This window comes from Sphingomonas sp. TZW2008 (assembly GCF_002117915.1).
Classification (GTDB): domain Bacteria; phylum Pseudomonadota; class Alphaproteobacteria; order Sphingomonadales; family Sphingomonadaceae; genus Sphingomonas.
In genome coordinates this window covers 1-53,729 of record NZ_BDJB01000009.1, presented here as the reverse complement: position 1 = coordinate 53,729, position 53,729 = coordinate 1, and the positions used below count along the sequence as shown (strand labels likewise).

The following is a 53,729-nucleotide window of genomic DNA, read 5'->3' as shown; positions in this document are numbered from 1 at the left end:
GGCCGAGATGCAGGCGCTCTACAGCCGCGCGATCGGGCCCTATTTCAACCTTCAGGCCGGGCTGCGGCAGGATCTTGGCACCGCGCCGCGGCGTACCTACGCGTCTCTCGGCATCGAGGGGCTCGCGCCCTATTGGTTCGACGTCGAGGGAACGCTGTTCCTGTCCGACCGCGGCGATCTGTTCGCGCGCGCGGAGGCCTATTACGACCAGCGCATCACGCAGCGGCTCGTGCTCCAGCCGCGTGTTGAGCTCAATTTCGCCGCGCAGGATGTCCGCGCGCAGCGCGTCGGCGCCGGCCTCACCGACGCCGAGCTTGGGCTGCGGCTGCGCTACGAAATCGCGCGCGAGTTCGCGCCCTACGCCGGTATCTCGTGGGAACGGCGGATCGGCGAGAGCGCACGGCTGACACGCGCGGCTGGCGAGGACCCCGGTGGGCTCGCCGGCGTGATCGGCGTGCGCGCCTGGTTCTAAATGCTCAACCCTGCTCCATGAAGCGCAGGATGGCCGACTGGCTGCCGCTCGCCAGCATTGTCCCGTCCTCGGCGTACATATGGATCGCGCCGTGGCCGAAGCCGCGCGCCGCCGCGCTGATCCTGACGTCGCACAATACCCAGTCGGTCGGCACGATGCGCGCGATGCGCAGCGTGTTGTCGAGGCTGTTGCCCCCGCCGCGCCGACCGAACGCGGCGGCGAGCCCGGACGGCACGAAGTCGGCGAACAGCGCCAGCATGCTGGCATCGATCGGCGCATCTTCGCGCGGGCGCATCCACAGCACCATGCGCCCATCGGCGGAGGGAACGCCGTTGCGCGGCACCGCCCCGTAGCGCCCCGGCGCCATGCGGATATCGAGCCGGCTCATCAGCGTCGCATCCTGCACCGGCCATAACGGCCACGGGCCGCACTCCGCGGGCGGCGGCATGTCGGGCGGAGGCATCATCCACTGCCCGTCGGGCTGATCGCTGCGATCGCCCAGCGCCGCAGCGACGCTCAGCACCGGTTTGCCCGCGTTGCTCGCGACGATCCGCACCTGGCTGATGTTGCGCCCGCCCGACAGCACCTCGACCGCGAAGTCGAGCGTATCGCCGATCCGCGCGTAGGAGATGAACTGCGCGCTCGACCACACGGCATTGCGCCCCGTCGCACGTTCCGCCGCGATCGTCGCCGCGGCGAGCCCGACGCCGCCGAACATGAAGACGTTGCCCGGCGGTCCGACGCAGATGCGATCGGTGATGGCGAGGCGGAACGTCGCTGGGTCGGACGTGGTCTGCAGATCAATGAACGGCGCTGGCATGGCCGCGTCGTTCACACGATCGCGCTGGCCTGTCCAGCGTCGGGCGGCGGCCGATCGGGTGCGCCCAATCGCGCGAGCACGTCGATGAACGGCGCGTCGGCGGGCGGCATGGGAAGCCCGCGCATCTCGTCCGTCGTCACCCAGCGCAGATCCGCCGCCTCCAGCGCGCGCGGCGTGCCCGACCAGTCGCGCGTGACAAACAGCAGCAGCAGCAACGTGCGTGCGCCGATGGGGGCGCCATCGTCGCGGCGCTCGCTCGCAAAGGTCAGCGGCGCCAGCGTCGCCGGATCCAGCGTGATACCGAGCTCCTCCGTCAGTTCGCGCGCGAGTGCCGCAGCTGGCGCTTCGCCCGGCTCCACTTTGCCGCCGGGGAATTCCCACAGGCCGCCGTGATGCTTTCCCGCCGGCCGCTGTTGCAGCAGGAACCGGCCGTTCGGCGCGCGCAGCGCCGCCGCGACGACGAGCAAAAGCGACGGATCGCGCGCCATGTGGACCTTTCGTTAAGCTTGCCATGCGATGGCTAGCCCATGCGCCGCCCCTCGTCCCGCATCAAAAACCTGCTCCCGCCGACTGGTCGGCGGCTGCTCCGTGATCGTCGTGCCGCAACCGCGGTCGAATACGGGCTGATCCTAGCCGTCATCGTCATCGCGATGATGGTCAGTCTGGTCGGCGTCGCCGACGTGACGAAGGGCGTGTGGAGCAACGTAAGCAGCAAAGTGACGAACGCGCGCTGAAACAGAAAAATCAAGCCGGACCGGCTTTAAACGTTTCTCAACCTACCTCGATTATCTCGACCAATACCGGAGCGGGGGCATCTTCGAACCGGTCGGGTGACTGAAGATTAGAACCACTGGAGATCGAACATGCAGAAGATCCGCACCTTCCTCAAGAATTCCAAGGGCGCGACCGCGATCGAGTACGGCCTGATCGCCGCGCTGATCGCCGTTGCCGCCATCGCCGCGATGGGCAACCTCGGCAACCAGCTGAAGACGACGTTCGGCAACGTTTCGACCAACATGAAGGCCACCTGAGCCTTTCGTCAAAGATCGAACAAAGAGGGGCGACGGACCACGGTCCGCCGCCCCTTTTCGTTGTGCCAGCCCCGTCGCGCGATCAGGCGAGCGCGCGACTCTTCGCCAAGAACTTCTCGCGCGATCAGGCGAGCGCGCGACCCATCGCCAGGAACTTCTCGCGCCGGTCGCGGCGCAGCGCCGCCGGATCGAGCGGCGTCAGTTCGTCGAGCGCCGCCGCAATCGCGTCGCCCAGCGCGCCGATCGCCGCCGATGCGCCACGGTGCGCGCCGCCCAGCGGCTCGGGCACGATCGTGTCGATGACGCCGAACTCCTTCAGATGCTGCGCGGTGACCTTCATCGCCTCGGCCGCTTCCGGCGCCTTGTCGGCGGTGCGCCACAGGATCGACGCACAACCCTCGGGCGAGATAACCGAATAGACGGCATGTTCGAACATCAGGACGCGATTGCCGCTGGCCAACGCGATCGCCCCGCCCGAACCGCCCTCGCCGACGATCGCCGAGACGAGCGGTACGCCCGCGGCAAGGCACGCCTCAGTCGACCGCGCGATCGCCTCGGCTTGCCCGCGCTCCTCGGCCTGCAACCCGGGAAACGCGCCCGAGGTATCGACCAGCGTCACGATCGGCAGGCCGAAGCGGTCGGCGAGCGACATCAGCCGCACCGCCTTGCGATACCCCTCGGGCTTGCCCATCCCGAAATTGTGGCGCAGCCGCGACGTCGTGTCGTCGCCCTTCTCGTGCCCGAGCACCATGATGCGCCGCCCGCGAAACGTCGCGAACCCGCCGAGGATCGCCTGATCGTCCCCAAACGCGCGATCGCCCGCCAGCGGCATGAATTCGTCGAACAGCCCAGCGACATAGTGTTTGAAGTGCGGGCGCTCGGGATGCCGCGCGACCTGCGTCTTCTGCCACGGCGACAGCTTGGCGAAGGTGTCGCGCATCAGCTTGTCGGATTTCGCCTGGAGCTTGGCGATCTCGGCGGAGATGTCGATCCCGCCCTCGGCACCCGTCTCGCGCAGCTCGTCGATGCGGCCCTGAAGCTCGGCGATCGGCTTCTCGAAATCTAGAAAGGTCGGCATCGCGCGGCGCTAGGCCGGTCGTTTCATCGCGTCAACGAGCGGGTGGCGTTCGTTGACGAGCTGAACCAGATGCGCACGATCGACGTGAGTGTAGATCTCGGTCGTCGCGATATCGGCGTGACCGAGCATCGCCTGGAGCGCGCGTAGGTCGGCACCGCCTTCCAGCAGGTGTGTTGCAAAGGCGTGCCGCAGGACGTGCGGGCTGATCCGATCCGGCGCGATCCCCGCGTCCGCGGCAAGCGCGCGGATGATCTGGAACAGCCGCACGCGCGACAGATGCGTCTTGCCCGACGCAAATAGGAACGCGCGATCGACCGCGACATGCGCGCGCCACGCCGCCACCGCCGCGCGCGCCCGATCGGAGATCGGCACCAGCCGCTCCTTGCCGCCCTTGCCCGTCAGGATCACGAACGGCCGATCCGGGTGGATCGCGTTGCGCGGCAGCGACACAAGTTCGCTCGCGCGCAGGCCCGAGCCGTAGAGCAATTCGAGCAGCGCTGCGTTGCGCAGGTCGGCGGGCAGCGGGGGCGTGCGGTCGAGGCGCGTAGCGACGACGGCGAACAGCCGGTCGACGTCGGCGTGGCTCAGCGTGCGCGGCAGCGGGCGGCGCGTGCCGGGCCGGGGCAGCGCGCTGCCGGGATCGTCGGCGCGGATGCCCTCTTCGGCGAGAAAGGCGAAGAACCGCCGCAGCGCCGCCGCCTTGCGCGCGACAGTGGACCGCGACAGCGCCGCCCAGCCATCGCCGAGCCGCGCGATCGCCGCGCCGTCCGCACCGGCCAGCCGCCCGCCGAGCGCGTCGGAGGCGAGCAGCAGGTCGCTGCGATAGGCCGCGACCGTGTTGCGCGCCGCCCCTGCCTGCGCCGCCATCATCTCGAGAAACAGGTCGATCAGCGCGCGATCGCCCGCCATCGTCAGAGCCGCGCGATCGCCTCGGCGGCGATCATCCGCGCCTCGCCGCCCAGCCCCACCGCGCGCAGCGCGGCAACGATGCGGTAGAGCGCGGCGGGCGGCACGCCGCGCCAGTCGCCGGTCTGCATCGCCACCGCGGCGAGCAGGATCACCGTGGCAGGCTGGCCACCTTGCACCGCGCGATCGAGCGCGCGCGTCCAGGCGTTGGTGGTGCCGATCCTCACGTCGAGCGATTCAGCGCCGCTCTCGATCTCCTGTGCACTCAGCCTGCCGAGCCCCGCGAGCCCGGCGAAGAACATCCGCCGCTTGAGCGTCGCGTCACCGGTGCCGCTGTAGCTGCTCACCGCATTGTAGCCGAGCCGCATTCGGGCATCGGGATCGGACAGTTCGAGCAGCGCCCAGGCGTCGCCGCCCTCGTCGACCTGCCCGCGCCAGCGCTGCGCGCTGCGATCGAGCCCGGCGGACAGCATCGCCGCGACGATGCGGTCGGCATCGGCGCGCGCGTCGCTCGGCCGCACCCGTGCCGCGGCGCGTGCGGTTAGCACGAGTCGCGCGTAGCGCGCCTGCGGCGTCGAGCCCGCGTCCCACAATTGCCGCAGCGCACCGAGCCGCGTCGCGACGTCCGCCCCCACATAGGCTGAGCGTAGATCGGAAGCGATCGCGCCGAGCGCGGCGGGCGTCTCGTCCGCCGCGTCGAGCGCCGAGAACAGATCGACCAGCGCGGCGTTGGAGATGATCCCCATCGCCGCAGCGGCCTCCGCCGGCGCGGCACGATCGGCGAGCGGGATCGCCGGCGCCAGCGCGCGCCAGCCCGTCACCTGCGGGCCGACGGTCGCGTAGAGCGTATCGGGCACCGCAACGCCGGTCGCGGTGGCGAGGCCGAAGCGCCACGCGGTCAGTTGCGTCACCGGATCCCACTCGATGGTGATCGCTTGGCGACTGTTGAGCCCGGCGCCCGCCACCTTCTGCGCCAGTTGCAGGTCGATCCCGCTCGCGATCCGGCGGCGGCGCGCATCGGCAATCAGCGCGCGCGAGCCGCCTTCCGCTGCGCCGAGCGAGCCACACATCGCGCGCGCCATGATCCAGCCGCGCTCGCTATTCCCCGCCGCGTCGGCGAGCGGGCACAGGCCCGCAGGGTCGGCGGTGGCGAGCAGCGCCTGCATCGCGACCTGGCGATATTTGGGCGTCGCGTTGCCGGTATCGACGCCCTGGATCACGCTGCGCGCCGCGACCGATTCGCCCATGCGCAGCAGCAGCCACGCGCGCTCGGCCGCGAAATCGGCGCCGTTGAGCCCCGCCGGCGTGTCGACACGTGAGACTAGCGCGTGGCGCAGCGCGATCGACATCCAGCGCGACGGCAGCGGCGCCGATAGCCGCCGCATCAGCGCCTCGAGGAAGCCGCCGTCCGCCGTACCGAAGGCATCGGCAGGCAGCCCGCCCTCCGCCGTCCCGATCGGGCCGATCAGCGCCAGCGAGCGGCGCGCGAACAGCGGCATCTCGTAGCGCGCGAGTTCCGCCGCGCTCGGCGGCGTCGGCGTGGGGCTTGGCGTCGGCGAGGTTTCGGGCAGCGGCAGTTCGAGCGGCCGGCTGTCGGGCAACGGCTGCACCGTCGCGCCGCCGGGGGTGGTCGCGGCGGGCGGCGGGGGCGGCGCGGGATCGCCGAAGCCCGGCGGCAGCAGTGATTCGGGCGCCTGCTGGTTCTGCGCGACCGCGGCGGCGGCCAGCGAGGCGGCGACCGCGACGGCCGCGAGCAGCCTAGCTCGCAAGGTTGCCGAGCTCGACCGTCTTCTCGACTCGCGTCGTCGGACGCTCGGTGGCGCTACCCGCGAGAAAGAACAGCCCGCCGATCACCACGACCAACAGCACCACCAGCGAGACGATCAATCGCGACATGTTCCAACCCTGTACGACGCAGCACAACCGGCACTCGCGGCACTTCGCATGGGTCGCGAAGCCGACATTTCCGAAACTTGTACCCGGAGCGCCGGCGCGCTGTATAGCCCACCTCGCCATGTTGCAAAGCCCACCCCAAGCGGAGCGCGATCCGACGAAGCGCTGGCGACGTGCGCCGATCGTGCTCGTCGGGCTGATGGGCGTCGGCAAGTCCACCGTGGGGCGGCGACTGGCGCAGCGCCTGCGTCTCCCCTTCGTCGATGCCGATAGCGAGATCGAGGAAGCCGCCGGCATGTCGATCCCGGAGATCTTCGCGCAATTCGGCGAGGCGTATTTCCGCGACGGCGAACGGCGCGTGATCCAACGGCTGATCGACGGCACGCCCAAGGTGATCGCGACCGGCGGCGGCGCGTTCGTCAACGACACGACGCGCGCGCTGATCCTCGCCGAGGCGCTAGCGGTATGGCTCGACGCCGACATCGACGTGCTGGTCGAGCGCGTCCGCCGCCGCGACACTCGGCCGCTGCTGCGCGGCAAGGATCCCGCCGCGGTGCTGCGCGACCTGGCGGCGGCGCGTAACCCACTCTACGCGCAGGCGCACATCCGCGTCGCCAGCAACAATGCGCCGCACGAGGCGACGGTGCGTGCGATTCTGCGGGCAATCGGTTACGGGGCGGCATGACGGTTGTTCGGGTGGCGCTGGACGCGCGCAGTTACGACGTGGTGATCGAGAACGGGCTGCTCGCCCGCGCGGGCGAACATATCGCGCCGCTCGCGCGCGGCCGGCGCGTGCCGATCGTCGCCGATGCCAACGTCGGCCCGCATCTGGCGACGCTGCAGCGGTCGCTCGATACTGCCGGCGTGCCGCATGAGGCGATCGTCATCCCCGCGGGCGAGAAGTCGAAGAGCTGGGCGACGCTCGAACAGGTCGTCGACAGGCTGCTCGATCTCGGCGTCGAGCGCGGTGACCATGTGATCGCGCTTGGCGGCGGCGTGATCGGCGATCTCGTCGGCTTCGCCACCGCGATCCTGAAGCGGGGCTGCGGCTTCGTGCAAGTACCTACAACGCTGCTGGCGCAGGTCGATTCGTCGGTCGGCGGCAAGACCGGGATCAACGCGCGCGCGGGCAAGAATCTCGTCGGCGCGTTCCACCAGCCTAAATTGGTGCTGATCGACCCGCAGGTGCTCGACACGCTGCCGCCGCGCGAGCTGCGCGCGGGCTACGCCGAAGTCGTCAAATACGGCCTGATCGACGATGCCGCCTTCTTCGCCTGGTGCGAGGAGAATGGCGCAGCGCTGCTCGCCGGCGATCCCTCGCGGCGCGAATATGCCATCGCGCACTCGGTCGCGGCCAAGGCGCGGATCGTCGGTGAGGACGAGTTCGAGACGCTGGGCCGCCGCGCGCTGCTCAACCTCGGCCACACCTTCGGGCACGCGCTCGAGGCCGAGGCAGGCTTCTCCGACCGGCTGCTTCACGGCGAGGCGGTCGCGGCGGGATGCGCGCTCGCCTTCGGCTATTCGGCGGTGCGCGATCTGTGCCCCGCGTTCGACGCAGTGCGCGTGTCGGCGCACTGGCAGGCGGTCGGGCTGCCCGACGGGCTCGCCGCGGCGGGGATCGACGCGCCGGCGGACCGGTTGATCGAGCATATGCGCCACGACAAGAAGGCGAGCGGCGGGCAGATCCCCTTCCTCCTCGCGCGTGGCATCGGCCAGACCTATCTCGACAGGAACGTCGCGCTCGCCGACGTCGGCAATTTTCTCGCGATGCAGCCGCGCTGATGCCCAACGGCGTCGCCAAGCGCGATCTGCCGACCAAGACCTGCCCGGCGTGCGGGCGCCCGTTCACCTGGCGCAAGAAATGGGCGAAGGACTGGGATAACGTCGTCTACTGCTCGGACGCGTGCCGCAAGAAACGCTAAGGCCGTAGCCGCCGCGCGCGCGTCAGCCGCGCGCGCCGATCCACGCCAGCCACAGCCATCCCGCGATCAGCAGCGTGCCGCCGATCGGGGTGATCGCCCCCAGCCAGCGCGGCGCACCGAGCGCCATCAGATACAGCGTGCCGGCGAAGATCGCCCCGCCGGCAACGAACAGCCATGCCGGCCCGCGCGCCTCAAGCCGCAGCGCAACGAGCGCCGCGACGGCGTGGATCAGCTGATACTGACCACCCGTTTGCAGCCACTCCCGCGCCTGCCCGCTCGCGCCATGCGCCCCGAACGCCCCCGCCCCCACCGCGAGCGCACCCGACAGCGCCGCGAGGATTACCAGCCAGTTCATCGATCGTTCCCCCACGGCTGCTGCTCGGCGACCAGCGCGCGTGCGGCGCGTATGTCGCCCGCCTCGATCTGGATCCGCAGCCGCTCCTTGTCGCGCGCGCGATACATGTCCTCGGCGCGATCGATGTCGGCGCGGTCGATGCCCAGTCCGTGCATCGCCGCGCGCGCCATCTTGACGGCCGATTCGAGCACCTCGCGCACCACCAGCGTCGCCGGGCCGTTCTTGAGCTTGACGAGCGATCGCCGGTCGAACGCGCGGACGTAGATTGACGCCTGCGGGAACGCCTCGTGCACTGCCTCGACGACCTCGGGGGTCACCTGGTCACCGTCGATGCAGAACAGGATCAGCTCCGCCTCCGCCGCACCCGCCTGGCGCAGCAGATCGAGCCGCGTACCGTCGCCGTAATAGACCTTGGCGCCAAACTCACCGGCGATGTCGATCATCTCGATATCGGTGTCGATCAGCGTGACGGGAATGTCCTGCGTCAGCAGCATCTGCCCCACCGTCTGGCCGAACCGTCCGTAGCCGACGATCACCGCATTGGCGCCGTCCGCGGTCGGCCCGTCGCGCTCCTGCGCCACGATCGGCTCCTCGCGGAAGCGCCGCGTGATCCCCATTAGGAACGGCGTCGTCGCCATCGACAGCGTGATGATCGCGCCGAACAGCGACGCCGCATCGGGCGCGATCAGATAGGCGTCGGCCGCCTGCGCGAACAGCACGAAGCCGAATTCGCCGCCCTGGCTGAGCAGCAGACCCAGCGCGAGCGCCGACCGCCACTTCATGCGGAACGCCATGCCGATGCCAACGATCACCGCCGTCTTGGTCGCGATCAGCGCCAGCGCCATGGCGACGACGAAGAACGGCCGCTCGGCGATCGCCTCCAGGTTCAGCATCATGCCGATGGTGAGGAAGAACAGTCCGAGCAGGATCGACCGGAACGGGTCGACGTCCGCCTCCAGCTCGTGGCGGTACGGGCTGTCGGCGAGCATCACGCCGGCGACGAACGCGCCTAGCGCGGTCGACAGGCCGAGCGCCTCCATCAGCGCGGCGCTGGCGATGACGGTGAACAGCGCGGCAAAGACGAACATCTCGCGCTCGCCCATGTTGCCGATCCAGCGGAACAGCGGGCGCAGCAAGAAGCGACCCGCCGCGATCAGCCCGGCGATCGCCAGCACCGTGTAGACGATCAGCAGCCACCCCGGCGGCCCCCCCGCGTCGGCGGGATTGCGGCTCATCGCGGCGATGATCGTGATCAGCGGGATGATCGACAGATCCTGGAACAGCAGGATGGAAAAGGCGCGCTCGCCAAACGGGGTGCGCAGCCGGCCCGACGATTGCAGCATCGGCAGCACCTGCGCGGTCGACGACAGCGCCAGCGGCAGGCCGAGCGCGAACGCCGCGGGGATCGAGAAGTGCGCGAAGACCGCAATGATCGCGCTGATCGCCACGCCGCAGGCGACGACCTGCAGCAGCCCGAGCCCGAAGATATCCTCCTTCAGCCGCCACAGCCGCGTCGGATTGAGCTCGAGCCCGACGACGAACAGCAGCAGCGTGATGCCGAGTTCGGCGATCCCCATCTTCGATTCGGCGTCGCCGACCAGCCCCAGGACGTGCGGGCCGACCACTGCGCCGGCGACGAGATAGCCCAGCGTCGCGCCCAGCCCCAATCGCCGGAACAGCAGCACGAAGCCGAGCCCCGCGCCCAGCAGGATGAAGCCGTCGCGCAGCAGTGATCCGGCAGCGCCGTGTTCCATCAGTCCCCCTCGCTGCGCGTCCGCGCCTGCGCCGCCGCCTCCGCCGCCGCCTCGAAGGCGAGCCGGATCGACGCGTGGCGCGCGTGATAGTCGCGCGCCGGCGCCAGCACGTCCACCCCCGGCCACGCTGGCACGTCGCCGCCCTGTGCGAGCCAGTCGGCGAGCGCGTCGCGCGCCGCAGCGAGTTCCTCCGGCGTACGGCCGATCACGTTGGCGGCGAGCAGCGACGACGATGCCTGGCCGAGCGCGCAGGCGCGCACCAGCATCCCAGCCTCGCTCACGCGCCCGTCGGGCCCGAGGTTGACGTCGACCGTCACGCGGCTGCCGCAGATCGGCGAGCGCTTCTCGCTCGTCCCCTGCGGGTCGGGCAGCCGCTCGTCGATCGGATTGTCGGTCGCTAGGCGAAGGATCGCGTCATTGTAGAGCGTCGCGCTCATCGGGGATCACTCGTGTTGTCCGCCGCCGGCAGATCGAGCGGCGGGGTGCGGGGGCCGAACACCGGCTGGCCGCGGCGGCGGCGGTCGACAAAATCGGCGATTGCCGCGCTGGTCGCGTTGAGCAGCGGATAGGTGCGCGCCTCCTTGATCCACAGCGGGCGGCGTGTCGGCCCGCCGCCGATCGTGTCGAGCACCAGCACGAGGAGGAGGAAGGCGAGGCTGGCAAGGATCAGCCCCTTGAGCGCGCCGAAGCCGAAGCCGAGCGCGCGATCGACCGGCCCCAGCACCGACGAGCGCACGCGCCCGCCGACCGCGTTGGCGATGATCCGCCCGAACACGTAGGTCGCGCCGCCGAGCAGCACGAAGGCAAGCGACGCCGCGCCCGATGCGGTGCCGATCGGCGCGGTGAGTGCCTTCGCCAGCGGCAGGTGGAAGATCTTCACCGCGAAGACGACCGCGACCCAGGCGAACAGCGCCAGCACTTCGGTGACGAACCCGCGCTTCAGCCCGAGCAGCGCGCTGCCGCCGACGGCGGTCAGCACCGCGATATCGAGTCCGTTCAAATTCATCACGCCGCATCTAGGGCGTAGCGGCGCGCTTGAGAACGGGTCTGTTTGGCCCGGCGTTTCCGGCGGGCCTCAGTCGCGCCCCAGAAGGTGATCCACCAGCCGCGCCAGCGTGGGAAAGCCCGCGAGACGGAGCGCGGCCTTGTCACTCGCCATCGCGGCGGGCACCAGCGCCTTGCCGAAGCCAAGCTTCGCCGCCTCCTTCAGCCGCAGCGCGCCGTGCGCCACGCTGCGCACCTCGCCCGACAGCGCGACTTCGCCGAACGCGACCGCATCGGCCGCGACCGGCCGCTCAGACAGTGCCGACACCAGCGCCGCGGCGACCGCCATGTCCGCCGCTGGATCCTGCACGCGATACCCGCCGGCGACGTTGAGGTAGACTTCGGCCGACGAGAAGCTCAGCCCGCAGCGCGCCTCGAGCACCGCCAGGATCATCGCCAGCCGCCCGCTGTCCCAGCCGACCACCGCACGCCGCGGCGTCGCGCCGCTGGCAAGGCGCACGACCAGCGCCTGGATCTCGACCAGCACCGGCCGCGTCCCCTCCAGCGCGGGAAACACGATCGCACCCGTCACGCTCTCGTCGCGCTGTGTCAGGAACAGCGACGAGGGGTTCGACACCTCGGTCAGCCCCTCGCTCTGCATCGCGAACACGCCGATCTCGTCGGTGCCGCCGAAGCGGTTCTTGATCGCGCGCAGGATGCGATACTGGTGGCTGCGCTCGCCCTCGAAGCTCAGCACGGTATCAACCATGTGCTCGAGCACGCGCGGCCCGGCGATCGTCCCATCCTTGGTGACATGACCGACGAGCACCATCGCGGTGCCGCGCTCCTTGGCGAAGCGGATCAGCTCCTGCGCGCTCGCCCGCACCTGGCTGACGGTGCCTGGCGCCCCCTCGATCAGGTCCGAATGCATCGTCTGGATCGAATCGATCACCAGCAGCGCCGGCGGCTTGCCGGCGCCGAGCGTCGTCAGGATGTCGCGCACCGACGTCGCCGAGGCGAGCCGCACCGGCGCCTCGCCCAGCCCCAGCCGGCGTGCGCGCAGCCGCACTTGGTCCGCCGCCTCCTCGCCCGAGATATAGGCGACGTCACCCCCCGCCAGCGCCATGCGCGCCGCTGCCTGGAGCAGCAGCGTCGACTTGCCGATCCCCGGATCGCCGCCGATCAGCGTCGCGCTGCCTTCGACGAAGCCGCCGCCCAGCGCGCGGTCGAGCTCGGCGATGCCGCTCGCCATCCGCGCCGGCAGCGCCACCTCGGTATCGAGCGAGACCATCGTCACCGCACGCCCGCCGCCCTGCAGATTGTGCTTCGCCTGGAACGGCGTCACCACCACCGGCGCTTCCTCGACCAGCGTGTTCCACTCGGAACAGTCGACGCACTGCCCCTGCCAACGTGACGCGACCGAGCCGCATGCCTGGCAGACGTAGCGTTTCTGCGGTTTGGCCATCTTCTCTCAATCCGTTGACGGGCACGCGGGCGCGGAACGATCGATCTAGGCGATCGCCGGCCAAGGAACAACTAGGGAACGTTGCAATGTTCTGGTATCGTTCTTTTCCCGATGACCCAGTCCGAGTCGCCCACCGCTTCGCGACCAGATCTGCCGCCCCGGCCGCTGCGCTGGCTGTTCCTCGATCTCAACTCCTATTTCGCCAGTGTCGAGCAGCAGCTCCAGCCCGGCTTACGCGGCCGCCCGGTGATCGTCGCGCCGATCGGCAGCGACACCACCGTGGCGATCGCCGCGTCGATCGAGGCGAAGCGCTTCGGGATCAAGACCGGTACGCCGGTGTGGGAAGCGCAGCGCCTGTGCCGCAACGTCATCGTCACTCCCGCCCGCCACCGCCGCTACGTCGAATTCCACGACGCGATTGTCGCGGAGATCTGGCGCCACATCCCCGTCACGCGCGTCTGCTCGATCGACGAGGTCGCCTGCCGCCTGCTCGACAATGAGAATGATCGCGCCGCGGCGGTCGCGCTGGCGCGGCGGATAAAGGCGGGTATCCGCCAGCGGATCGGCGCCTGCCTCACCTCGTCGGTGGGCATCGCCCCCAATCGCCTGCTCGCGAAGCTCGCGTCGGATCTGCAGAAGCCGGACGGGCTGGTCGTGTTCGAGGATCGCGATCTGCCGCATGCCTTGTTCGGATTGAAGCTCACCGAGATCGCCGGGATCGGCGCCAAGATGGAACGGCGGCTGGCGCGCGACGGGGTGAACGACATCGCGCAATATTGCGCGCGCCGCCCGCGCGACGCGGGCTTCGCGTGGGGCGGCACCGACGGCGATCGGCTGTGGTACCAGTTGCACGGCGTCGACCTGCCCGAGAAGGCGACGCAGAGCCGCACCGTCGGGCACAGCCACGTCCTGTCGCCCTCGACGCGCGGCGACGAGCCCGCGCGGCTCACCGCGCGGCGGCTCGCGCTCAAGGCCGCGAGCCGGCTGCGGCGCAAGGGCTATCGCGCGCGCCTGCTCGTCCTCCATGCGAAGTTCGAGGACGACAAGAGCGGCTGGCGCGCCTCGATCCGTCTTCCCGAAACGCAGGACAGCTTCGTCGTCCTCGCCCGGCTCGACGCGCTGTTCCCGCGGCTGCGCGCCGCCGCCGCGGCGCGGCCCGGCGGCTTTCGGCTGCGCATGATCGGCGTGACGCTGGCGGAGATCGCGCCCGTCGCGGGCGACCAGGGCTCGCTGTTCGCGCATCTCGCGCCCGAGGATCCGCTGGCGCGCGAGACGCGCGGTCTCGCGCTCAGCGAGGCGATGGACCGGATCAACCAGCGTTTCGGGCGCAACGCGGTCTCGGTCGGCCCGCTCAATGGCGGGCGGATCGATCGGATCGGCAGCAAAATCGCGTTCGGCCGCATTCCGGAGCTTGACGAGTTCCACGAGTAAGTTCGAACATGCTATAAAATATCCGTTAAACGCGGCATCAACTTGACGCCTCGTGTTGCATGCGCGAAATCCGCGAGCCGTATGAAGAGCCCCCTCCCCATCGCAATCGCGGCGCTCATGGCGCTCGCTGCCTGCAACTCCAAGTCGGCCGAGCCCGAAGTGATCGATACCAATCCCGATCCCATGGCGACGCAGCTCGCCAACGCGGGTGCGGTCGAGCTGCCGCCCGCGATCAAGGCGGACAAGTCGATGCGCTGCAAGGACAACAGCGTCGTCTACGTCACCTTCTTCGAAGGCGACAAGCAGGCGATCGTGCGCACCGCCAAGGACGGTTCGCCGACCACGCTCACCGCGCCGAACGGCGGCGAGCCGCTGGTTGCCGACGGCGGCTGGAAGCTGACGGGCAGCCCCACCAACATCACGCTCGAACAGCCCGGCAAGCCCTCGCTCACCTGCAAGGGCTGACCCTGTCGATCGCGGCGGGCCGGGCAGGTCCCGGCGCGCCGCGGCGCGTGTGCGTACGGTCGGCGACGCGTTTTGCCGCGTGCGCCGCACCGCCGATCTGCTAGGCTCGCCGCTTCCGATGCCGCGCCGCCGCCCGCCCGAGATGCTCGATCCTGCGACCGTGCTCGGCGCTTATGCGGTGGGCGTGTTCCCGATGGCCGACGCGCGTGATGCGCCGGGTGTCTACTGGGTCGAACCGCGCACCCGCGCGATCCTGCCGCTCGACGGCTTCCACCTTTCCCGAACGCTCCGCCGCACGCTGCGCGCCGAGCGTTTCCGGGTGACCGCCGATGCCGCGTTCGGCGAGGTCATCGCGCTGTGCGCGGAGGCGGCGACCGATCGCCCGGAAACGTGGATCAACCGCCCGATCGAGGCAGTCTTTCTGGAACTCCACGCCGCCGGCTTCGCGCACTCGATCGAATGCTGGGACGGCGACCGCCTCGTCGGCGGGCTCTACGGCCTCGCGCTTGGCCGCGCTTTCTTTGGCGAGAGCATGGTCAGCCGCGCGACCGACGCGTCGAAGGTCGCGCTCGCCGCACTCGTCGCGCGGCTGCGCGTCGGCGGGTTCACGCTGCTCGACTGCCAGTTCATGACCGATCACCTCGCCTCGCTCGGCGCGGTCGAGATCGCGCGCGCGGATTACGTCGCGTTGCTTGGCGCCGCGCTTTCCGACACGCTGGGCTCTGCGTCGCCGACGCCGCGCTGGGCGGACGGCGCCGCGGATTTCCGCGCGGTCGACGGCGTCGCCAGTACGTCGGTCGCCGGCCCTTTGTCGGGGAAGGTCATCGCGCAGCTCTTGGCCCAGACGTCGTAGATCGGGTGCTGGACGACGTTGTACGCCGGCCGCTCCTTGTAGAGCCAGCCGGAGAAGGCGCGGCGCCACTTGCGATCGGCGCCCTGCACGTCGAGCTGGACGAACGCGCCGGTCAGCTGCTCGGGCTCCCACGGTGCAGTGCGCTCGCACGCGCGCAGCCGCACGATCGTATCGCCGACGCGCAGCGCCTGCCCCGGCTTGATTGTCAGGTCGCGGCTCACGCCGTTGCGCTTGTTGAGCAGGCCGACCACCGCGACGCGCTGCGCCATCGGCGTCGCGCCGGCGTCGACCGGCGCCGCGTCGCCCTCCACCGTCACCACGTCGCTGGTAGTGTCGGGAGCGGTGTCGGGCACCGGCTGGCTCGCCGCCGGCGCACGCGCACCCTCCTCGCTGCCGAACAGCCGCGGCCCCTGCCAGATACCCACGCCGACCAGCGCGGCGACGGCGAGCGCCCCCGCCGCGACGGCGCGCTTCACGCGTCGGGGCTCCACGCCTCGTAATCGCCCGTCGCACTGGCGCGGTTGCCGCCCTTCTCGAGCGCACCCGACGGCCGATAGGCGTGCGGCGTCCCCGTCATGTTGGCGAGCGCTGGCTTCTGCCACTGGCGGACCGGCGGCAGCGCGCGATCGGGCACGTCGTCGATCGTGTGCTGTAGCCACGCGAGCCACTCGGGCGCGATCCGGCTGGCGTCGTTCGCGCCGTCGTAGATCACCCAACGGCGCGGATTGCCCGCCGTATCCTTCCCGCCCTGGTAATAGACGTTCCCCAATTCGTCCTCGCCGACACGCGTTTTGCCGCGCAGCCCGAACCAGGTGCCGATGGTGGCGCCGTTCCACCACGTGAAGGGATTGAGGTTGATCGCCATATCGGGGTCAGCGCTTAGCGGCTGGCGGACGGCGCTTCAATGGCACGTCGCCCGCCGTACGACGGATACCGGCCGCAACTTGGTGCTACTTCCAGCTCACCTTGTCGCCCTCGGCGATGCCGAGTTCCGCCGCGCGCCCGCCGTTGATCTCCAGCACCGCCGCGACCGGCTCGCCCGACGGCACCTGCGCCTCGGAGAAGGGCACGGTATTCTCGGCGATGCGCGCGATCGTGCCGTCGGCGCGGATGAAGATGATGTCGAGTGGCGATGGCGTGTTCTTCATCCAGAAGCTCGCCTCGCGCGGCGGCCCGCCCTCGGGCGGATAGGGCGCGAACAGCATGCCGCCGTCGGCCGGGATGTTGGTGCGGTACATCAGCCCGCGCTGCTGCTGCGGCTCGGTCCGCGCCATCTCCACCTTGAAGACGTGGCGGCCGGTCGCGCTGGTGATCGTCACCGGGGCGAGCGCCGCAGGAGCCGCCTCGTTGCCGGCCGCCGCGGCGTCGCGTCCGGTGCATGCCGAAGCGCCGACGAGCAGCGCGATCGCCGCAAGACCGTGAAATCTCATTGCGCATCCTCTCGTGTGACGCTGACCGCCATCGGCCCCTTGCGCCCATCTACTACTCGCGCGCGCAGCCGCTGGTCGGGCTCGACCTCGCCGATGTCGCCGCGGCGCAGCGTTTCCATATGGACGAAGATGTCTCCCGGCATCGCATCGCGCACCAGGAAACCATAGCCCTTCAGCCGATTGAACCATTTGACGGTGACCGGCTCCCAGTCCCCCGCCTCGTCGAGCAGCGCGACCGGATCGATCCGGTTTAACGGCCGCGGCGCGGGCTCGATCGCGGTCGAGGTATCGAGCGACAGGATCTCGCGCGCCTGATAGCCGCGGTCACGCTGCACCGCGATCGCCTCGATCCGCGTGCCCTCGGGCAGGCTGCGCCGGCCGAGTGCTTGCAGGACGGAGAAATGCACCAGCACGTCGCCGATCTCGCCGCTGTCGGGCACCAGGAAGCCGAAGCCGCGCGTCACGTCGAACCACTTCAGCGTGCCTTCGACGCGCACGCCTTCCTCGTCGCCGGAACCGGCGCCGTCGCGGTAGGCCGCGTCAGGCGTATCGCTGCGCATGTCCATCTTCTTCCAGGCATGGAAACGCTAGCATGGTTGACGCGCTGCACAACATGATAGTCACCAAAGTGCGATCAATCGTACGGTTCCAGGTCCTCGCCCGGCGCCGCGGCGAGGATCCGCCGGGCAAGCGCGAAATCGTGGCCGGCGCGCAGCATCGCCGCCAGCTGTCGTGCGCGCGTCGCCTCGTCCGCCGGCGCCTTGGCGAACGGGCCGAAACGCCGCCGCCGGGCATGCGCCAGCGCGCTATCGAACGCCTGATCGGCGCTCTCTTCCAGCGCCTGCCCCGCGTCTGCCGGCGCGACGTGCGCGGCGTGAAGCGCCTGCGACACGCGGCGTGCGCCATAGCCGCGGCGGGTCAGCGCGCGCGCCTTCGCCTCGGCATAGGCGCGGTCGTCGACATAGCCGTACCCCGCCATCCGCTCCGCGATCGCCTGCGGATCGGCCGGCGGCCCGTCCCAGCCGCGCTCTCGGATCTTGCGCGCCAGATACGCCGCCAGCTTGCCGCGCGTCGTGGCGAACCGCTCGACGTAGCGCAGCGCCAACGCGTCGAGCGCTGCCCGGTTCAGCGGCGGGGGCGGATGTCGGCTTTTCGGCATGGCCTTCTTGTTGCCACACTGGCAGACGAATTTGAACGTTGGCGACCGATCCGTGGCCAGGCCCAATCGTTGATGCCATCCATGGCACCACCATCGAGACTTGAGCAGAAGACCATGACGACCGCGACCCCCTCCCTCCCCCTGACCGGCCCCACCCCGACTGGTGACGCGCTGCCGCGACGGTTCGCCGATTTCGCGACGCTGGGCGAGGCGCTGGACTATGCCGCCGCCGGCACCCGGGGGCTCAATTTCCACGACGCACGCGGCACGCTTGCGCGCGCCTATCCCTTCGCCGAGCTGCAGGCCGATGCAAAGGCCGCAGCCTATCGCCTGATCGCCGCCGGGATCGCGCCGGGGGATCGCGTCGCGCTGGTCGCGGAAACCAGCGCCGAATTCGCCGCGCTGTTCTTCGGCACCGTCTATGCCGGGGCATGGCCTGTGCCGCTGCCGCTGCCGACTTCATTCGGAGGCAAGGAATCGTACATCGATCAACTGCGCGTCCAGCTGACGAGCTGCGATCCCGCGATGCTGATCTACCCGCCCGAGCTCGCCGAGATGGCCGGCGCCGCGGCGCAGGCGGTCGGCACGCAGGGGATCGACTGGGGCGATCTCCTCGCCCGCGCCGCGCCCGCCGTCGATCTGCCGCAGGCGTCCGGCGACGACATTGCCTATCTCCAATATTCCAGCGGATCGACGCGCTTCCCGCACGGCGTTGCGATCACGCACCACGCGCTGCTCAACAATCTCGCCGCGCACGCGCACGGCATGGAGCTGATCGACAGCGATCGCTGCATCTCGTGGCTGCCGTGGTATCACGACATGGGGCTGGTCGGCTGCTTCCTGTCGCCGATCGCCAACCAAGTGTCGGTCGATTACCTCAAGACCGAGGATTTCGCGCGTCGCCCGCTCGCCTGGCTCGATCTCATCAGCCGCAACACGGGCACCTCGATCAGCTACTCGCCGACCTTCGGCTACGATATTTGTGCGCGCCGCATGTCGAGCCAGACCAAGGCCGCAGACCGGTTCGATCTGTCGCGCTGGCGGCTCGCGGGCAACGGCGCCGACATGATCCGGCCCGACGTGATGCAGGATTTCGTCGACGCTTTCGCCGACGCCGGGTTCGAGGCGACGGCGTTCCTCCCGTCCTACGGCCTCGCCGAGGCGACGCTCGCCGTCTCGATCATGCCGCCGGGCGAGGGCATCCGCGTCGAGCTGGTCGAGGAAACGCAGCTGTCGGGCGTCCCCGCCGGGCAGGACCGCCCGCAGCGCTACCGCGCGATCGTCAATTGCGGCAAGCCGGTCCGCGACATGCGCATCGAGATCCGCGAGGAGGACGGTACGCCCCTGCCCGAGCGCGCGATCGGCAAGGTGTGGTGCAGCGGACCCTCGCTGATGGTCGGCTATTTCCGCGACGATGCGGCGACCGATGCCTGCCTTGCCGACGGCTGGCTCGACACCGGCGACATGGGCTATCTGTCGGACGGCTACATCTACATCGTCGGCCGCGCCAAGGACATGATCATCGTCAACGGCCGCAACCATTGGCCGCAGGACATCGAATGGGCGGTCGAGCAGCTCCCCGGCTTCAAGCAGGGCGATATCGCCGCGTTCGCGATCACCACGCCGGGCGGCGAGGAGACGCCCGCGGTGCTCGTCCAGTGCCGCACGTCCGACGATGCCGAACGCAGCCGGCTGCGCAACGAGATCCGCGACCGCGTCCGCGCCGTCACCGGCATGAACTGCGTGATCGAACTCATCCCGCCGCGTACGCTGCCGCGCACGAGCTCGGGCAAGCTCAGTCGCGCCAAGGCGCGCAACCTCTACCTCTCAGGTGAAATCAAGCCCTACGCGGTCGCCGCCTGACGTCGCCGCGCCAATCTCACTCGGCGCGCCAGTCGGCGAGCGCCGCCTCGTAATCGTCGCGCGCGGCGATCCGCGCACGATCGAGCTTGATCCGCTCTGCGCCGTGCGCCTTTTCCAGCGCGCGCCGCTTGGCCGCCAACGCCTCTTCCTCGCGCTTCAGCGCGGCGCGGGCCTCGTCGTAGCGGGCGTGCGCTGCTTCGATCGCCGCCTCCGCCGCGGTCAGCTGCGCCCGGCTCGGCTTGGGTTTGGGCTTAGCCTTGGGCGCCGGCGCTGCCTTGCCCCTCGCTCTTCGATCGGGCGCCGTCCGTCCCGCGTTCTTTCTTACCGGCGCCGCCTCGTCAGGCGCGCGGCGCATGCGCCGGATCACTTCCCCCGGATTTGCCAGCGGCTCGCGCGTCAGCTCCGGATCGGTGACCAACTCTGCCAGGCCCCGCGCAAACAGGTTGGCATCGCTGCCCCATGCGGCGAGTGCGGCCTTCTGGCTCGGCGCCGCGACATAGGCGTCGTGAAAGCCCGCAGGCGTGCGATAGACCTTCAGCGTCGGCATCGCGCCGTTTGTCGCGCGATAGCCCACGCGCGACAAGCGCCGTCTCGACACCGCCCGGCGGTCCGCCTATCGCGCGGCGGAAAGATACCGATTTTTGGGGGAATACATGCCGACAGCCAGCAAGGTGCTCGATCGCGTCCTGGTGCTTGAGATGGTTCGCGTGACGGAAGCCGCCGCGATCGGCGCCTCGACGCTGATCGGCCGCGGCGATGAGAAGGCCGCCGACGCCGCCGCGGTCGAGGCGATGCGCGAGGCGCTCAACGGCCTCGAGATCGACGGCACCGTGGTGATCGGCGAAGGCGAGCGCGACGAGGCGCCGATGCTCTACATCGGCGAGAAGGTCGGCTCGGCGCAGGGTACGGGCCCGAAGATCGACATCGCGCTCGATCCGCTGGAAGGCACGACGATTTGCGCTAAGGCCGGGCCGAACAGCCTCGCGGTGCTTGCCATCGGCGAGGAAGGTTGCCTGCTTAACGCGCCCGACGTGTATATGGACAAGCTTGCCGTCGGCCCCGGCCTGCCCGATAGCGTCATCGATCTCGACAAGTCGCCGACCGAGAACGTCCGCGCGATCGCCGCGGCGAAGGGCGTCGCCCCGAACGAGATCATCGCCTGCGTGCTCGATCGTCCGCGCCACGAGAAGCTGATCGCCGAGCTGCGATCGATCGGCTGCGGCGTCGTGCTGATCGGCGACGGCGACGTCGCCGGCGTCATCGCCACCACCAATCCCGATACCACGATCGACGTCTACATGGGCTCGGGCGGCGCGCCGGAAGGCGTGCTCGCGTGTGCGGCGCTGCGCTGCGTCGGCGGTCAGTTCAAGGGCCGGCTCCTGTTCCGCAACGAGGACGAGCGCGCCCGTGCGCGCAAGTGGGGCATCACCGATCTCGACAAGCAGTATGATCTGAAGGAGTTGGCGAAGGGCGATTGCATCTTCGCCGCGACCGGCGTGACGGACGGATCGCTGCTCGACGGCGTCAAGCGCCGCGGCAAGGTGATGACGACGGAGAGCGTCGTTATGCGTGCCTCGTCGGGCACGGTGCGCTGGGTAAAGGGCGAACACCGCCTCTGATACGCGGCTGATGCTCGCCGCCGCGCTGCTCGCCGCCGCGATCGGGATGATCGTCTACGGCTGGTGGAGCGGGCGCAGCATCGCCGCCTCCGTCGCGCGCGCGGTACGCGGGCAGTCGCGCGATCGCCGACGCGCGACCCTCGGCTGGGCGGCGGGCATCACCGCGATGTACGGCGCCACCACCCTCGCCGCGCTGGCGCTGCTCGGGCGGCTCGACGCGCTTTTCGACTTGCCGCCGGAGCTCGCCGCCGCCGCGCGGACGCTCGGCATCGCGCCACTCTCCGCGATCGGCATCCGGGACGTTGGCTGGGCGATCGCCGGCGGCTTCCTCGGCGGTGCGATCCTCGTCGCGCTCACCGTATGGCGTCGGCGCCGCGCAATCGACCTCGGCTATCGCTCGCCCGCCATTGCCGCCTCGCGCGCCGAAGCCGGCGCCGCACTGGTGCTCGCCGCCGCCGCCGGGTTCGGCGAGGAGGTGTTCTTCCGGCTCGCTGTGCCGCTGCTCGTCGCGAGCGTCTTTGGCAGCGGCGTCGCCGGCTGTGCCGTTGGTTGGGCGCTGTTCACCATCGCGCACCGCTATCAGGGCTGGCGCGCGATGGCGGCGGTGGGGCTGGTCGGCCTCGTCCTCGCCTGGCTGTATCTCGCGACGGGATCGCTGTGGCTCGTCGTGCTGCTGCACACGATTGTCGACGCCAACGCGCTCGTCATCCGTCCGTGGCTGGAGCGCGCCTTCGCGCGGCGCAGCGCCTAGCGTCTCAACGCGAAAACGCCGCCCCGATGGTCGGGACGGCGCCTCTGCTGCTCGACACCGCGCTGCCGCGGCGGATGGAATTACTTGCTGCGCTCGACCTGCTCGAAATCGAGCTCGACCGGCGTTGCGCGCCCGAAGATCGACACCGACACCTTGACCTTCGACTTGTCGAAATCGAGCTCCTCGACCGTGCCGTTGAAGCTCGCGAACGGGCCGTCGAGCACCTTCACCGAATCGCCGATCTCATAGTCGACCTTCATCTTGGTCTTCGGCGCGGCGGCGGCCTCTTCCTTGCTGTTGAGCATCCGCGCGGCTTCCGCCTCGCTCACCGCCTGCGGCTTGCCCGACGATCCCAGGAATCCCGTCACCTTGGGCGTGTTCTTGACAAGGTGGTAAACCTGGTCGGTCATCTCGAGCTTGGCGAGCACGTAGCCCGGCATGAACTTGCGCTCGACCTGTACCTTCTTGCCACGACGCGCTTCCTGCACCGTCTCGGTCGGCACTTCGATCTGCTCGACCAGCTGCTCAAGACCCATGCGGGTTGCCTCGGCCACGATCGAATCGCGAACCTTGCCCTCGAACCCGGAATAGGCGTGGATGATGTACCAGCGTGCCATGATCGGACGCGTCCCTCTCTTTACTTGGCCAGGCTCAGCAGCGCGTTGACGATCGCGTTAAAGATCGTGTCCACGCTCAGGAAGAAGATCGCCAGGATCGTCGTCATGATCATCACCATCACGCCGGTCATGATCGTCTCACGCCGCGTCGGCCAGACGATCTTCTTCGTCTCGGTGCGGACCTGGTTGATGAATTCGATCGGGGACGTCTTCGCCACGTGCCTTGCCTTTAATCATATCGGCCGGCAGCGGGGCATAACCGCTCTACCGCTTCCCCGGATGAGGGAAACGGTGAAGGGCCGTCCGCGCTGTCGGATGCGTCGGGCGAGATAGCGCTGCCACCCGGCAAGAGCAAGGGGCGCGCCACGGGGGGTGGCTAACGCCGTCCGGGGCCGTGCAGCGAGCCTGTATCGCCGCCGAGCCGGCCGTTGACCCATATCAAGATATAACACCCTGTTTTTATGGCCTTATTAAGGGGCCGGCGGTAGCTTGGCAGCATGTCATCGCCGCAAGACCTGTCGATCCTTTTCCGCCGCTGGGGGCTGGTCTCGAAGGCGATCGACGCGCTCGGTGAGGTTCGGTCGGTCGACGCCGCGCTTGAGGTGCTCCGCGCGCAGACTCGGCGCATCGCGCTCGCCGACGGCGTATGCGTCGTCCGGCGGATCGGCGACACGGTGCTCTACGTCGGCGAGGATGCGATCGCGCCGATGTGGACAGGCCAGCACTTCTCGATCGAACAGTGCGTCTCGGGCCGCGCGATGGTCGAGCGGCAGGTGATCCTGATCCCCGATATCGCCACCGACCCGCGCGTGCCGCACAACGCCTATCTGTCGACGTTCGTCGCCAGCATGGCGATGGTCCCGCTCGGCAGCGGCGAGCCATTCGCCGCGCTCGGGCTCTACTGGGCGCGCCGGCAGCCGATCGAGCCCGCCGCGCTGACGCTCGTGGAAACGCTCACGCGCTCGGCGAACGCAACGTTCGAGCGGCTGGCGATCACCGGCGCCGCCGCCTGATCGAGCCGCTCAGGGGTGGATGATCTCCACCTCGACCGCCTGCTTGAACGGATCGCCGCGGCGCGTGTCGAGATCGCAGAAGCGATCCTCGACGGCCTCGATCACCGTCTTGCCCGGCTCGGACGGGCTGTCGCTCAGCATCTTCACCGGGCAGCGCCAAGCGAGATCATGCGTGCGACCGAACAGCGACCCGCGCGCCGTGGCATAGGCGTAGCAGGTGTTTCGCACCATCTCCGCGCCTTCGTAGCGGTAGCCGCCCGCCTTGGTCAGCCCGTCGATCAGCGGGCCGCCATAGTCGTTGCCATAGGGCGTCGAGACGAAGGCTGCGCGCAGCGTGTCGTTGCCGCCCTTGCTGATCGATCCGATTGACGCGCACAGCTGCGTTGCTTCAGCCAGCGCTGCCTCCTCGGCGGAAACTTCCGCAGCCTCGGGTGCCTGGGGCGCCGAGTCGCATCCGGCAAGCGCCGCGAGCGCGATCCAGCCGATCATCCGCCATCCCACCTGCCGCATGCGTCCCCCCTCGATCATCCCCGCGCCGTCAGTCACGCGTGCGGCGTCGATCCGCAAGCCCTCCGTCGCTAAACGCGCGGCAGGCTGCAGCCGTTATCGAGTGACCGATGATGATGGGAAAGGCTGGCAGGGGAGCTCGGACTCGAACCGAGGGCCTTCGGTTTTGGAGACCGACGCTCTAACCAACTGAGCTACACCCCTGCAGCGCCCTGCCCTTTAGCGGGCACGCGCGCGCTGTTCAAGCCGCGCGCGCACCGGCGCGGCTGCGCACCGCCAGACTACGCGCCTCGGCGACGGGCAATGGGCGTCCGAAATAGAAACCCTGCACGCTGGTGCAGCCGAGCGTGCGGATCATGTCCAGCTCGCCCTCGGTCTCTACCCCCTCGGCGGTGGTGGCGAGGCCGAGACTCTGGGCCAGTGCAACGACGGCGCGGATGATCGCCAGCGCCTCGGGCGCGCCGTTCGACGCCGCGGTGACGAAGCTGCGGTCGATCTTGATCGACGAGAAGCGCGTGCGCGACAGGTAGCCGAGCGAGGAATAGCCAGTCCCGAAATCGTCGAGGCTCAAGCGCACGCCGAGATCGAGGATGCGCTCAAGCACCTGCACCGCTACCGTCCCTTCCTTCAGGAACACGCCCTCCGTCACCTCGAGCTCGAGCCGCGACGGCGCGAGGCCACTCGCCGCGAGCGCCTGCGTCACTACCGTGACGAAGGCGGGATTGTGCAATTGCTCGGGGGAGACGTTGACGGCGACACGCGTGTCGCCGGGCCAGCGTGCCGCCTCCTCGCACGCGGTACGGATCACCCAGGCGCCGATCGGGCCGATCAGCCGCGCCTCCTCCGCCAGCGGAATGAAGCGCGACGGGGGTATCGATCCCAGCGTGGGGCTGTGCCAGCGCAGCAGCGCCTCGAACCCGCTCAGCCGCTCGCCGCCGGCATCGACGACGGGCTGATAGTCGAGGTGCAGCTCGCCGTTCTCGAGCGCCTTGCGCAGCGCCATCTCGAGGATCCGCCGTTCCTCCGCCTCGACGTGCAGCTTGGGCTCGTAGGCGTGGAACACGCCGCCGCCGGCGTCCTTCGACCGGTAGAGCGCAAGATCGGCCGAGCGGATCAGTGTTTCCGCGGTGCGCCCGTCGCGCGGCGAGGTGGCGACCCCGACCGACGCGCCGACGTACAGCGTGTGCTGGTCGACCTCATAGGGCTGCGACAGCGTGTCGATGATCGCGTGGGCCAGCCGCTCGACGCGTGCGCTGTCGGCGGCGTCGGTCACCACCACCGCGAATTCGTCGCCGCCCAGCCGCCCGATCAGCTCGGTCGCGGTCACCATCGCGGCGAGCCGTTCGGCGACGCGGCCGAGCAGCCGGTCGCCGATCGGATGGCCCAGCGTATCATTCACCGCCTTGAAGCGATCGAGGTCGATCATCATGAATGCGGCGCGGCCCCCGCCCCGCTCTGCCGCGTCAAGCGCGGCGGCCAGCGCCTCGTTGATCGCCAACCGGTTGGGCAGCCCGGTCAGCATGTCGGAGCGCGCCATGCGGGTGATCGCCTCCTCCGACGCGCGGCGTTCGGTGACGTCGGAGATGACGCCGCGGAAGCCGACAAACGCACCGCGCTCGTCGAGCCGCGGGCTCGCCGCGACCGACCACCAGCGCACCGCGTCCCCGATGGTCAGCCGCAGCGTCAGGTCGCGAAAGCTGTCGCGCCGCTTCAGCCGGTCAGCCAGCAGCCGCAGGCCGTCGTCGAACGTACCGTCCGCCCAGTCCGCGCCGGCCAGCGCCTGGAGCAGCGGCATGCCCTCCAGCTCGCTCGCAGGCTTTCCCAGCGCGTGCGCGAAGCGCGGATTGACCTTGCACAGCCGGCGCTGCGCATCGCTCTCCCACAGCCAATCGGCGCCGCTGTCCTCGAACTCACGCAGCAGCAGGCTGACGGTCTCGTCGCGGTCATACAGCGTCAGCTCGGATCCGCGCAACGCCACCAGCGCGCGCGCGCGGGCAATGCACGCCGCGATCAGCAGCGCGGCGAGCAGCAGCGTCGTCGCCGCCGGTACATAGGCGTGCTGCAGCATCAGCGGGATCGTCATCGTCACGGCGAGGCCGCCGATGAACGCGACCGCCGCCAGCACCAGCGTCGCCATCGAAACCGCCGCCGCGGTCATCAGCAGCGACAGCACCACCCACAGCCCGAACTGGCCGGCGGCGCCGCCGTGTCCTGCGAACAGCAGCGGCGGCACGCTCCACACCGCTGCCAGCGCTAGGCCCTCCAGCGCCGTGTCGCGCAATTCGCCCAGCGTCGCATAGCCGTTGTCGAAGCGCGCCGTGCGGTGGCGCCGAACCGCCACGACGGCGCAGATCGCGCTCACAGCGACGCCCCAGGCGGCGAGGAAATGGATCGGCACCGCCGTTGCAAAGAGCAGCGCGACGATCCCGGCCGCGAAGATGTTGGCGGCGAGCAGCAGCGGCGCCAGTTGCTGCCCGGCGAACAGCTGCGCCGCGCGGATACGGCTCCACAGCGCCGGATCGTCGCCCTCGGCGAGGCCGAGCAGCGTGCGTAGCGGGATCGACAGGCGGCGCGGGGCGGATGATCGGCTCACCCGCCCGCCTTACAGAGGCAGGGTTTACCGATCGTTTCTCCGGCTGCACGTTCGGGGCATTTTTTCGTGCAGTTAGAAACGGTTCTGCGACATCATGTTGCGGCCGACAACGAGAAGCCGATCCGCGGCAGATGTACCACCACGGCGCCCGCCCGCGGATCTTCGCGCCGTACTGATAACTGGTGCGGCGAGGCGCCGACGAGCGTGCCGTGCACCGGCTCGCGCCCGTAATCGGTCGCCGCGACGATCACCGCGCGACCGGCGAGGTCGGCGTTGGGGCCCTCGACCTTGGTCGGTTCGGGCTCGGCCGCCGCGGCCTGCGCGATGGCGTCTTCACGGCTGACGCTGGTGCGCGTGCCGTGGCCGATCGCGCGCACGCGGTCGTACCACGCCGCCAACCCGGGCAGATCGTCGAACGCGGCCGCCGCCGGCGGGTTGAACGATCGCACGAACCACAGATTGTAATAAGCGTTGGCGTCGACCAGCCCCGGGCGCTCGCCGCTCAGGAACGCCCGGCCGTCCGCCAGTTGCTCGCTCACCAGTGCGGCATGCGCGCGCAGCTGCGCCGCCATATGCGGTACGGCGGCGCGCATCGCGGCGGGATCGAACGGCTGCCCGCTCAGCTTCTCGCGGTCGCGAATGAACGCCTCGCCGACGCTGTCGCCGATCCCGGCGAAGATCACCGTCACCGCGGCCTGGAAGAAGCTGCGGTCGGTCCACTGCGCCGCGGCCTGATCCATGCCGCCGGTACCGCCTGGGAACAGGCTGTGCTCGGGAAAGCGCCGCTCGAGCTCGCGGACGATCAAAACGCTGTCGCAGTAGATATCCGCCCCGATCTGCATCACGGGGATGCGGCGATATCCCCCCGTCAGCGCGAGCAAATCGGGCTTGGGCATCACCACCGGCTGATCGACCGCCGCCCATTCGAGCCGCTTGATGCCGAGGCAGATGCGAACCTTCTCTGAAAATGGCGAGGTGTCGTATTGATGCAGCAGGATCGTCACGCGTCGCTCTCCTCGGACCGGCTCTTCTGGCGTTGTGCGATGGGTATCACGGGCCGCAATTAAGTCGATCGTTTTCGTGTCCGTGTTCGAAATCGGACACGCCTGCTGTCCGGAAACGCACGCCGCCCCGCGGTTCCGTTGCGCTGCACGCCGCAGTCCGACTGGCGCGATCCTTGCGGGAACCCGCCGGCACGCGTGTACGACGGCGTGCGGGGGAGTTTGGTAAGATGCGTCTGGTTTCCATCGCGGTGCTCGCCGCCGCGCTAACGTCAACCGCCGCCCCCGTCGCCGCGCAGACCGTCGATGCGAGCGGACGGACCGTCTACGATGCCGCCTTCTTTCAGCGCTTCCAGCCCGCCAACGCGCTCGAGGTCGTGCGCCGCGTTCCCGGCTTCACGCTCGAACTGTCGGAGGAGGAGGTGCGTGGCTTCGGCCAGGCGGCGGGCAACGTCGTCATCAACGGCCAGCGTCCCTCGTCGAAGAGCGATACGATCGACGTCGTCCTCGCGCGCATCCCCGCCAGCCGCGTCGCGCGGGTGGAGATCGGCTCGGGTACGCTGTTCGGCGCCGAATACAGCGGCAAGGCGCAGGTGGTAAACCTCGTCCTCACCGGCGAAGGCGGACTCGCTGGCACCGTCACCGGCAGCGTGAAGCGGCAGTATGACGGTCGGCTGCTGCCCGAAGGCAGCGTCTCGACGCTGCTGCGCGACGGCAATTCGACCTACAACGCCTCGATCGGCGTCAACAACAACCAGACCAGCGAGGAAGGCTTCGACCGGCTGCGCGCCTTGCCTAGCGGCGAGCTGATCGAATATCGCCGTAAGATCAACACCATCGCCGATCCCAACGCATTCGTTTCAGGATCGTGGGACTATAAGGCCTCGCAGTTCGAGACCGCGCGCTTCAACGCGCGCTACGCTTTCGATCGTTTCCGCCTTAGCCAGGCGAACGACGTCTTTCCCGTTGGCGGCATCGCCCGCGACGACCGGCTCACGCAGCGCTTCCACTTCGACGAATGGGAGGTCGGCGGCGACGTGCAGCGCCCCTTCATGGGCGGCGGCATCAAGCTGATCGGGCTCGCCTCGCGCCGCGACCGGAATGATCGCGATCTGTCGCTGCTGCGCGTGCGCAGCGCGGTGATCGGCGGGTTCGAGCAGCAGGTGCGCAGCCAGCGCGACGAGGCGGTGCTGCGCGGGCTGTGGACGCGCCCCGATCTCGGCGCTTGGTCGGTCGAGACGGGGATCGAGGGCGCGCTCAACCGCCTGCGCAGCAAGGTCGACCTGTTCGCGTTCGACGATACGGGCACACGCGCGCGGATCGATCTGCCGGTCGACGACGCGACCGTCACCGAATATCGCGCTGAGGGTTTCGCCAACGCCAGCCGCGCGCTGACATCGAAGCTGCGCATGGATCTGGCGTTGAACTACGAGATCTCGCGTCTCACCGTTTCCGGCGACGCTTCGGCGAAGCGCTCGCTGCAATTCTTCAAGCCGCGCGCCAATTTCGACTGGCGCATCGGTGACGGCTGGCGCGCGCAGGCGTCGATCGCACGCACCGTCGCGCAGCTCCGTTTCGAGGATTTCATCAGCGCGGCCGAGCTTTCCAACGAACGCGTCAACGGCGGCAACGCCGAACTGCTGCCGCAGCGCTCGTGGGAGGGGCTTGCGACGATCGAGAAGCAAGTGCTCGGCGACGGGCAGATCAAGATCGAACTCGGCTACACCCGCACCGCGCTGGTGCAGGATCGCGTCCCCACGCCCGAGGGGTTCGATGCGCCCGGTAATCTGGGGAACGGGACGAGCAAGATCGCACGCGCGACGTTCGACCTCCCCGTCACCAAGCTCGGTATCAAGGGCGGGCGCATCTCAGGCCGCCTGTCCTATGTCGATACGTCGGTGCGCGATCCCTATACCGGCCGCAACCGCGCCTATTCGGGCAATTCGCCGTTCGTCTATGCTCTCAACTGGCGGCAGGATCTCGGGCGCTTCGCGTGGGGCTTCGGCTTCGAGGGACAGGATCCCTTCACCACCTTCCGCTTGAACGAACTCGACACGCTCGTCCCCAGCAATCCGTACATCACCGCCTTTGCCGAATATCGCCCAACGCGCAGCACCACGGTGACGCTCGCGGTCGACAATCTCGGCAACTTCTCGTCCCGTCGCGAACGCCTGTTCTTCACCCCCGATCGGCGCACCCCGGAGCCGTTCCGCGTCGAGGATCGCGTCCGCAATCAGCACATCCTGCCGTACCTGACGATCAAGCATAACTTCGGCTGATACCAGCCGCCGAAACGACGAAGGGCCGCGACAGCTGCTGCTGCCGCGGCCCCTCCTCACGCCGGCTGATCGATCAGTTATACTTCAGATCGAAGCGGTCTGCGTTCATCACCTTGGTCCAGGCCGCGACGAAGTCCTTGACGAACTTCTCGCCCGCATCGGCGCTGGCATAGACTTCGGCGAGCGCGCGCAGCTGCGAGTTCGCGCCGAAGACGAGGTCGGTGCGCGTCGCCGTCCAGCGCTTCTCGTGCGTCGCACGATCGCTGCCGACATATTCCTCGTCGCCCGTCTCGTCGACTTCCTTCCACGCCGTGCCCATGTCGAGCAGGTTGACGAAGAAGTCGTTCGTCAGCTGGCCCGGGCGCGTCGTCAGCACGCCGTGCTGCGACCCATTGTGGTTCGCGCCAAGCACGCGCAGCCCGCCGACCAGTACGGTCATCTCGGGCGAGCTCAGCCCCAGCAGCTGCGCACGGTCGATCAGCAGCTCCTCGGTCGGGACGTTGAAGCGTACGCCGAGATAGTTGCGGAAACCGTCCGCCTTGGGCTCGAGCACGTCAAAGCTCTCGGCGTCGGTCTGCTCGGCGCTCGCGTCGGTACGGCCGGGGGTGAAGGGCACCTTGACGTCGCTGCCGGCGGCGCGCGCCGCCTGCTCGACGCCAACCGAGCCACCGAGCACGATCAGGTCGGCGATGCTCACCTTCTTGCCGCCGGTCGCGCTGGCGTCGAAGTCACGCTTGATGCCCTCGTACACCGCCAGCACCTTGGCGAGCTTCGCGGGCTCGTTGACGTCCCAGTCCTTCTGCGGCGCGAGGCGGATGCGCGCACCGTTGGCGCCGCCGCGATGGTCCGACTTGCGATACGTCGCCGCCGACGCCCAGGCGACCGAAACGAGCTCGCCGATCGACAGGCCCGAGTCGCGGATCTTCTGCTCGAGCGACGCGACGTCGCCGGCATCGATCGTCGCATAGTCCGCCGCGGGGATCGGATCCTGCCAGATCAGGTCCTCGGTCGGCACGTCCTTGCCAAGGTAACGGATCTTGGGCCCCATGTCGCGGTGGCACAGCTTGAACCAGGCGCGGGCGAAGGCATCGCCGAACGCCTCGGGATCGTTGCGGAACCGCTCAGAGATCGCACGATACGCCGGGTCGACCTTCATCGCCATGTCGGCGGTGGTCATCATCGTCGGCACCTTGACGCCCGGGGTGTGCGCCTTTGGCGCCAGCGTCTCCTCGGGGTTGCCGACTGGCTGCCACTGCTTCGCACCCGCCGGGCTCGTGACGAGCTCATACTCGTGGTCGAGCAGCATGTCGAAATAGGTCATGTCCCACTTCGTCGGCGTCGGCGTCCACGCGCCCTCGATGCCGCTGGTGATCGTGTGATCGCCCATGCCGCTCTCGTGCGTCGAGGCCCAACCGAGGCCCTGGCTCGCGATGTCCGCGCCTTCCGGCTCGACGCCGACGAGCTTCGCGTCGCCCGCGCCGTGCGCCTTGCCGAAGGTGTGGCCACCCGCGGTCAGCGCAACGGTCTCCTCGTCGTTCATGCCCATGCGGCCGAACGTGTCGCGGATGTCGCGTGCCGAACGCAGCGCATCGGGCACGCCGCCCGGGCCTTCCGGGTTGACGTAGATGAGACCCATCTGGATCGCGGCGAGCGGGCTCTCGAGCGCTCGGCCCTCCTCCTCGTCATGCCGCGTCTGGCCGAGCCACTCTTCCTCGGTACCCCAATAGACGTCCTTCTCGGGCTCGAACACGTCGGCGCGGCCGCCGCCAAAGCCGAACACCGGGCCGCCCATCGATTCGATCGCGACGTTGCCCGCCAGGATGAACAGATCCGCCCAGCTCAGCTTCTGGCCGTACTTCTGCTTGATCGGCCACAGCAGGCGGCGCGCCTTGTCGAGGTTGCCGTTGTCCGGCCACGAATTGAGCGGCGCGAAACGCTGCTGCCCAGCCGATGCGCCGCCGCGCCCGTCACCGGTGCGATAGGTGCCGGCCGAGTGCCACGCCATGCGGATGAAGAACGGGCCATAATGCCCGTAATCGGCTGGCCACCATGGCTGGCTGTCGGTCATCAGCGCAGTCAGGTCGCGCTTCACCGCGTCGAGGTCGAGCGTCTTGAACTCGGCCGCATAGTCGAAATCGTCGCCCATCGGATTGCCCGACAGGCCGTTCTGCTGAAGGATCTCGAGCGACAGCTGGTTGGGCCACCAGTCGCGGTTCGTCCGGCCGAGCAGCGCGCGCAGCGCGGCCGGCTCCTTGGCGTGATCGCTCAGCGGGCTTCCGGTCACCGGGCAGCCGCTCGTCTTCGCGTCCATGTTTATCGGTCCTCTCGTGAGATCATGCGGCGGTTCTACTCGCCGTTGATGACAGGTGAAGCGACATTATTTCGTCAGATCGAGTTACGAAATCGATCAATCGCCGCACAAAACACGGCTTTGTCGATTATCACGCCGCGCGCGCGGCTGCGGCTGGAGCGAGCAGCCGCTCGACGGTGGGCAGCAGGTGATCGACCACCGCGGCGATCGCTCGGGCGTTGGGGTGGACGCGGTCGGCCAACACCATTGCGGGATGCCCCAGCACGCCGGGCGGAAAGAAGGGAGCGGTCGCCGCGCCGTGCTGCGCCGCCACCGCCGCGTGGATGCCGGCATAGCCGCGCGCCCGATCGGCGAGGAACGCGGGCGGCTCGACGGTCGCGAGCAGCACCGCGATGTCGCAGCGCGCGAACTCGGCCAGCATCGCGTCGAGGTTGGCGCGCATCTCGCTCGCCGGCTTGCCGCGGATGACGTCGTTCGGCCCGATCTGCACGATCGCGAGGTCGGCCCGCTGCGACAGGCTGCTCAGCACGCGCGGCAGGCGCCGCAGCGCATCGGCGCTGGTATCGCCCGAGACGCCGGCGTTGGCGACCTGCGCGTTTGGGTAACGACGGCGCAGCACGCGTTCGAGTTGGCCGGGAAAGCTGTCGGCGGCCGACAGGCCATAGCCCGCGATCAGGCTATCGCCGAACGCGAGGATCGAAGGGAAGGTAGGCATCGCCCATCAAGATAGGAGGCGAGACGCGAATTGCAGCGGTCGTTCGACCGAACGTGGCTCCCCGCCGCCTCGGATCGTCCGAGCCGGCGGGGAGACAATCACATGCCTTTATGCCCGGCGTGGCCCGCGCCGTTCTGCAGCTTGGTGGCCGCAGATATATGCTGCTTGATGATCGGCACCGCCGCCTTCGCCGTGGTGCGCAGCGCCGGCTGGTCGCCGCCCGCGGCATAGCTCTGGTGCAGGTCGAGCGCCGCTTGGTGCGCCGGGACCTGCTGCGCGATGTACAGCCGGTCGAAATCGGCTGCCGACGCACCCTGCAGCTCGGCGATCGATGCCTGCGCCCCGCCCAGCGACGGCGGCGGCGGCGTCATGTTCGCGCGCTGCGCCGCCCTGGTCGTCGCCGCGGTCGTCTTCTGGTGGTGCTTGATCAGCATCGAGGCGAAGCTGCGCACCGCCTTGTTCTGCGACTTCTCGAGCGCAAGCTGGCTCGAGTTGATTTCGTACAGATCGCTCATCGCAGCAGCCTCGACATAGGGCATTGCCGTGGTCTTCGCCTCGGGTGGTGGGGGCGGCGGCGGGGTCTGCGCCAGTGCCGGGACCGCCGCTACTGCGAACATCGAAAGAACAGCTGCCTTAACGTAGATCATGTCTTGCATTCCTCGCGTGACGTTGACTAGGCAACAGGGAAGTTTCTCGGAAGTTCCCGCCACACCGTGCAATAAGTGCATGGGGAACAAGCCTTATTATCCTTTGGATAACTTGCTTCAGATCAACTTTGCTTGGATTGAACGGCTGTGCCTGCCGGCCGTTGTGCCTAGCGTGACCGCTGCCGCCCCGCTCTCCCCTCCAGCCGCCACGGGCTGGATCCCGCGCCGCGTCCTCGTCACGCGCAGCGCGCGTGATTGGGCGCACGGCCGCGCGATCGCCGCACGCGCAGCGATGCTCGGCAGCGAGGTGATCGAGCTGCCCGGCGATCGGCTTTCGCTCGCGCTGCCCGACGATCCGAAGCGCGCCTATGCCGCGGCGAAGGCAACGCTCGCCGTCACCGTCGCGCCGCCGTCCAAGCGGCGGCTGCAGCCGATCGCGCCGAGTGCCGACTGGCGCGTCGATCTTGCCGAAGGATGCCCGGCGCATTGCAGCTACTGCTATCTCGCCGGCTCGCTGAAGGGACCGCCGATCACCCGCGCCTACGCCAATCTCGACGAGATCCTAGCCGTGCTGCCCGACTATCTCGGCGACGGCACGATCACCTCGCGCAGCCGCGACCGCGCGCACGAGGGCACGACGTATGAGGCGTCGTGCTACACCGATCCGCTCGCGCTTGAGCATCTCACCGGCTCGCTCTCCGCCGCGATCCGCTGGTTCGGCGCATGGCAGGCGCCCGCGCAGTTGCGCTTCACCAGCAAATTCGCGGACGTCGAACCGCTGCTCGCACTCGATCACCAGCGCCGCACGCGGATGCGCGCATCGCTCAACCCGCCCCGCTTCGCCCGGTTCGAGGGCGGCACAGCGCGCGTCGCCGCGCGGATCGCGGCGCTGCGGCGGATGGCGGACCACGGCTATCCGATCGGGCTCACGATCGCGCCGATCATCGCCGCGAACGGGTGGGAGGCGGCGTACCGAACGCTGGTCGCCGACGTCGCCACAGCGCTGGCCGGCGCGCCCGACCTCGATCTCACCGTCGAACTCATCACGCATCGCTTCACGCCCGGCTCGAAGGCCGTGCTCGAGGGCTGGTACCCCGGATCGTCGCTCGACATGAGCGCGGCGAACCGCGCCACCAAGCGCTCCAAGTTCGGCAGCGAGAAGCAGGTCTACGACGCCGCGACGATGCGTACGCTGCGCGGCTTCTTCGAACGCGAGATCGCCGATGCGCTGCCCGCCGCACGGATCCTCTACTGGACATGACGATCCTGTTCACCAGCGACACGCACTTCGGCGATCACCGCACGATCAACATCAGCAAGCGCCCGTTCGCCGATGTCGCGGCGATGGACGCGGCGATGGTGGCGAACTGGAACGCAGCCGTCGCGCCCGATGACGAGGTGTGGCACCTCGGCGATGTCGCGCGGCGCGGCGACGCGGTGGCCGGGCTGCTCGCGCGGCTCAACGGGCGCAAGCAACTGCTGCGCGGCAACAACGATCCCGCCGCCACGCTCGCCGCCGTCGGCTGGGCGAGCGTGCAGGATTATGCCGAGATCACCGTCGACGGGCACCTGCTCGTCCTGTGCCACTATCCGTTCCGCAGCGGGAACGGGCAGCATCGCCGCGCGATCAACCTCCACGGCCACAGCCACGGACGGATGAAGCCGATGCTGCGGCAATATGACGTCGGCGTCGACGTGCGCGGCTTCGCGCCAGTGACGCTTGCGGCGCTGCTCGCCGCTCCGCGCCGGCCGGCGGATGGCTGACCGCGCCCCGCCCCCCGTCACGCCCGACGGCCGCTACATCGTCGTGCGCGGTCGGCTGTGGCGCCGCGCCGATCCGAGCCTTTCAGACGATCGGCGCAAGGCGCTGGTCGATGACCTGATGCACGCCCGCCGCGCGGTACGTACCGCCAAGGCGGCGGACGATGCGCAGGCGCTGGCCGAGGCGCGCGCCCGCGTCGATGCGGCGAAAGTGGCGTTGGGCGAGCGGGGCCCTGTCTGGTGGCAAGACGGCGCGCCCGACCTCAACCGGCACATGGCGCGCACCACGCCCTATGCCGACTGGTATGCCGCGCTGCCGCCCCAACAGTGACGGCGCGTCAGGCGCGCGGCGCAGTCGCATCGAGCGTGATCGTCGCAGGGGTGGTTCGCGGCGCGTCGATCGCGATCGCCAGCGCCCAGCCGGCGAGCACCAGCGTCACGATCCACGTCACCGCCGCGCCGCCCGCGCGCAGCGCATTGGGCGCGCCGCGCGTCATCCCCAGTGGATGCGCAATCCGCGCCAGGACGTAGAGCGCGCCGATGATCCACAGCGCGACCAGCGGCCCGCGCGCCAGCTCGATCAGCGCAAGAAGGATCAGCACGATCGGCGTATATTCGACGAAATTGGCGTGCGCGCGCATCCCCGCCTGCATCGCCTGGTCGCCGCCGTCGCCCACCATCACCCCGCCCTTGAGCCGCCCGCGCACCAGCCGCATCGCGAGCCAGATGTTGACCACCGCGCAGGCGGCGGCGATGACGAGCGTGACCGGCAGCAGCATGATTTCCTCCCCTTGATCCTGCGGCGAACCTGCCATCCGGCGCGGACGCATGCAACGGCTGCGCTTGCAACCGCCGCGCGATCAGCTATAGGCGCCGAACTTCGCGATGCGCCCGGCCGCCCGGCGCGGCCGGTGATTCACTGGACCGCGTCGATCGTCGTCGGGCTAGTCGCTTTTGTTGCGAACATTTTGATCAAGGTGCCGCGATGGCCGTCCCCAAGCGAAAGACTTCCCCCTCCCGCCGCGGCATGCGCCGTGCGCACGACGCGATCTCGGTTGACGCGTTCCAGGAATGCCCGAACTGCGGCGAGCTGCGTCGCCCGCACAATCTCTGCACCGCATGCGGCCATTACAATGGCCGTGAGGTCGTCTCGGTCGAGGGCTGACAGCCCTAGCCACGGGAGCGCACAGCATCATGGCCGACAGTTCCTGGATCGCCGTCGATGCGATGGGCGGCGACGAAGGGGTAGCCGTGATGCTGGCCGGCGTGGCGCGTGCGCGTCGCCGGTTCGAGGGGATGAAGTTCCTCCTCGTCGGTGACGAAGCGGCGATTCGCGGGGGGCTGGAACAGCACCCGAACCTCAGCCGCAACGCGGAAATCGTCCATGCCCCCGGCGTCATCAAGGGTGACGAGAAGGCGGGGCAGGCACTGCGCCGAGCCAAGTCCACGTCGATGGGCATCGCGATCGACTGCGTGAAGCAGGGTCGCGCGGGCGCCGCCGTCTCCGCGGGCAACACCGGCGCGCTGATGGCGATGGCGAAGCTCGCGCTGCGTACCATGCCGGGGATCGATCGCCCCGCGCTCGCCGCTCTGCTCCCGACGCTGGGCGACAACGACGTCGTCGTGCTTGATCTCGGTGCGAATACCGAGGTGGAGGCGAAGAACCTCGTCCAGTTTGCGGTTATGGGCGCTGCCTATGCGCGCGTCGCGCTCGACCTCACCTCGCCGCGCGTCGCGCTGCTCAACATCGGCAGCGAGGATCAGAAGGGCACCGACGAGATCCGCGATGCCGCCGCCGCGCTGCGCGGCGCGCCGCACCTGCCGATGACGTTCACCGGCTTCGTCGAGGGCGACCGGCTGTCGCGCGGCGAGCACGACGTCATCGTGTGCGACGGCTTCTCGGGCAACATCGCGCTCAAGACCGCGGAGGGCACTGCCCGCTTCGTCGCCGACCTGTTGAAGCGTGCCTTCACCAGCTCGGTCCGGTCGAAGATCGGCTTCCTGATCTCGCGCCCAGCGACACAGCTGCTGCGCGAGCATCTCGATCCCAACAACCACAATGGCGCGGTCTTCCTCGGCCTCAACGGCCTCGTCGTGAAGAGCCACGGGGGCGCGAACGAGCGCGGCATCGCCACCGCGATCGGCGTCGCCGCGAAGATGGTGCAGGCCGATCTGGCGCGTCGCATCGCCGACGATCTTCGGCATTTTGAGAAACAGGCGGCATGATTCGCAGCGTCATCACCGGCACCGGATCGGCGCTCCCCGTGCGGCGCGTATCGAACGCCGAGATGGCGGAGATGGTCGACACCACCGACGAGTGGATCGTCGAGCGCACCGGCATCCGCTTCCGCCACATCGCCGGTGAAGGCGAGACCACTGCGACGCTCGCGCGCGACGCGGCGACCCGCGCACTCGACGCGGCGGGTATTGCGGCGGCGGAGGTCGACCTAATCGTCCTCGCCACCGCCACGCCGGATCAGACCTTCCCTGCCACCGCCACCAAGGTGCAGGCGATGCTCGGCATCAACGACTGCGTCGCGTTCGACGTCGCGGCGGTCTGCTCGGGCTTCCTCTACGCGGTGCAGGTGGCGGACAGCATGATCCGCTCGGGCGTCGCGCGCCGCGCGCTGGTGATCGGCGCGGAGACGTTCAGCCGTATCCTCGACTGGGAGGACCGCACCACCTGCGTGCTGTTCGGCGACGGCGCGGGCGCGATGGTGCTCGAGGCGCAGGAGAGCGACGAGGCCACCGGCCGCGGCATCCTCGCCACCAAGCTCCACGCCGATGGGCGCCACAACGAACTGCTCTACGTCGATGGCGGCCCGTCGACCACCGGCACGGTCGGCAAGCTGCGCATGAAGGGCCGCGAGGTGTTCCGCCACGCGGTCGTCAATCTCGCCGCCGTTATGGGCGAATCGATGGCGCTCGCCGGGCTGTCGACCGATTCGGTGGATTGGGTCGTCCCGCACCAGGCCAATGCCCGCATCCTCGATGCGACCGCGCGGAAGCTCGGCCTCGCGCCCGAGCGCGTCGTGGTGACGGTCGATCAGCACGCCAACACCTCGGCCGCCTCCGTCCCGCTCGCGCTCGACGTCGCGATCCGCGACGGACGTATCAGGCCGGGACAGATCGTCGTGCTCGAGGCGATGGGCGGTGGTTTCACTTGGGGTGCCGCCGTCGTACGGATTTAACTTGAATCAGTCAGCCATATGCGGCTTTTTTGCTGTTAGTACTGATGGTACCGTCGCACGGCATAGGGGGTTCGAGCACCGATATGAGCGAAGCTGGCACGCTGACCAGGGCCGATCTGGCCGAGGCACTGCACCGTCAGGTGGGTTTGTCGCGCGCCGATTCGGCGGACATCGTCGAACAGATCCTGGCGAACATGTGCAGCGCCCTGTCGAAGGGGGAAAACGTCAAGATATCCGGCTTCGGCACCTTCGTGCTGCGCGACAAGGGCGAGCGCATCGGGCGCAATCCCAAGACCGGCGTCGAAGTGCCGATCGCGCCGCGCCGCGTGCTCACCTTCCGCGCCAGCCAGATGATGCGCGACCGTATCGCCACCGGCGGGGCATGAGCGACACGGGCAAGGCGCCCGGCGCCTTCCGTACGATCGGCGAGGTCACCGCGCAGACGGGCGTCGCCGCGCACGTGCTGCGCTATTGGGAAACGCGCTTTCCGCAGCTTCGCCCCGTCACCCGCGCGGGTAACCGGCGCTACTATCGTCCCGAGGACGTCGCGCTGGTGCAGCGCATCCATCGGCTGCTCGATACCGAGGGCTACACGGTGAAGGGCGTGCAGAAGCTGCTCGCCGGTGAGGGCCGCAGCCCCGCCCCGCCGAAAGACACCCCTGCCCCAATGCCTACACCGACGGCGGCAGCGGTCCCGGTCGAGGCGCTGGTGGCGATCCGCGACCGTCTGCAACACGCGCTCGACGCCTGAAGCACGCGCCGCGCCGGCGTGGCTCACGCCGCCAGCGGAAACCGCAGCAGCCGGTCCTGCACCGGGATGAGCGCCTGCGCGCTGCGCCCCACTGCGCGGACGATCTCGGGATGGCCGGCGTCGAGCCCGCCGGTCAGCGATCCGAAGGCGGGCAGGATGATCTTGCTGCCGGTGGCGACGAAGCAGCGCCGCGACACCAGCTTGCCGCGCACGCGCAGCCGCAGCTTGGGATGGAAATGCCCCGACAGTTCGGGGCGATGTTCCGCCGCGCGCGCCTCGTGGCGCAGCATTAGCCCGTCGACCATTGCCTCGTCCACCACCTCGCCGCCGCAGCGGTCGACATAGTGCGAATCGTGATTGCCGGCGATCCACGTCCAGCGCGTGCCCGCGGTCAGATCGCGCAGCATTGCCTGCGCCGCTTCGGGTAGCCGCTCGCACCCCGCCACGTCGTGGAAGCTGTCGCCCAGGCACCACACCTCGCTTGCCCCGGTGGCGACGACCAGCGCGGTGAGATCGGCCAGCGTCGCGAGCGAATCGTACGGCGGCAGCATTTGGCCGAAGCGCGCGAACCAGCTCGCCTTTTCAAGGTGCAGATCGGCGACCAGCAGCGCGCGCCGTGCCGTCCAGAACAGCGCGCCCTGCGTCAGCGGCGTCAGATCGTGTCCACCGAACGAAAAGGGAACCATGGCGGCGCCATGCCGCAAGCGACTCGCCCGATCAAGTCCATCCCACGGTGCGCGGGCAGCGCCGCCACGGACCATCCCGCTGCGGCCACCGCCCGCCGGCCGCCCTCAGCTGGAGAGCGTCTTCGCCAGATCGTAGAGATAGTCGCGTCCCTCGTAGAGCGCGGAAACGCGGATCCGCTCGTTCAGCCCATGGATGCCGTTCAGGTCGGGCTCGAGGAAGATCCCCGGCACGCCGTAGACGGGCATGTTGAGCGTTGCGAAGAACACCCCGTCGGTTGCCCCCGTCGACATCATCGGCACCACGGGCACTTTGGGGAAATGCTTCGCCGCCAGCGTGGTGATCGGCCCCATGATCTTGGGGTCGAGCGGCGGCGGCACCGCGATCGGGCGCACCGGCTGGTTCGCGGTCACCTTCACCTTCGGCCCGGCCAGCTCCTGCAGCTTGGCGAGCGTTCCATCGACGCTCTCGCCCGGAAAGATCCGGCAGTTGACGTTCGTGGTCGCGCGCTGCGGCAGCGCATTTTCCGCGTGGCCCGCGTTCACCAGCGTCGCGACGCAGGTGGTGCGCAGCGTCGAGTGCAGCGTCTTGTCACGGCTGACGATCGCATCCGCCGCGGTGTCGGCGGGGTTTGCGAGCAGCCGCTTGATCGCCGGGCCGACGGGCGCGGGCAGCGCCTGCGACGTCGCGGTGAAGAAGGCGCGCGTCGTGTCGGTGAATTTGATCGGGAATTCGTAGCCCTGCACCGCACGAATCGCGTCAGCGAGCTCGTAGATCGCATTGTCGGGCGTCGGCGCGCTGCTGTGCCCGCCGGGGTTGGTCGCGAGCAGCGTGAAGTTCTGCGCCGCCTTTTCGCCTACCTGAACCGCCAGCGCCTGGCGATTGCCCGCCGCGTCGAGCCGCCCGCCGCCGCCCTCGTTGAGCACGAAGTCGGCCCGCACTAGCTCAGGCCGGTTCTTCGCCAGCCAGTCGGCGCCGTTGAACGCGTAGGTCGTCTCCTCGCCGCACGTCAGCGCCAGCTTGATCGTCCGCTTGGGGCGATATCTCTCCTGCGCGAAGCGGATCATCGTGTCCGCCCACACCGCCGACATCGCTTTGTCGTCGACGGTGCCGCGGGCGTAGTAGAAGCCGTTCTCCTCGACGAGCTTGAACGGATCGCGCACCCAATCCTCGCGCTTCGCCGCCACCACATCGAGATGGCCGAGCAGCAGCATCGCGCCCTGCGCGCGGTCGGTGCCGGGCAGCGTCACGACGATCCCGCCGTCCTCGGCATGCTCGGGCACGCTGAAAACCGTTACCGCACTCGCCGGATAGCCCGCCGCCTTCATCCGCGTCGCCAGCTGCTGCGCGGCGCGCGTGCAGCTCCCCTGCCCGACGACGGTGTTGGTCTCGACCAGTTCCTTGTAGAGGCCGAAGAACGCCTGCTGGTCGGGGCGCTGCTGCGCCTGTGCGGGAATCGATGCACCGATCGCGGGGGAAAGCGCAGCCGCCGCTGCCAGAAAACGCCACACGCCCCGCATCACTCTCTCCCGATCGTTATGCCGACGATCGTTGCAGGGAAAGCGTGGCGGCGCAACGCTCTACGGTGGCGCGGCGTCAGAAGGAGGCGAAGCGCGCCGGCTCCCAGTTGCGCCGGCTGCCGCGCGGCAGGCTCAGGCGCAGCTCGCGATTGGCGAAATCGATCTGCACGCGGGTGAACAGCTTCAGCGCATCCATCCCCAGCATCAGCGCTGGCTTCTTCTCCAGCCCGAAGGCGCGGAACGGCGGCACATCGGCGAAGGCGACGGGCATGTCGCTGATCTCCGCGTCGCCGATCTTGATCAGCTTCATCGAGCCATAGTCGGCGATCAGCTGCCCGCCCGTCACGCTGATCAGCGTGATCGGCGCCACCTTGCCGCGCTTCGCCAGCCGCTTGCGCAGCGCAAGGTTGCCCATCGTCACCGCGCTGCCGGTGTCGAGGATCACGCGCACCCGCTCGCCCGCGACGCGCGCATCGGTGACGACGAGCTGCCCGAACAGGCTCTTTGCCTGGATCACGATCTCGTCGGGCGCGCGCCGCACACGCTCTCCGCGGCGGCGCGCGGGCAATACGCTCATGCTCTGCGTGTCGAAATCGATCGCCAGCGAGTGCCCCTGCAGCGCGTCGATCCCCAGCATGCCCGGCGCGCCGAGATGCGCCGCCGACAGCGCCGGCGCCTCGATCGCCGATCCGCCCAGCGTGCTGACCGAGATCGACGGAATCAGCACGGTTCCGACGTCTTCGGTTCCCGTCATTCCCGTCAGCCGCACATTGCGCCCGCCGGCCAGCCCCAGCTTGCCCGCCAGCTCGCGGCTGATCACGGTGCGCTGCGCACCGGTATCGATGATGAATTCGTACGGCCCGGCGCCCGCGATCTGCACCGGCACCGTCATGCGCGGCCCGTTGTTGCCGAACGCTAGCTGCTCGCCCAGCGTCGTCGCCGGCTCCGGCGCACCAAGGGGTGGGGGCACGACGGCGGGCGGCGGCGCCTGCACCGGCTCGCCGGTGTTGGCGAGCAGGGAAAGCAACGGCAAGGCGAGCCAGCGACGCATGCCCGCGATGAAGCGCCCGTTTCGGTCCCTTGTCAAAACAAATTGCTGCGCAGCATTCCTTCGTCACACCCGCCGGTCAGTCCACGCGCATTGCGTCCGCCGCCAGCGCCTCCGCCTCGATCAGCAGCGCGTCGTCCGCGCTCCCCGTCGCCACCTTCTCGCGACCGATCAGCACCAGCACCGGCACCGCGAGCGGCGAGACGCGCGGCAGGTCGACATGCAGCATCGTCTCCGCCGCGCGGTCGAGCAGCCCCGCGAGCCGCCCGACGTCGGTCATCCGCGCGCGCGCATCGGCCCACGCCGCCTCCAGCAGGATGTGGCTCGGCTCGTACTTGCGCAGCACGTCGTAGATGAGGTCGGTCGAGAACGTCACCTGCTTGCCCGTCTTGCGCTTGCCGGGATGCTGCCGCTCGACCAACCCGCCGATCACCGCCACCTCGCGGAACGCGCGCTTCAGGAGATGCGATTGCTGCACCCACTCGACGAACTCGTGCTCGAGGATGTCGGCGGAGAACAGCGCGGCGGGATCGGTGATCGGATCGACCGAATAGGTCGCGATCGCATAGTCGTTCGACACGAACCCCAGTGGCTTCAACCCCGCCGTCTCCATCCGCCGCGTGATCAGCATGCCGAGCGACTGGTGCGCGTTCCACCCCTCGAAGCTATAGGCGACCATGTAATGCCGCCCCTCGCGCGGAAAGGTCTCGACCAGCAGCTGGTCGGGCCGCGGCAGCGCGGAGCGGCGCGCCTGGATCTCCAGCCACTCGCGCACGTCGTCTGGAAAGCGCGACCATTCCTCGGGCGTCGCCAGGAACCCGCGCACGCGATCGGCGAGGTTGGTCGACAGCGGCATGCGGCTGCCACCATAGGTCGGGATCCGCGCCGGCCGCGCCGTCGCGCGCACGATCAGATCCTCGGTGTCGATCTTCTCCACCTCCAGGCTCATGCCCGCGAAGAAGAACGTGTCGCCATGGCTCAGCGTCGAGGCAAACGCCTCTTCCACCTTGCCCAGCGCGCGCCCGTTGCGAAAGCGCACCTTCAGCATCGTCGCCTCGACGATGATCCCCGCGTTCAGCCGATGCTGCGCGACGAACTTGGGGTGGCTCACCCGCCACAGGCCCTGTCCTGAGCCTGTCGAAGGGCCGTCGCCGTCCTGCGTCAACCGCTTGAACCGGTCGTACGCGCGCAAGGAGTAGCCGCCGTCGCGGATAAAGCCGAGCACCTTGTCGAACAGATCGTCGGTCAGCGCCGAATAGGGCAGCGCTGACCGCACCTCGGTGAGCAGCGCCGCCTGGTCGAACGGCGCGGCGCACGCGCACGCCATCACGTGCTGCGCCAGCACGTCGAGCGCGCCCATGCGGAACACATCGGCATCGAGCTCGCCCGCCTCCACCGCGTCGAGCGCGGCGCGCGCCTCGAGATATTCGAAGCGGTTGCCCGGCACGATCAGCGCTTCGGACGATTCGTCGAGCCGGTGATTGCTGCGCCCGATCCGCTGCAGCAGCCGCGACGATCCCTTGGGCGCGCCCATCTGGATCACGCAGTCGACATCGCCCCAGTCGACCCCCAGGTCGAGGCTCGCCGTCGCCACCAGCGCGCGCAGCCGCCCGGCGGACATTGCCGCCTCCACCTTGCGTCGCGCCTCCTTTTCCAGGCTGCCGTGATGGATGCCGATCGGCAGCTGCGCTTCATTCGCCTTCCACAAATCCTGGAAGATCAGCTCGGCGAGGCTGCGCGTGTTGCAGAAGACGATCGTCGTGCGATGCGCCTCGATCTCACCCATCACCTGCGCCGCTGCATAGCGCCCCGAATGCCCCGCCCACGGCACGCGGTCCTCAGGGAGCAGGATCGCGATGTTCGGATCGACCCCTTGGTCGCCATGCACCAGGCTCACCGCATCGATGTCGCCGTCAGGGGCGAGCCACGCGCGATAGCCGTCGGCATCCGCCACCGTGGCAGATAACGCGATGCGCCGCAGGCCGGGCGCGATCGTCTGCAGCCGCGCCATGCACAGCGACAGCAGGTCGCCGCGCTTGCCCGTCGCGAACGCATGCACCTCGTCGATCACGATCGTCTTCAGCCCCGCGAACATCGTGAAGCTGTCGGGGTAGCTCAGCAGCAGCGAGAGCGATTCGGGCGTCGTCAGCAGGATCTGCGGTGGGCGGGCGCGCTGCCGCGCCTTGCGGTCGGACGGCGTATCGCCGGTGCGCGTCTCGATGCGGATGTCGATGCCGAGCGCGTCGAGCCCCATCTCCGCCACCGGCGTCACCAAGTTGCGCTGAATGTCTACCGCCAGCGCCTTCAGCGGCGAGACGTACAGCGTGTGCAGCCCCTCACTCGGCGTCTCGATCAGTTCGACCAGCGTCGGCAGGAACCCTGCGAGCGTCTTGCCCGCACCCGTCGCCGCCACCAGCAGCGCGTGCCGTCCCGCGCGCCCCTCGGCCAACATCGCCAGCTGGTGCCGCCGCGGCTGCCACCCGCGCGAGGCGAACCAGTCGGCGAGCGGGGCGGGCAGCACAGGGTTCATCGCCGCGCGATATAGGGCCGGCGTCGCAACCGAAGAACCATCGCCCGGCGCACGGCCGACGGCCGAGCGCTTGGTTACCACCGGCAGCCTCGCGCACATCGCTCCACGCCGCGCCGCTCAGTGTTCCCCGCGGCAGCGGCCCACGCTCGCGGCGTCAACCGCGCATGCTGTCCTGCCGCGATTGCTCCTTGTACAAGTCGCGCGTCGCCTGCTCGGTCCGTGCGTCCTGCGCCGGGGTCGTCTTGTTGCGCAGCTTGGCGAACGCCAGCGCCGCGGCGAGGATGATGAAGCCGCCAATGACGACGATCGCCCACAGGCTGTCGCCGAATATCGAATATACCATGCGAAACTCTCCTGTCGTTCCGACGGATAACGAGGGTGTTGGGCTTTTCGATCCGGTCGTGCGTATTCGGCTGATGTCCAAGCTCGGCGACTGGCTCGAACCCCACCCCCACGGCATCTACGTGCGTCCCGCCGATGCGTGGATCGATCCCTCGATCCCGCAGGCGCGCGCGCTCGTAACGCACGGCCACGCCGATCACGCGCGCGGCGGCCACGCTGCGGTATGGGCGACGCCTGAGACGCTCGCGATCATGGACGCGCGCTACGGCGAACAGGCCGGGCACCCGGTTGCCTACGGCGAGACGGTGCGGCTCGGCGACGTTGAGGCAAGCTTCGTCCCTGCCGGGCACGTGCTCGGCTCGGCGCAGATCCTGCTCGAGCATCGCGGCGAGCGGATCGTCGTCTCGGGCGATTACAAGCGCCGCCCCGATCCCACCTGCGCGCCGTTCGAGCCCGTTGCGTGTGACGTGTTCGTGACGGAGGCGACGTTCGGCCTGCCCGTCTTCCGCCATCCCGATACCGGGGACGAGATCGACAAGCTCATCGCGCGGCTCCACGCCAATCCCGATCGCTGCGTCCTCGTCGGCGCCTATGCGCTGGGCAAGGCGCAGCGCGTCATCGCCGAACTGCGCGAACGCGGGCACGAGGCGCCGATCTACATTCACGGCGCGCTCCAGCGCCTGTGCGATCTTTACGCCGAGCACGGCGTTCGCCTGGGTGAGCTGATCCCCGTCGCCGGCGTGCCCAAGGCGGCGATGGCGGGCCACGTCGTGATGTGCCCGCCCGGCGCGCTCAACGATCGCTGGTCGCGCCGCCTTCCCGATCCGATCACCGCGATGGCCAGCGGCTGGATGCGCGTGCGCCAGCGCGCGCGGCAGAAGCTCGTCGAACTGCCGCTGATCATGTCCGACCACGCCGATTGGGACGAACTGATCGACACGATCCAGGAAATCGCCCCGCGCGAAGTGTGGGTCACGCATGGCCGCGAGGACGCGCTGATTCACTGGTGCATGACGCGCCAGATCAAGGCCCGCGCGCTGGCGCTTGTCGGCTTCGAGGACGAGGACGACTAGTCCGGCCGCACCCTCTGGCCGCCCCCCTGCGCCATCCCGATACGCCCGACTCCTCGACGCCCTACCCCGCCCCCCTCGCCGCGCCGCTTCTACTACGCTACCACCGGTGCAAAGGGGATCGATTGCAAGAGGAACTGTTCCGCTCGCCGAACCTTGTGGTCCGTCGCGTCGGCTCGCGCGGGGGCACGCTGATCGTCACCTTCGGATCGCGGGCGGACGATCTTTCCCCTGATCGCGCCGGCTTTGCCGAGGACTTCCTGCGTCGTACGCGGATCGACGCGATCCACGTCATCAACCGCAGCAACCTTTGGTATCAATATCCCGATATTGCGGAAGCGCTTGCGCACGTCGCGGCGACCGCCCGGCTCTATGATCGCGCGATCACCTATGGTTCCAGCATGGGCGGCTACGCCGCGGTGCGCTTCGCCGCTGCGTGCCGCGCCGACACGGCGATTGCCTTGTCGCCGCAGATCAGCGTCGATCCGCGCGTTGCGCCATGGGAGAGGCGCTGGCAGGCCGACATCGCGCACGTCCGTTTCGACGAAGCGCCGCTGGTGCCCGCGAAGCGCCAGTACGTCTTCTACGATCCGCATGTCGGGGGCGACGCGCGCCATGCCCGCGCGATCGCCGCCGCCGGTGCCGCGACGCTCATCCCCGTTCCCGGCGGCGGTCATCCCGTCGGCGCGCTGCTGGTGGAAACCGGCGCACTCCAAGCCGCGCTGCGTCAGATCATCGCCGACAGCTTCGATCCCGCCGCGATGCTTCGCCAGGTGCGTCAGGCACGCCGCACGTCGCAGCACCATTATTTCGTGCTCGCGCAGCGCTGCGCCGCGCGCCACCCCGAACGCGCAATCCGGCTGCTCGAACGCGCCGCCGCGCTCGAACCTGAATCGCATATCCTCGCGCTGCAAGCCGCGCTGCTCGATCGGCTCGGGCGCCCGGCCGAAGCCGCCCCACTCCACCGCGCCGCCATTCAGCGCACGCCGAGCAACGCGCACGCCTGGATGGGCTATGCTGCGCATCTCGAGACGCGGGGTGACGCAACCACCGCCGTCCGCGCGCTTCGCTCGGCCGCCGCGCACCAGCACGGCGCGATGCTTCTTGACGTGCGACTGGCACAAAGCCGGCTGTGGCTGCGCCGACACGCGCTACACTGGCTCGATCGTGTTGCCGACCGCGCGATCACGCGCATCAGGCGCTCTCACTACGCCCCGTTCGTCGCACGGCGCCTCGGCCGACTGATCCACTGAGCTTAGCCGCGACGACACGCGATCAGCTAGGCTCGGGACACAGCGTCGATCAGACGCTCGCCCCGCACTTTGCTCTCCCGGGCAGTACCTCACCGTTCGGTGGGGCGAGGTTAATGCGGGGGCCGCGGGCCCGACAGATTAGGCGATAGCGCGCCCCGCCACCGTTCCATCCCGTCGTGGTCCAGCGCGTTCCGGGCCGACGAAGAGTCAGAACATTGCGATCGCATCCGGACGCACCGAACGGCCGATACGCTCCCCTCAGCCGCTCGGATGCCACCTCGGTGTCCGGCGTGCGCAAGGTGCGTGCCTCGGCACTCGGCTCGGTCGGCGAACGCCCAAACGGCTCGCGCGGCGCTTCGGCCGCCGTCCGTCCGCTTCGGCTGGCGCATGTGCGTTCGGCTCTGCCACTCAGCGCACGCCAGTGGGATCCCCGGCGATTGCTTGCCCGCGCGCCGCTCGGTCGTGGCCCGGAGCAGTGCTGCTCCGCGTGCGCTTAGCGCAGGACACGACAAGGCTGGGTTGGCCACGCTCTCGCGGGCCGAGTCGACGCTGCAGTGCAGCATTGTACGGGTTCGACGCTCCCCCGCGTCGGCTCGCCGGGCGGCAGCATCGCCTGCTCCGATGACGCGCACGTGGGGTCACGTTTTCAGGCGGCTCACAGCATTGTTCAGATCTAGGCCCGTGACCCCGGGTTCTGATCGTCGCGCCCAGCATCGGCGCCTGGACGGCACAGCCCGATACGATGATCGCCGTCAGCCCGGATTACGGAATCGCGCGCACCGGCACCGGTATGTTGCAGATGTCCGCCGCGCCGGCCGGCTGGATGAAAAAGGCGTCCTTGCGATTGGCGCGCGCGCTCGCATAGCGCGCCCAAGTCGGGCTGTCAGTGGCGAGGTATTCGAACCGTGGCCGCTCCGCCAAGGGCAACGCACTCGCCAGCCGCAGCCGTTCGATCGGCACGCGCTGCTCGGGCCGCGCATAGAAGCCCAGCCCCACCGTGCCGCGCGGCAAGCTCGACAGGTGCTCGATGCCCGCAATCACCCGACCGACCACGGCGATGTTGCGATCGAGGTGGCGCGGCGCATGCCCGATGACGGCGTAGAGCTCTGCACCCGTGCCCGTGTTCGGCGACACGTCTCGCCCCACCCCCACAGTGCCGTAGCAATGCACCGGCCATGCCCGCGAACCCCTCGCAAAGCCCTTTTGCACTCCCCCTTTTGGCCAACCTTCGTCACCAGCAATCGGCCATCCGCGATAGAAGTAGGTTGATCGCGCATAGACGTCGGCAGGCCCGCGCGTCATCTCGCGCGGATTGAGCGAAGTCGCGGGCACGCTATAATCCGACTCGTTGGCCGCTGAAAGACCAGGCGGCAATGACTTTTTCTCGCTCGCATCACCCCATTGCACGACGTAATTGTCCTGGACGCGGTTGATGCTTGTGCCGTCCCACCACTCCGCCGTAGCAAGGGTGCGGATGTTACCGATCCAGGCTCGCGCAAACGGCGCCGGCATCAATTGCACAACCACCCGCCGCCCCCCCGCCAACTCCATGACCAACATGTCCTCCGCCGCGATTTGCCGCCAATCGGACGTGGGGGCAGCCTCAACGATCTCCGTCGGCGAACGTGGATCAGGCTGCGTTCGGCCAATTGCCTGTGCAGCGGCGGCCTGGACGAACAGAAGCGGTAGAAGCGAGGCGAACATTTTACGATCGTGCACACTCGCGCCGGCTTACGCAATGCACCGGCGCTTGCGCCGCGCCCGCGTCCGCCCTAGGGGCTCCGGCTCCCGGCAATGCGGAGCGGTGGCCGAGTGGTCGAAGGCGCTCGCCTGGAAAGTGAGTATACGTCAAAAGCGTATCGAGGGTTCGAATCCCTCCCGCTCCGCCACTTGTTCTTCGTATGTTGTTGATAGTTTTACGAAAATTGGGTGCTGCGGACGTCGGCCCTACTTACGGCCCTACTTAGCTTCGATGCGTACCCGCCCATCGGATGAAGGGTCGCGCTTCGTCAGGGACGGGCAGATCGCCTTAACGTCGCGCGTTCTCTTAAAAACTTCCTGCTCGCTCTTGGGCGGTTCAGTTGTTAATAAGTTCGCCTCGCTCAGCCGGGGGGCCAGCCGGCCATAGCGACCGCCACTTTGAACAATTCGTTTGGCCGCAACTTCATCTGGCTCTCGTCCCAGCTCGCGTGCTCAGCAAGCAGACGCCGGTTCAGCTCCAGCTTGCTGCGCTCGTGCAGAGCATCACGCTTGCCCACACCGTTGTCTACTAGGGTCAGGACCCCAGCGATGTGAGCGTCACGATCTGATTCAGGCTCCGCAAGGAGACCGAGGATGAGCGACCTTTACTGGCTGACCGACGAGCAGATGGCGCGGCTCGAGCCATATCTTCCCAAGAACCGCGGCAAGCCCCCGGTTGATGATCGGCGGTTTTGAGCGGCATTGTCTTCGTCAACCGCAACGGGCTGCGCTGGTGCGATGCGCCCAGGGAGTATGGCCCGTCCAAGACCCTCGCCAACCGCTGGAAGCGGTGGAGCGAGAGAGGCGTCTTCCTACGCATGATGGAAGGACTGCCGCCGCGAGCGCCACGCCGAAGACGGTCATGATCGATGCGACCTATCTTAAGGCGCACCGCACGGCTTCGAGCCTGCGGCTAAAAAAGGGGGGGCTCGGCCGCCTGATCGGTCGCACCAAAGGTGGTATGAATACGAAGCTGCACCCCCGTCACCGATGCCAACGGTCGCCCGCTGAGCTTCTTCATGACCGCTGGTCAGGTCAGCGATTATACCGGTGCCGCGGCGCTGCTCGACGATCTGCCCAACGCGCAATGGATGCTCGCCGATCGCGGCTATGACGCCGACTGGTACAGGGACGCGCTGCACGCCAAGGGCATAACGCCCTGCATCCCGGGCCGAAATCACGCAATGTCCCATCAAATCCGACAGGCGCCGCTACCAAAGCCGCAGCCGCATCGAGATCATGTTCGGCCGATTGAAGGACTGGCGCCGTGTCGCCACTCGCTACGATTTATGCCCCACGGTATTCTTCTCCGCCATCGCGCTCGCCGCCGCCGTCATCTTCTGGCTCTGATCAACGAGTCCTGACCCTAACCACGGCCCATTAGAAAGCGACGGGTCATGCGCCGGATGAGGTAGCTCTCCATCGCAGTCGCCACCTCCTCCAGGTCGGCCTGATCCGATCCGTCCCGACCCATACGCGCCAGCAGCACCGGGTGCAGCACAACGACGTCCACTATGCCGAAACGCTTCAGGAATCTGTCGAACCGGTTGGACCCGATCGGTCGATCGATCCGCTCGTACAGATCAGCATCGCGCCGGATGCCGGCTATCAGTCCCGGCATGTCAACCTTTTAGTTTGGCAACTCCTTCCGGAGCGAAGCGACGTGGCGGAGAAAGCGATCATACAGATGCTTTGCCGACTCCAGCTCGAGGGTCTCTTTCGTCAACCAGTTCTGCAGGAACGTGTCGACGCGGGCGCGGGCCGCATTTGCCCGTCATCAGTGAGGAACGTGCGCTGTACGCACGCTGCACGAAGTCGAGGACATCACCCTCGGCACCGCAGCCGAAGCACTGGAAGCGGCGGTCGTCCGCGTAGATTGTGAAGCTGGGCGTTTTGTCGGGGTGGAAGGGGCAGCACCCCTTCAGCTCGCGACCCGCGCGGACGAGTTTCACGCCTGTCTGCCGCGCTACACCCGAGACCGGAAAACGCTCACTGAGATGGGAGCAGATGGAGGCGAAGGCACCTAAACGAGCGTGCGCAGCCACAGCGCCTACCGCTCCCCGCCATCTGATGGCTCGTCCAAAAGCTTCAACAGGGAAGCGGTAGGTATAACAGTACGCTTGCCGATCTTGCGTGTTTCGAGCCGCCCTTGGGCGATCAGAAGATAAAGCTTCGACCTCCCTATGCTAACTGCGGCAGCGGCTTCTGGAATGCTATACGCCAGTTTGGTAACCGCGTTGTTCTCTGCCATGTGACCATCCTCTTCGTCTTGGACGATCCGGGACGACCATTTTTAAAAAATCGCGGCAATAATCGCATGTGCGATTTTACAACGCGGTTCTATCTACCTGATTCCGTGCGATTTTACGAGGGCGTCCCCGCGGCACCTTGTTTACAACTGTTCGGCGGGCATGCTCGTTTCCGACGGCCTCAAAGCCAGGCTCCTGCCGGATCCGCTTAGCGGCCTCATCACGGCTCAGCCCTCCAGTCATGAGCTCCTGCATTTTGGCTTGGATTGCGTCATCGGTTGGTAGAGGGACTTTGCTCTTGATCGGCCTCGACGGTCCGCTGCTTGAGCGCAGACGTTCCGATTGATCAAATGCGAGTAGTTCCGCTCCGGCTCGGGACAGCCTTGCTCCGCGGATCTCCATGGGTGCGATAAGCAACATTAGCCTAGCGTCGCCTTGCGACCAGAAAACATGACCAGGAGGAGGAACGGCATCAAGCGACCATGCGTCGCACAGAACTTCGTGATCATCCTTCTGGTAAGGTGGTTCGCCTTCGAAGTGCGTCTCAATAGATGCCGCGCGACACCTCAACCGGCCTTGCCGCATCGCGTCTGCGACAATTTTCCATGCTTCTGGCGCCTGCGTGCCCCTATCAACGAGCATATCTATCGCCTGTTGAGGTTGAAGCCAGTCCACGTCAGCCATACCTCTCTCCTCGGATGAGCGGCTTAGCAGCCGATCCTCTCCGGATCGAGGTAGACGCAGTTGAACGCTGCTGGACAGCATGCATGCTGTCCCGGCGGGAGTCACGGGCTACTTATCTGAGGGTTTACTTCTGGCGGGTGAAATCAGGGTCGCCGTTAACAACGGCGGCGTGATTCAAGCGCAGGTTGAGAGCCTTCCACTTCATCACCGCTCTTACCTGGTCGCCCCGCCGTTCCCAGTTCACCGACACCCCGTGCTGCCTCAGCCCTTCTTCACAGCTGCTGATGGCGACGTCCAAGCCGCGCCTCCTGGCGGCGCACTCGGCGGCGCTCGCTCCCGTAAGTAGTGCTATCAGCGTTGGAGCAATCCACCCAGGATGGCCACCGAGCAGGTAGGTCGCGAGGGCAAAGAGAAGGAACAGGAACGAAAAGCCAATCATCCTTCCCGTCTCGCTTTTGATCCTACCGCGTTCGATCACCATCTCATTTACTGACGCTTGAATGACACCACACACATGGTCCGCATCGTCATTGGCACGCTCTACAGCAGTGGGCAGGAAAGGGCATGCTCGCTGAACCTCAGGGCCGAGCGTTTTTGGAGCGAGGTTCCACTGACTGTCGATGGAGGCATCATCAACCGTATGGGCGTCATTAAGGGATGTCCCTTGAGGTTCCTTAACTGCAGCTGGCAGGTAGGTTTGTACGGAGATCTCGAGCCTGTCGAAGGACGCACCGATACCGATCCATTCTAGTAGGTCGCCTTCTGCGTAGCCATCTGGTCGGCACTCAAAGATGACCGATGAGGATGTGTCGCTAGCCGTGCGGCAGGGTTCCTGCGAAGAGCGGCGGCTGGCGCCATGAGGACACTCCACGTTCTCGAGCTTGTTGCTACGTATAGTCTTGCCGCAACTAGAGCGGTTTCCGGCCCTTCTGAATCGTTGAGGATTCACATTGGCTCGATTTTCTGATTCAG

General features: G+C 68.4%; 59 protein-coding genes, 2 tRNA genes and 2 pseudogenes (1 of these 63 running past the window's edge). 26 read left to right on the top strand and 37 right to left on the bottom strand.

Features of this window, described 5'->3' with window-relative positions; genetic code table 11:
• Positions 1–472 carry the final stretch of a copper resistance protein B gene (locus tag B7L05_RS12585; protein ID WP_085810631.1) on the top strand. The gene continues 626 nt to the left of window position 1, outside the view, so 472 of the gene's 1,098 nt are visible here — the last part of the coding sequence; the start codon falls outside the window, past its left edge; the stop codon is at positions 470–472.
• Between the two features lie 4 nt (positions 473–476).
• Here the strand turns inward: B7L05_RS12585 and B7L05_RS12580 are convergent, their stop codons facing one another.
• Positions 477–1,292, bottom strand: coding sequence for an acyl-CoA thioesterase II (locus tag B7L05_RS12580; RefSeq protein WP_144037267.1), 816 nt, complete (start codon positions 1,290–1,292; stop codon positions 477–479).
• Between the two features lie 11 nt (positions 1,293–1,303).
• Entirely contained in the window at positions 1,304–1,780 is a 477-nt protein-coding gene (locus B7L05_RS12575) for a (deoxy)nucleoside triphosphate pyrophosphohydrolase (protein WP_085810629.1), read from the bottom strand.
• Positions 1,781–1,819: 39 nt separating this feature from the next.
• Between B7L05_RS12575 and B7L05_RS12570 the strand changes: the two genes are divergently transcribed.
• Both B7L05_RS12570 and B7L05_RS12565 read left to right on the top strand, forming a co-directional pair.
• Positions 1,820–2,026, top strand: coding sequence for a Flp family type IVb pilin (locus B7L05_RS12570; RefSeq protein WP_085810628.1), 207 nt, complete (start codon positions 1,820–1,822; stop codon positions 2,024–2,026).
• A gap of 129 nt (positions 2,027–2,155) precedes the next feature.
• Complete coding sequence (locus B7L05_RS12565; RefSeq protein WP_085810627.1) at positions 2,156–2,323, top strand: Flp family type IVb pilin; 168 nt, start codon at positions 2,156–2,158, stop codon at positions 2,321–2,323.
• A gap of 124 nt (positions 2,324–2,447) precedes the next feature.
• Here B7L05_RS12565 and B7L05_RS12560 read toward each other — a convergent pair whose 3' ends face one another.
• The 4 genes from B7L05_RS12560 to B7L05_RS17460 are packed head-to-tail and all read right to left on the bottom strand — an operon-like array spanning position 2,448 to position 6,203.
• Positions 2,448–3,401, bottom strand: coding sequence for an acetyl-CoA carboxylase carboxyltransferase subunit alpha (locus tag B7L05_RS12560; protein WP_085810626.1), 954 nt, complete (start codon positions 3,399–3,401; stop codon positions 2,448–2,450).
• Between the two features lie 9 nt (positions 3,402–3,410).
• Positions 3,411–4,310, bottom strand: a complete 900-nt coding sequence (locus B7L05_RS12555; protein ID WP_085810625.1) for a tyrosine recombinase — start codon at positions 4,308–4,310, stop codon at positions 3,411–3,413.
• Between the two features lie 2 nt (positions 4,311–4,312).
• Positions 4,313–6,076 carry a hypothetical protein gene (locus B7L05_RS12550; RefSeq protein WP_085810624.1) on the bottom strand — a complete coding sequence of 588 codons (1,764 nt, stop codon included), beginning with the start codon at positions 6,074–6,076 and terminating at the stop codon, positions 4,313–4,315.
• Positions 6,066–6,203, bottom strand: coding sequence for a hypothetical protein (locus B7L05_RS17460; RefSeq protein ID WP_179187209.1), 138 nt, complete (start codon positions 6,201–6,203; stop codon positions 6,066–6,068). The genes B7L05_RS12550 and B7L05_RS17460 overlap by 11 nt, the downstream gene beginning before the upstream one ends.
• 118 nt (positions 6,204–6,321) lie before the next feature.
• Between B7L05_RS17460 and B7L05_RS12545 the strand changes: the two genes are divergently transcribed.
• From B7L05_RS12545 to B7L05_RS12535, 3 genes are read left to right on the top strand one after another with little or no spacing between them, the layout of a single operon-like run.
• The gene (locus B7L05_RS12545; protein WP_085810623.1) at positions 6,322–6,885 is read left to right on the top strand and encodes a shikimate kinase; all 564 of its coding nucleotides are present in this window, start codon (positions 6,322–6,324) and stop codon (positions 6,883–6,885) included.
• Positions 6,882–7,982: a 3-dehydroquinate synthase gene (aroB, locus tag B7L05_RS12540; protein WP_085810622.1), complete on the top strand. Its 1,101-nt coding sequence runs from the start codon at positions 6,882–6,884 to the stop codon at positions 7,980–7,982. Before B7L05_RS12545 ends, aroB begins: the two co-directional genes overlap by 4 nt.
• Positions 7,982–8,122: a DUF2256 domain-containing protein gene (locus B7L05_RS12535; RefSeq protein ID WP_085810621.1), complete on the top strand. Its 141-nt coding sequence runs from the start codon at positions 7,982–7,984 to the stop codon at positions 8,120–8,122. Before aroB ends, B7L05_RS12535 begins: the two co-directional genes overlap by 1 nt.
• Positions 8,123–8,144: 22 nt before the next feature.
• Here the strand turns inward: B7L05_RS12535 and B7L05_RS12530 are convergent, their stop codons facing one another.
• The 5 genes from B7L05_RS12530 to radA all read right to left on the bottom strand — a co-directional run bounded on the left by B7L05_RS12530 (position 8,145) and on the right by radA (position 12,680).
• Positions 8,145–8,477, bottom strand: a complete 333-nt coding sequence (locus tag B7L05_RS12530; protein ID WP_085810620.1) for a DUF423 domain-containing protein — start codon at positions 8,475–8,477, stop codon at positions 8,145–8,147.
• Positions 8,474–10,231, bottom strand: a complete 1,758-nt coding sequence (locus tag B7L05_RS12525; protein ID WP_085810619.1) for a cation:proton antiporter — start codon at positions 10,229–10,231, stop codon at positions 8,474–8,476. The genes B7L05_RS12530 and B7L05_RS12525 overlap by 4 nt, the downstream gene beginning before the upstream one ends.
• Positions 10,231–10,668, bottom strand: a complete 438-nt coding sequence (locus B7L05_RS12520; RefSeq protein WP_085810618.1) for an iron-sulfur cluster assembly scaffold protein — start codon at positions 10,666–10,668, stop codon at positions 10,231–10,233. The genes B7L05_RS12525 and B7L05_RS12520 overlap by 1 nt, the downstream gene beginning before the upstream one ends.
• The gene (locus B7L05_RS12515) at positions 10,665–11,237 is read right to left on the bottom strand and encodes a CvpA family protein (protein ID WP_085810617.1); all 573 of its coding nucleotides are present in this window, start codon (positions 11,235–11,237) and stop codon (positions 10,665–10,667) included. Before B7L05_RS12515 ends, B7L05_RS12520 begins: the two co-directional genes overlap by 4 nt.
• A gap of 69 nt (positions 11,238–11,306) precedes the next feature.
• Positions 11,307–12,680 carry a DNA repair protein RadA gene (gene radA / locus B7L05_RS12510; protein ID WP_085810616.1) on the bottom strand — a complete coding sequence of 458 codons (1,374 nt, stop codon included), beginning with the start codon at positions 12,678–12,680 and terminating at the stop codon, positions 11,307–11,309.
• A 111-nt stretch (positions 12,681–12,791) separates the two neighbouring features.
• Here radA and B7L05_RS12505 point away from each other — a divergent pair, with 111 nt between their 5' ends.
• From B7L05_RS12505 to aat, 3 genes are all read left to right on the top strand, one after another.
• A complete protein-coding gene (locus B7L05_RS12505; protein WP_085810615.1) occupies positions 12,792–14,111 on the top strand; it encodes a type VI secretion protein ImpB in 1,320 nt (439 codons plus the stop codon).
• Between the two features lie 81 nt (positions 14,112–14,192).
• Positions 14,193–14,576 (top strand): hypothetical protein, encoded by a 384-nt coding sequence (locus B7L05_RS12500; RefSeq protein WP_085810614.1) that lies wholly within the window; start codon positions 14,193–14,195, stop codon positions 14,574–14,576.
• A gap of 118 nt (positions 14,577–14,694) precedes the next feature.
• Positions 14,695–15,429 carry a leucyl/phenylalanyl-tRNA--protein transferase gene (gene aat / locus B7L05_RS12495; RefSeq protein WP_085810732.1) on the top strand — a complete coding sequence of 245 codons (735 nt, stop codon included), beginning with the start codon at positions 14,695–14,697 and terminating at the stop codon, positions 15,427–15,429.
• 35 nt (positions 15,430–15,464) lie between these two features.
• On the opposite strand, the pseudogene B7L05_RS17840 reads toward aat, so the two are convergent.
• The 5 genes and pseudogenes from B7L05_RS17840 to B7L05_RS12470 all read right to left on the bottom strand — a co-directional run.
• Positions 15,465–15,698, bottom strand: a pseudogene (locus B7L05_RS17840) (DUF2155 domain-containing protein); the annotation flags it as partial.
• A gap of 203 nt (positions 15,699–15,901) precedes the next feature.
• Positions 15,902–16,294, bottom strand: a complete 393-nt coding sequence (locus B7L05_RS12485; protein WP_085810613.1) for an NADH:ubiquinone oxidoreductase subunit NDUFA12 — start codon at positions 16,292–16,294, stop codon at positions 15,902–15,904.
• A gap of 85 nt (positions 16,295–16,379) precedes the next feature.
• A complete protein-coding gene (locus tag B7L05_RS12480) occupies positions 16,380–16,859 on the bottom strand; it encodes a DUF192 domain-containing protein (RefSeq protein WP_085810612.1) in 480 nt (159 codons plus the stop codon).
• Positions 16,856–17,419 carry a cold-shock protein gene (locus B7L05_RS12475; RefSeq protein ID WP_085810731.1) on the bottom strand — a complete coding sequence of 188 codons (564 nt, stop codon included), beginning with the start codon at positions 17,417–17,419 and terminating at the stop codon, positions 16,856–16,858. The genes B7L05_RS12480 and B7L05_RS12475 overlap by 4 nt, the downstream gene beginning before the upstream one ends.
• Before the next feature lie 74 nt (positions 17,420–17,493).
• A complete protein-coding gene (locus tag B7L05_RS12470; protein WP_085810730.1) occupies positions 17,494–18,018 on the bottom strand; it encodes a regulatory protein RecX in 525 nt (174 codons plus the stop codon).
• 114 nt (positions 18,019–18,132) lie between these two features.
• Between B7L05_RS12470 and B7L05_RS12465 the strand changes: the two genes are divergently transcribed.
• Entirely contained in the window at positions 18,133–19,881 is a 1,749-nt protein-coding gene (locus B7L05_RS12465) for a fatty acyl-AMP ligase (protein WP_085810611.1), read from the top strand.
• A gap of 16 nt (positions 19,882–19,897) precedes the next feature.
• Here B7L05_RS12465 and B7L05_RS12460 read toward each other — a convergent pair whose 3' ends face one another.
• The gene (locus tag B7L05_RS12460; protein ID WP_307718267.1) at positions 19,898–20,455 is read right to left on the bottom strand and encodes a hypothetical protein; all 558 of its coding nucleotides are present in this window, start codon (positions 20,453–20,455) and stop codon (positions 19,898–19,900) included.
• A gap of 79 nt (positions 20,456–20,534) precedes the next feature.
• On the opposite strand from B7L05_RS12460, the gene glpX reads away from it, so the two are divergent.
• On the top strand, positions 20,535–21,500 hold the full coding sequence (glpX, locus tag B7L05_RS12455; RefSeq protein ID WP_085810610.1) for a class II fructose-bisphosphatase: 966 nt from the start codon (positions 20,535–20,537) through the stop codon (positions 21,498–21,500).
• 10 nt (positions 21,501–21,510) lie between these two features.
• On the top strand, positions 21,511–22,251 hold the full coding sequence (locus B7L05_RS12450; RefSeq protein ID WP_085810609.1) for a CPBP family intramembrane glutamic endopeptidase: 741 nt from the start codon (positions 21,511–21,513) through the stop codon (positions 22,249–22,251).
• An 80-nt stretch (positions 22,252–22,331) separates the two neighbouring features.
• On the opposite strand, the gene nusG is transcribed toward B7L05_RS12450, so the two are convergent.
• A complete protein-coding gene (gene nusG, locus B7L05_RS12445; protein WP_085810608.1) occupies positions 22,332–22,868 on the bottom strand; it encodes a transcription termination/antitermination protein NusG in 537 nt (178 codons plus the stop codon).
• 20 nt (positions 22,869–22,888) lie between these two features.
• Positions 22,889–23,086 (bottom strand): preprotein translocase subunit SecE, encoded by a 198-nt coding sequence (gene secE, locus B7L05_RS12440; RefSeq protein WP_085810607.1) that lies wholly within the window; start codon positions 23,084–23,086, stop codon positions 22,889–22,891.
• A 279-nt stretch (positions 23,087–23,365) separates the two neighbouring features.
• Between secE and B7L05_RS12435 the strand changes: the two genes are divergently transcribed.
• On the top strand, positions 23,366–23,881 hold the full coding sequence (locus B7L05_RS12435) for a GAF domain-containing protein (protein ID WP_085810606.1): 516 nt from the start codon (positions 23,366–23,368) through the stop codon (positions 23,879–23,881).
• A 9-nt stretch (positions 23,882–23,890) separates the two neighbouring features.
• Here the strand turns inward: B7L05_RS12435 and B7L05_RS12430 are convergent, their stop codons facing one another.
• The 4 genes from B7L05_RS12430 to B7L05_RS12415 all read right to left on the bottom strand — a co-directional run bounded on the left by B7L05_RS12430 (position 23,891) and on the right by B7L05_RS12415 (position 27,985).
• Complete coding sequence (locus B7L05_RS12430; protein ID WP_085810605.1) at positions 23,891–24,448, bottom strand: hypothetical protein; 558 nt, start codon at positions 24,446–24,448, stop codon at positions 23,891–23,893.
• 67 nt (positions 24,449–24,515) lie between these two features.
• Positions 24,516–24,592, bottom strand: a tRNA-Trp gene (locus B7L05_RS12425).
• Between the two features lie 37 nt (positions 24,593–24,629).
• Positions 24,630–26,981 (bottom strand): bifunctional diguanylate cyclase/phosphodiesterase, encoded by a 2,352-nt coding sequence (locus B7L05_RS12420; RefSeq protein WP_085810604.1) that lies wholly within the window; start codon positions 26,979–26,981, stop codon positions 24,630–24,632.
• Positions 26,982–27,073: 92 nt separating this feature from the next.
• The gene (locus B7L05_RS12415) at positions 27,074–27,985 is read right to left on the bottom strand and encodes a glutathione S-transferase family protein (RefSeq protein ID WP_085810603.1); all 912 of its coding nucleotides are present in this window, start codon (positions 27,983–27,985) and stop codon (positions 27,074–27,076) included.
• Between the two features lie 227 nt (positions 27,986–28,212).
• Here B7L05_RS12415 and B7L05_RS12410 point away from each other — a divergent pair, with 227 nt between their 5' ends.
• Entirely contained in the window at positions 28,213–30,261 is a 2,049-nt protein-coding gene (locus B7L05_RS12410) for a TonB-dependent receptor domain-containing protein (RefSeq protein ID WP_085810602.1), read from the top strand.
• 73 nt (positions 30,262–30,334) lie between these two features.
• Here the strand turns inward: B7L05_RS12410 and katG are convergent, their stop codons facing one another.
• From katG to B7L05_RS12395, 3 genes are all read right to left on the bottom strand, one after another.
• Positions 30,335–32,572, bottom strand: coding sequence for a catalase/peroxidase HPI (katG, locus tag B7L05_RS12405; RefSeq protein ID WP_085810601.1), 2,238 nt, complete (start codon positions 32,570–32,572; stop codon positions 30,335–30,337).
• A gap of 130 nt (positions 32,573–32,702) precedes the next feature.
• The gene (locus tag B7L05_RS12400; protein WP_085810600.1) at positions 32,703–33,287 is read right to left on the bottom strand and encodes a GDSL-type esterase/lipase family protein; all 585 of its coding nucleotides are present in this window, start codon (positions 33,285–33,287) and stop codon (positions 32,703–32,705) included.
• A gap of 98 nt (positions 33,288–33,385) precedes the next feature.
• Complete coding sequence (locus tag B7L05_RS12395) at positions 33,386–33,934, bottom strand: DUF4142 domain-containing protein (protein ID WP_144037265.1); 549 nt, start codon at positions 33,932–33,934, stop codon at positions 33,386–33,388.
• 172 nt (positions 33,935–34,106) lie between these two features.
• Here B7L05_RS12395 and B7L05_RS12390 point away from each other — a divergent pair, with 172 nt between their 5' ends.
• Genes B7L05_RS12390 through B7L05_RS12380 form a run of 3 tightly spaced genes read left to right on the top strand, consistent with a single transcriptional unit; the run spans position 34,107 to position 36,026 of the window.
• Positions 34,107–35,195 carry a spore photoproduct lyase family protein gene (locus tag B7L05_RS12390; RefSeq protein ID WP_085810598.1) on the top strand — a complete coding sequence of 363 codons (1,089 nt, stop codon included), beginning with the start codon at positions 34,107–34,109 and terminating at the stop codon, positions 35,193–35,195.
• Entirely contained in the window at positions 35,192–35,698 is a 507-nt protein-coding gene (locus B7L05_RS12385; protein ID WP_085810597.1) for a metallophosphoesterase family protein, read from the top strand. The genes B7L05_RS12390 and B7L05_RS12385 overlap by 4 nt, the downstream gene beginning before the upstream one ends.
• The gene (locus B7L05_RS12380; RefSeq protein WP_085810728.1) at positions 35,691–36,026 is read left to right on the top strand and encodes a hypothetical protein; all 336 of its coding nucleotides are present in this window, start codon (positions 35,691–35,693) and stop codon (positions 36,024–36,026) included. The genes B7L05_RS12385 and B7L05_RS12380 overlap by 8 nt, the downstream gene beginning before the upstream one ends.
• Before the next feature lie 7 nt (positions 36,027–36,033).
• Here B7L05_RS12380 and B7L05_RS12375 read toward each other — a convergent pair whose 3' ends face one another.
• On the bottom strand, positions 36,034–36,474 hold the full coding sequence (locus tag B7L05_RS12375) for an MAPEG family protein (RefSeq protein WP_085810727.1): 441 nt from the start codon (positions 36,472–36,474) through the stop codon (positions 36,034–36,036).
• A gap of 206 nt (positions 36,475–36,680) precedes the next feature.
• Here B7L05_RS12375 and rpmF point away from each other — a divergent pair, with 206 nt between their 5' ends.
• The 5 genes from rpmF to B7L05_RS12350 all read left to right on the top strand — a co-directional run bounded on the left by rpmF (position 36,681) and on the right by B7L05_RS12350 (position 39,637).
• Complete coding sequence (gene rpmF, locus B7L05_RS12370; protein WP_085810596.1) at positions 36,681–36,860, top strand: 50S ribosomal protein L32; 180 nt, start codon at positions 36,681–36,683, stop codon at positions 36,858–36,860.
• A 29-nt stretch (positions 36,861–36,889) separates the two neighbouring features.
• The gene (gene plsX / locus B7L05_RS12365; protein WP_085810595.1) at positions 36,890–37,921 is read left to right on the top strand and encodes a phosphate acyltransferase PlsX; all 1,032 of its coding nucleotides are present in this window, start codon (positions 36,890–36,892) and stop codon (positions 37,919–37,921) included.
• A complete protein-coding gene (locus B7L05_RS12360) occupies positions 37,918–38,886 on the top strand; it encodes a beta-ketoacyl-ACP synthase III (RefSeq protein ID WP_085810594.1) in 969 nt (322 codons plus the stop codon). Before plsX ends, B7L05_RS12360 begins: the two co-directional genes overlap by 4 nt.
• Before the next feature lie 83 nt (positions 38,887–38,969).
• Positions 38,970–39,272 carry an integration host factor subunit alpha gene (locus B7L05_RS12355; RefSeq protein ID WP_085810593.1) on the top strand — a complete coding sequence of 101 codons (303 nt, stop codon included), beginning with the start codon at positions 38,970–38,972 and terminating at the stop codon, positions 39,270–39,272.
• Positions 39,269–39,637: a MerR family transcriptional regulator gene (locus B7L05_RS12350; protein WP_085810592.1), complete on the top strand. Its 369-nt coding sequence runs from the start codon at positions 39,269–39,271 to the stop codon at positions 39,635–39,637. The genes B7L05_RS12355 and B7L05_RS12350 overlap by 4 nt, the downstream gene beginning before the upstream one ends.
• Before the next feature lie 23 nt (positions 39,638–39,660).
• Here the strand turns inward: B7L05_RS12350 and pdeM are convergent, their stop codons facing one another.
• From pdeM to B7L05_RS12325, 5 genes are all read right to left on the bottom strand, one after another.
• On the bottom strand, positions 39,661–40,323 hold the full coding sequence (gene pdeM / locus B7L05_RS12345) for a ligase-associated DNA damage response endonuclease PdeM (RefSeq protein WP_085810591.1): 663 nt from the start codon (positions 40,321–40,323) through the stop codon (positions 39,661–39,663).
• 105 nt (positions 40,324–40,428) lie between these two features.
• Positions 40,429–41,841 carry a M20/M25/M40 family metallo-hydrolase gene (locus B7L05_RS12340; protein ID WP_085810590.1) on the bottom strand — a complete coding sequence of 471 codons (1,413 nt, stop codon included), beginning with the start codon at positions 41,839–41,841 and terminating at the stop codon, positions 40,429–40,431.
• A 76-nt stretch (positions 41,842–41,917) separates the two neighbouring features.
• Positions 41,918–42,892 carry a retroviral-like aspartic protease family protein gene (locus tag B7L05_RS12335; RefSeq protein ID WP_085810589.1) on the bottom strand — a complete coding sequence of 325 codons (975 nt, stop codon included), beginning with the start codon at positions 42,890–42,892 and terminating at the stop codon, positions 41,918–41,920.
• Between the two features lie 76 nt (positions 42,893–42,968).
• Positions 42,969–45,419 carry a ligase-associated DNA damage response DEXH box helicase gene (locus B7L05_RS12330; RefSeq protein WP_085810726.1) on the bottom strand — a complete coding sequence of 817 codons (2,451 nt, stop codon included), beginning with the start codon at positions 45,417–45,419 and terminating at the stop codon, positions 42,969–42,971.
• A 154-nt stretch (positions 45,420–45,573) separates the two neighbouring features.
• Positions 45,574–45,762: a hypothetical protein gene (locus B7L05_RS12325; RefSeq protein ID WP_085810588.1), complete on the bottom strand. Its 189-nt coding sequence runs from the start codon at positions 45,760–45,762 to the stop codon at positions 45,574–45,576.
• Positions 45,763–45,835: 73 nt separating this feature from the next.
• Here B7L05_RS12325 and B7L05_RS12320 point away from each other — a divergent pair, with 73 nt between their 5' ends.
• Both B7L05_RS12320 and B7L05_RS12315 read left to right on the top strand, forming a co-directional pair.
• On the top strand, positions 45,836–46,834 hold the full coding sequence (locus tag B7L05_RS12320; RefSeq protein WP_085810725.1) for a ligase-associated DNA damage response exonuclease: 999 nt from the start codon (positions 45,836–45,838) through the stop codon (positions 46,832–46,834).
• A 122-nt stretch (positions 46,835–46,956) separates the two neighbouring features.
• Positions 46,957–48,084 (top strand): hypothetical protein, encoded by a 1,128-nt coding sequence (locus B7L05_RS12315; protein WP_085810587.1) that lies wholly within the window; start codon positions 46,957–46,959, stop codon positions 48,082–48,084.
• A gap of 762 nt (positions 48,085–48,846) precedes the next feature.
• Here the strand turns inward: B7L05_RS12315 and B7L05_RS12310 are convergent.
• On the bottom strand, positions 48,847–49,788 hold the full coding sequence (locus B7L05_RS12310; RefSeq protein ID WP_085810586.1) for a peptidylprolyl isomerase: 942 nt from the start codon (positions 49,786–49,788) through the stop codon (positions 48,847–48,849).
• A 94-nt stretch (positions 49,789–49,882) separates the two neighbouring features.
• Here B7L05_RS12310 and B7L05_RS12305 point away from each other — a divergent pair.
• Positions 49,883–49,973: transfer RNA gene (locus B7L05_RS12305), tRNA-Ser, on the top strand.
• Between the two features lie 445 nt (positions 49,974–50,418).
• A pseudogene (locus tag B7L05_RS12300) lies at positions 50,419–51,174 on the top strand (IS5 family transposase).
• A 16-nt stretch (positions 51,175–51,190) separates the two neighbouring features.
• Here B7L05_RS12300 and B7L05_RS12295 read toward each other — a convergent pair.
• The 4 genes from B7L05_RS12295 to B7L05_RS17455 form a co-directional block, all read right to left on the bottom strand.
• The gene (locus tag B7L05_RS12295) at positions 51,191–51,445 is read right to left on the bottom strand and encodes a hypothetical protein (protein WP_085810585.1); all 255 of its coding nucleotides are present in this window, start codon (positions 51,443–51,445) and stop codon (positions 51,191–51,193) included.
• A 58-nt stretch (positions 51,446–51,503) separates the two neighbouring features.
• Positions 51,504–51,869, bottom strand: a complete 366-nt coding sequence (locus tag B7L05_RS17700; RefSeq protein WP_256926720.1) for a CHC2 zinc finger domain-containing protein — start codon at positions 51,867–51,869, stop codon at positions 51,504–51,506.
• A gap of 5 nt (positions 51,870–51,874) precedes the next feature.
• Positions 51,875–52,075, bottom strand: a complete 201-nt coding sequence (locus tag B7L05_RS12285) for a helix-turn-helix domain-containing protein (protein WP_085810584.1) — start codon at positions 52,073–52,075, stop codon at positions 51,875–51,877.
• 806 nt (positions 52,076–52,881) lie between these two features.
• Positions 52,882–53,729: hypothetical protein (locus tag B7L05_RS17455; RefSeq protein ID WP_179187208.1), on the bottom strand; the 848-nt coding region annotated here is incomplete at its 5' end.

What these genes read in the sequence shown, in the direction of transcription:
- B7L05_RS12580 (WP_144037267.1), bottom strand. Translation starts at nt 1,292, where the DNA reads ATGCCAGCGCCGTTCATTGATCTGCAGACCACGTCCGACCCAGCGACG.
- B7L05_RS12575 (WP_085810629.1), bottom strand. Translation starts at nt 1,780, where the DNA reads ATGGCGCGCGATCCGTCGCTTTTGCTCGTCGTCGCGGCGGCGCTGCGC.
- B7L05_RS12570 (WP_085810628.1), top strand. Translation starts at nt 1,820, where the DNA reads ATGCGCCGCCCCTCGTCCCGCATCAAAAACCTGCTCCCGCCGACTGGT.
- B7L05_RS12565 (WP_085810627.1), top strand. Translation starts at nt 2,156, where the DNA reads ATGCAGAAGATCCGCACCTTCCTCAAGAATTCCAAGGGCGCGACCGCG.
- B7L05_RS12560 (WP_085810626.1), bottom strand. Translation starts at nt 3,401, where the DNA reads ATGCCGACCTTTCTAGATTTCGAGAAGCCGATCGCCGAGCTTCAGGGC.
- B7L05_RS12555 (WP_085810625.1), bottom strand. Translation starts at nt 4,310, where the DNA reads ATGGCGGGCGATCGCGCGCTGATCGACCTGTTTCTCGAGATGATGGCG.
- B7L05_RS17460 (WP_179187209.1), bottom strand. Translation starts at nt 6,203, where the DNA reads ATGTCGCGATTGATCGTCTCGCTGGTGGTGCTGTTGGTCGTGGTGATC.
- B7L05_RS12545 (WP_085810623.1), top strand. Translation starts at nt 6,322, where the DNA reads ATGTTGCAAAGCCCACCCCAAGCGGAGCGCGATCCGACGAAGCGCTGG.
- aroB (WP_085810622.1), top strand. Translation starts at nt 6,882, where the DNA reads ATGACGGTTGTTCGGGTGGCGCTGGACGCGCGCAGTTACGACGTGGTG.
- B7L05_RS12535 (WP_085810621.1), top strand. Translation starts at nt 7,982, where the DNA reads ATGCCCAACGGCGTCGCCAAGCGCGATCTGCCGACCAAGACCTGCCCG.
- B7L05_RS12530 (WP_085810620.1), bottom strand. Translation starts at nt 8,477, where the DNA reads ATGAACTGGCTGGTAATCCTCGCGGCGCTGTCGGGTGCGCTCGCGGTG.
- B7L05_RS12525 (WP_085810619.1), bottom strand. Translation starts at nt 10,231, where the DNA reads ATGGAACACGGCGCTGCCGGATCACTGCTGCGCGACGGCTTCATCCTG.
- B7L05_RS12520 (WP_085810618.1), bottom strand. Translation starts at nt 10,668, where the DNA reads ATGAGCGCGACGCTCTACAATGACGCGATCCTTCGCCTAGCGACCGAC.
- B7L05_RS12515 (WP_085810617.1), bottom strand. Translation starts at nt 11,237, where the DNA reads ATGAATTTGAACGGACTCGATATCGCGGTGCTGACCGCCGTCGGCGGC.
- radA (WP_085810616.1), bottom strand. Translation starts at nt 12,680, where the DNA reads ATGGCCAAACCGCAGAAACGCTACGTCTGCCAGGCATGCGGCTCGGTC.
- B7L05_RS12505 (WP_085810615.1), top strand. Translation starts at nt 12,792, where the DNA reads ATGACCCAGTCCGAGTCGCCCACCGCTTCGCGACCAGATCTGCCGCCC.
- B7L05_RS12500 (WP_085810614.1), top strand. Translation starts at nt 14,193, where the DNA reads ATGAAGAGCCCCCTCCCCATCGCAATCGCGGCGCTCATGGCGCTCGCT.
- aat (WP_085810732.1), top strand. Translation starts at nt 14,695, where the DNA reads ATGCCGCGCCGCCGCCCGCCCGAGATGCTCGATCCTGCGACCGTGCTC.
- B7L05_RS12485 (WP_085810613.1), bottom strand. Translation starts at nt 16,294, where the DNA reads ATGGCGATCAACCTCAATCCCTTCACGTGGTGGAACGGCGCCACCATC.
- B7L05_RS12480 (WP_085810612.1), bottom strand. Translation starts at nt 16,859, where the DNA reads ATGAGATTTCACGGTCTTGCGGCGATCGCGCTGCTCGTCGGCGCTTCG.
- B7L05_RS12475 (WP_085810731.1), bottom strand. Translation starts at nt 17,419, where the DNA reads ATGCGCAGCGATACGCCTGACGCGGCCTACCGCGACGGCGCCGGTTCC.
- B7L05_RS12470 (WP_085810730.1), bottom strand. Translation starts at nt 18,018, where the DNA reads ATGCCGAAAAGCCGACATCCGCCCCCGCCGCTGAACCGGGCAGCGCTC.
- B7L05_RS12465 (WP_085810611.1), top strand. Translation starts at nt 18,133, where the DNA reads ATGACGACCGCGACCCCCTCCCTCCCCCTGACCGGCCCCACCCCGACT.
- glpX (WP_085810610.1), top strand. Translation starts at nt 20,535, where the DNA reads ATGCCGACAGCCAGCAAGGTGCTCGATCGCGTCCTGGTGCTTGAGATG.
- B7L05_RS12450 (WP_085810609.1), top strand. Translation starts at nt 21,511, where the DNA reads ATGCTCGCCGCCGCGCTGCTCGCCGCCGCGATCGGGATGATCGTCTAC.
- nusG (WP_085810608.1), bottom strand. Translation starts at nt 22,868, where the DNA reads ATGGCACGCTGGTACATCATCCACGCCTATTCCGGGTTCGAGGGCAAG.
- B7L05_RS12435 (WP_085810606.1), top strand. Translation starts at nt 23,366, where the DNA reads ATGTCATCGCCGCAAGACCTGTCGATCCTTTTCCGCCGCTGGGGGCTG.
- B7L05_RS12410 (WP_085810602.1), top strand. Translation starts at nt 28,213, where the DNA reads ATGCGTCTGGTTTCCATCGCGGTGCTCGCCGCCGCGCTAACGTCAACC.
- katG (WP_085810601.1), bottom strand. Translation starts at nt 32,572, where the DNA reads ATGGACGCGAAGACGAGCGGCTGCCCGGTGACCGGAAGCCCGCTGAGC.
- B7L05_RS12400 (WP_085810600.1), bottom strand. Translation starts at nt 33,287, where the DNA reads ATGCCTACCTTCCCTTCGATCCTCGCGTTCGGCGATAGCCTGATCGCG.
- B7L05_RS12395 (WP_144037265.1), bottom strand. Translation starts at nt 33,934, where the DNA reads ATGATCTACGTTAAGGCAGCTGTTCTTTCGATGTTCGCAGTAGCGGCG.
- B7L05_RS12385 (WP_085810597.1), top strand. Translation starts at nt 35,192, where the DNA reads ATGACGATCCTGTTCACCAGCGACACGCACTTCGGCGATCACCGCACG.
- B7L05_RS12380 (WP_085810728.1), top strand. Translation starts at nt 35,691, where the DNA reads ATGGCTGACCGCGCCCCGCCCCCCGTCACGCCCGACGGCCGCTACATC.
- B7L05_RS12375 (WP_085810727.1), bottom strand. Translation starts at nt 36,474, where the DNA reads ATGCTGCTGCCGGTCACGCTCGTCATCGCCGCCGCCTGCGCGGTGGTC.
- rpmF (WP_085810596.1), top strand. Translation starts at nt 36,681, where the DNA reads ATGGCCGTCCCCAAGCGAAAGACTTCCCCCTCCCGCCGCGGCATGCGC.
- plsX (WP_085810595.1), top strand. Translation starts at nt 36,890, where the DNA reads ATGGCCGACAGTTCCTGGATCGCCGTCGATGCGATGGGCGGCGACGAA.
- B7L05_RS12360 (WP_085810594.1), top strand. Translation starts at nt 37,918, where the DNA reads ATGATTCGCAGCGTCATCACCGGCACCGGATCGGCGCTCCCCGTGCGG.
- B7L05_RS12355 (WP_085810593.1), top strand. Translation starts at nt 38,970, where the DNA reads ATGAGCGAAGCTGGCACGCTGACCAGGGCCGATCTGGCCGAGGCACTG.
- B7L05_RS12350 (WP_085810592.1), top strand. Translation starts at nt 39,269, where the DNA reads ATGAGCGACACGGGCAAGGCGCCCGGCGCCTTCCGTACGATCGGCGAG.
- pdeM (WP_085810591.1), bottom strand. Translation starts at nt 40,323, where the DNA reads ATGGTTCCCTTTTCGTTCGGTGGACACGATCTGACGCCGCTGACGCAG.
- B7L05_RS12340 (WP_085810590.1), bottom strand. Translation starts at nt 41,841, where the DNA reads ATGCGGGGCGTGTGGCGTTTTCTGGCAGCGGCGGCTGCGCTTTCCCCC.
- B7L05_RS12335 (WP_085810589.1), bottom strand. Translation starts at nt 42,892, where the DNA reads ATGCGTCGCTGGCTCGCCTTGCCGTTGCTTTCCCTGCTCGCCAACACC.
- B7L05_RS12330 (WP_085810726.1), bottom strand. Translation starts at nt 45,419, where the DNA reads ATGAACCCTGTGCTGCCCGCCCCGCTCGCCGACTGGTTCGCCTCGCGC.
- B7L05_RS12325 (WP_085810588.1), bottom strand. Translation starts at nt 45,762, where the DNA reads ATGGTATATTCGATATTCGGCGACAGCCTGTGGGCGATCGTCGTCATT.
- B7L05_RS12320 (WP_085810725.1), top strand. Translation starts at nt 45,836, where the DNA reads ATGTCCAAGCTCGGCGACTGGCTCGAACCCCACCCCCACGGCATCTAC.
- B7L05_RS12310 (WP_085810586.1), bottom strand. Translation starts at nt 49,788, where the DNA reads ATGTTCGCCTCGCTTCTACCGCTTCTGTTCGTCCAGGCCGCCGCTGCA.
- B7L05_RS12295 (WP_085810585.1), bottom strand. Translation starts at nt 51,445, where the DNA reads ATGCCGGGACTGATAGCCGGCATCCGGCGCGATGCTGATCTGTACGAG.
- B7L05_RS12285 (WP_085810584.1), bottom strand. Translation starts at nt 52,075, where the DNA reads ATGGCAGAGAACAACGCGGTTACCAAACTGGCGTATAGCATTCCAGAA.